The 56,228-nt window shown below is 70.5% G+C and carries 53 protein-coding genes, 1 tRNA gene and 1 other RNA gene (1 of these 55 only partly in view); 27 read left to right on the forward strand and 28 right to left on the reverse strand.

The genetic code is table 11. The features are described 5' to 3' along the window. Window positions 1–163: adenosylcobinamide-GDP ribazoletransferase (locus HMPREF0591_RS31295; RefSeq protein ID WP_007170836.1), on the forward strand; the 163-nt coding region annotated here is incomplete at its 5' end. 4 nt (window positions 164–167) lie between these two features. Here HMPREF0591_RS31295 and HMPREF0591_RS21835 read toward each other — a convergent pair. Together HMPREF0591_RS21835 and gcvT are read right to left on the reverse strand one after the other, a co-directional pair. Beyond that, window positions 168–1,274, reverse strand: a complete 1,107-nt coding sequence (locus HMPREF0591_RS21835) for a branched-chain amino acid aminotransferase (RefSeq protein ID WP_040623611.1) — start codon at window positions 1,272–1,274, stop codon at window positions 168–170. 53 nt (window positions 1,275–1,327) lie between these two features. After that, window positions 1,328–2,425 (reverse strand): glycine cleavage system aminomethyltransferase GcvT, encoded by a 1,098-nt coding sequence (gene gcvT / locus HMPREF0591_RS21840; RefSeq protein WP_007170838.1) that lies wholly within the window; start codon window positions 2,423–2,425, stop codon window positions 1,328–1,330. A gap of 41 nt (window positions 2,426–2,466) precedes the next feature. On the opposite strand from gcvT, the gene HMPREF0591_RS21845 reads away from it, so the two are divergent. After that, window positions 2,467–3,591: an adenylate/guanylate cyclase domain-containing protein gene (locus tag HMPREF0591_RS21845; RefSeq protein ID WP_007170839.1), complete on the forward strand. Its 1,125-nt coding sequence runs from the start codon at window positions 2,467–2,469 to the stop codon at window positions 3,589–3,591. Window positions 3,592–3,602: 11 nt separating this feature from the next. After that, window positions 3,603–5,150, forward strand: coding sequence for a leucyl aminopeptidase (locus HMPREF0591_RS21850; RefSeq protein WP_007170840.1), 1,548 nt, complete (start codon window positions 3,603–3,605; stop codon window positions 5,148–5,150). A gap of 153 nt (window positions 5,151–5,303) precedes the next feature. Here the strand turns inward: HMPREF0591_RS21850 and HMPREF0591_RS21855 are convergent, their stop codons facing one another. Together HMPREF0591_RS21855 and HMPREF0591_RS21860 are read right to left on the reverse strand one after the other, a co-directional pair. Beyond that, entirely contained in the window at window positions 5,304–6,899 is a 1,596-nt protein-coding gene (locus tag HMPREF0591_RS21855) for a phytoene desaturase family protein (protein WP_007170841.1), read from the reverse strand. Continuing rightward, window positions 6,896–7,345, reverse strand: coding sequence for an SRPBCC family protein (locus tag HMPREF0591_RS21860; RefSeq protein WP_040623694.1), 450 nt, complete (start codon window positions 7,343–7,345; stop codon window positions 6,896–6,898). Before HMPREF0591_RS21860 ends, HMPREF0591_RS21855 begins: the two co-directional genes overlap by 4 nt. A gap of 139 nt (window positions 7,346–7,484) precedes the next feature. Between HMPREF0591_RS21860 and HMPREF0591_RS21865 the strand changes: the two genes are divergently transcribed. Continuing rightward, a complete protein-coding gene (locus HMPREF0591_RS21865) occupies window positions 7,485–7,829 on the forward strand; it encodes a hypothetical protein (RefSeq protein ID WP_040623613.1) in 345 nt (114 codons plus the stop codon). A gap of 3 nt (window positions 7,830–7,832) precedes the next feature. Here the strand turns inward: HMPREF0591_RS21865 and HMPREF0591_RS21870 are convergent, their stop codons facing one another. Continuing rightward, entirely contained in the window at window positions 7,833–9,608 is a 1,776-nt protein-coding gene (locus HMPREF0591_RS21870; RefSeq protein WP_007170844.1) for an SDR family oxidoreductase, read from the reverse strand. Between the two features lie 195 nt (window positions 9,609–9,803). On the opposite strand from HMPREF0591_RS21870, the gene sucB reads away from it, so the two are divergent. The 5 genes from sucB (at window position 9,804) to HMPREF0591_RS21895 (ending at window position 15,111) form a co-directional block, all read left to right on the forward strand. Further along, entirely contained in the window at window positions 9,804–11,591 is a 1,788-nt protein-coding gene (gene sucB / locus HMPREF0591_RS21875; RefSeq protein ID WP_007170845.1) for a 2-oxoglutarate dehydrogenase, E2 component, dihydrolipoamide succinyltransferase, read from the forward strand. A gap of 14 nt (window positions 11,592–11,605) precedes the next feature. Beyond that, window positions 11,606–12,517: a TIGR01777 family oxidoreductase gene (locus tag HMPREF0591_RS21880; RefSeq protein WP_007170846.1), complete on the forward strand. Its 912-nt coding sequence runs from the start codon at window positions 11,606–11,608 to the stop codon at window positions 12,515–12,517. 175 nt (window positions 12,518–12,692) lie between these two features. Then, window positions 12,693–13,391, forward strand: a complete 699-nt coding sequence (lipB, locus tag HMPREF0591_RS21885) for a lipoyl(octanoyl) transferase LipB (protein ID WP_007170847.1) — start codon at window positions 12,693–12,695, stop codon at window positions 13,389–13,391. Beyond that, the gene (gene lipA, locus HMPREF0591_RS21890; RefSeq protein WP_007170848.1) at window positions 13,388–14,311 is read left to right on the forward strand and encodes a lipoyl synthase; all 924 of its coding nucleotides are present in this window, start codon (window positions 13,388–13,390) and stop codon (window positions 14,309–14,311) included. Before lipB ends, lipA begins: the two co-directional genes overlap by 4 nt. Before the next feature lie 47 nt (window positions 14,312–14,358). Continuing rightward, the gene (locus HMPREF0591_RS21895) at window positions 14,359–15,111 is read left to right on the forward strand and encodes a DUF4191 domain-containing protein (protein WP_007170849.1); all 753 of its coding nucleotides are present in this window, start codon (window positions 14,359–14,361) and stop codon (window positions 15,109–15,111) included. A 23-nt stretch (window positions 15,112–15,134) separates the two neighbouring features. Here the strand turns inward: HMPREF0591_RS21895 and HMPREF0591_RS21900 are convergent, their stop codons facing one another. Continuing rightward, window positions 15,135–15,557, reverse strand: coding sequence for an RDD family protein (locus tag HMPREF0591_RS21900; protein WP_007170850.1), 423 nt, complete (start codon window positions 15,555–15,557; stop codon window positions 15,135–15,137). A gap of 244 nt (window positions 15,558–15,801) precedes the next feature. Between HMPREF0591_RS21900 and glnA the strand changes: the two genes are divergently transcribed. Next, a complete protein-coding gene (gene glnA / locus HMPREF0591_RS21905; RefSeq protein ID WP_007170851.1) occupies window positions 15,802–17,238 on the forward strand; it encodes a type I glutamate--ammonia ligase in 1,437 nt (478 codons plus the stop codon). Window positions 17,239–17,400: 162 nt separating this feature from the next. Here glnA and HMPREF0591_RS21910 read toward each other — a convergent pair whose 3' ends face one another. From HMPREF0591_RS21910 to HMPREF0591_RS21940, 7 genes are all read right to left on the reverse strand, one after another. After that, a complete protein-coding gene (locus HMPREF0591_RS21910; protein WP_007170852.1) occupies window positions 17,401–18,285 on the reverse strand; it encodes a TIGR03619 family F420-dependent LLM class oxidoreductase in 885 nt (294 codons plus the stop codon). After that, a complete protein-coding gene (locus tag HMPREF0591_RS21915) occupies window positions 18,282–18,929 on the reverse strand; it encodes a PaaI family thioesterase (RefSeq protein WP_007170853.1) in 648 nt (215 codons plus the stop codon). Before HMPREF0591_RS21915 ends, HMPREF0591_RS21910 begins: the two co-directional genes overlap by 4 nt. Beyond that, a complete protein-coding gene (locus tag HMPREF0591_RS21920) occupies window positions 18,926–21,916 on the reverse strand; it encodes a bifunctional [glutamine synthetase] adenylyltransferase/[glutamine synthetase]-adenylyl-L-tyrosine phosphorylase (RefSeq protein ID WP_007170854.1) in 2,991 nt (996 codons plus the stop codon). The genes HMPREF0591_RS21915 and HMPREF0591_RS21920 overlap by 4 nt, the downstream gene beginning before the upstream one ends. A 63-nt stretch (window positions 21,917–21,979) precedes the next feature. Next, window positions 21,980–23,317, reverse strand: coding sequence for a glutamine synthetase family protein (locus HMPREF0591_RS21925; RefSeq protein WP_007170855.1), 1,338 nt, complete (start codon window positions 23,315–23,317; stop codon window positions 21,980–21,982). 91 nt (window positions 23,318–23,408) lie between these two features. Beyond that, window positions 23,409–24,971, reverse strand: coding sequence for an alpha/beta hydrolase (locus HMPREF0591_RS21930; RefSeq protein ID WP_007170856.1), 1,563 nt, complete (start codon window positions 24,969–24,971; stop codon window positions 23,409–23,411). A gap of 106 nt (window positions 24,972–25,077) precedes the next feature. After that, window positions 25,078–26,634, reverse strand: coding sequence for an alpha/beta hydrolase (locus HMPREF0591_RS21935; protein ID WP_007170857.1), 1,557 nt, complete (start codon window positions 26,632–26,634; stop codon window positions 25,078–25,080). Window positions 26,635–26,691: 57 nt separating this feature from the next. Continuing rightward, a complete protein-coding gene (locus HMPREF0591_RS21940; RefSeq protein WP_040623695.1) occupies window positions 26,692–28,089 on the reverse strand; it encodes a WS/DGAT/MGAT family O-acyltransferase in 1,398 nt (465 codons plus the stop codon). A gap of 149 nt (window positions 28,090–28,238) precedes the next feature. Between HMPREF0591_RS21940 and panB the strand changes: the two genes are divergently transcribed. Together panB and HMPREF0591_RS21950 are read left to right on the forward strand one after the other, a co-directional pair. Beyond that, the gene (panB, locus tag HMPREF0591_RS21945; RefSeq protein ID WP_007170859.1) at window positions 28,239–29,084 is read left to right on the forward strand and encodes a 3-methyl-2-oxobutanoate hydroxymethyltransferase; all 846 of its coding nucleotides are present in this window, start codon (window positions 28,239–28,241) and stop codon (window positions 29,082–29,084) included. Window positions 29,085–29,226: 142 nt separating this feature from the next. Then, window positions 29,227–30,408, forward strand: a complete 1,182-nt coding sequence (locus tag HMPREF0591_RS21950) for a glycoside hydrolase 5 family protein (protein WP_007170860.1) — start codon at window positions 29,227–29,229, stop codon at window positions 30,406–30,408. 1 nt (window position 30,409) lies between these two features. Here the strand turns inward: HMPREF0591_RS21950 and HMPREF0591_RS21955 are convergent, their stop codons facing one another. After that, a complete protein-coding gene (locus tag HMPREF0591_RS21955; protein ID WP_050790119.1) occupies window positions 30,410–30,808 on the reverse strand; it encodes a heme-binding protein in 399 nt (132 codons plus the stop codon). Between the two features lie 194 nt (window positions 30,809–31,002). Here HMPREF0591_RS21955 and HMPREF0591_RS21960 point away from each other — a divergent pair, with 194 nt between their 5' ends. Beyond that, complete coding sequence (locus HMPREF0591_RS21960; RefSeq protein ID WP_040623618.1) at window positions 31,003–31,260, forward strand: hypothetical protein; 258 nt, start codon at window positions 31,003–31,005, stop codon at window positions 31,258–31,260. Between the two features lie 112 nt (window positions 31,261–31,372). Beyond that, a complete protein-coding gene (locus tag HMPREF0591_RS21965; RefSeq protein WP_007170863.1) occupies window positions 31,373–32,923 on the forward strand; it encodes a CYTH and CHAD domain-containing protein in 1,551 nt (516 codons plus the stop codon). A gap of 81 nt (window positions 32,924–33,004) precedes the next feature. On the opposite strand, the gene rnpB is transcribed toward HMPREF0591_RS21965, so the two are convergent. Continuing rightward, an RNA gene (rnpB, locus tag HMPREF0591_RS30425) (RNase P RNA component class A) lies at window positions 33,005–33,405 on the reverse strand. Between the two features lie 127 nt (window positions 33,406–33,532). Between rnpB and HMPREF0591_RS21975 the strand changes: the two genes are divergently transcribed. Beyond that, the gene (locus tag HMPREF0591_RS21975) at window positions 33,533–34,243 is read left to right on the forward strand and encodes a 2OG-Fe(II) oxygenase (RefSeq protein ID WP_007170864.1); all 711 of its coding nucleotides are present in this window, start codon (window positions 33,533–33,535) and stop codon (window positions 34,241–34,243) included. Window positions 34,244–34,246: 3 nt separating this feature from the next. Here HMPREF0591_RS21975 and HMPREF0591_RS21980 read toward each other — a convergent pair whose 3' ends face one another. Continuing rightward, the gene (locus tag HMPREF0591_RS21980) at window positions 34,247–34,876 is read right to left on the reverse strand and encodes a class I SAM-dependent methyltransferase (RefSeq protein WP_040623622.1); all 630 of its coding nucleotides are present in this window, start codon (window positions 34,874–34,876) and stop codon (window positions 34,247–34,249) included. 47 nt (window positions 34,877–34,923) lie between these two features. Here HMPREF0591_RS21980 and HMPREF0591_RS21985 point away from each other — a divergent pair, with 47 nt between their 5' ends. From HMPREF0591_RS21985 to HMPREF0591_RS22000, 4 genes are all read left to right on the forward strand, one after another. Continuing rightward, entirely contained in the window at window positions 34,924–35,499 is a 576-nt protein-coding gene (locus tag HMPREF0591_RS21985) for a helix-turn-helix domain-containing protein (RefSeq protein ID WP_007170866.1), read from the forward strand. 75 nt (window positions 35,500–35,574) lie between these two features. Further along, window positions 35,575–36,744, forward strand: coding sequence for a cytochrome P450 (locus HMPREF0591_RS21990; protein ID WP_007170867.1), 1,170 nt, complete (start codon window positions 35,575–35,577; stop codon window positions 36,742–36,744). Window positions 36,745–36,816: 72 nt separating this feature from the next. After that, window positions 36,817–37,011: a ferredoxin gene (locus HMPREF0591_RS21995; RefSeq protein WP_040623698.1), complete on the forward strand. Its 195-nt coding sequence runs from the start codon at window positions 36,817–36,819 to the stop codon at window positions 37,009–37,011. 16 nt (window positions 37,012–37,027) lie between these two features. After that, on the forward strand, window positions 37,028–38,575 hold the full coding sequence (locus HMPREF0591_RS22000) for a molybdopterin-dependent oxidoreductase (protein ID WP_007170869.1): 1,548 nt from the start codon (window positions 37,028–37,030) through the stop codon (window positions 38,573–38,575). 15 nt (window positions 38,576–38,590) lie between these two features. On the opposite strand, the gene HMPREF0591_RS22005 is transcribed toward HMPREF0591_RS22000, so the two are convergent. Genes HMPREF0591_RS22005 through cobC form a run of 6 tightly spaced genes read right to left on the reverse strand, consistent with a single transcriptional unit; the run spans window position 38,591 to window position 43,423 of the window. Then, window positions 38,591–38,791 (reverse strand): hypothetical protein, encoded by a 201-nt coding sequence (locus tag HMPREF0591_RS22005; RefSeq protein WP_007170870.1) that lies wholly within the window; start codon window positions 38,789–38,791, stop codon window positions 38,591–38,593. Between the two features lie 32 nt (window positions 38,792–38,823). Beyond that, window positions 38,824–39,405 carry a TetR-like C-terminal domain-containing protein gene (locus tag HMPREF0591_RS22010; protein WP_007170871.1) on the reverse strand — a complete coding sequence of 194 codons (582 nt, stop codon included), beginning with the start codon at window positions 39,403–39,405 and terminating at the stop codon, window positions 38,824–38,826. 19 nt (window positions 39,406–39,424) lie between these two features. Continuing rightward, a complete protein-coding gene (locus HMPREF0591_RS22015) occupies window positions 39,425–40,519 on the reverse strand; it encodes a bifunctional RNase H/acid phosphatase (RefSeq protein ID WP_007170872.1) in 1,095 nt (364 codons plus the stop codon). Beyond that, window positions 40,516–41,253, reverse strand: coding sequence for a zinc ribbon domain-containing protein (locus HMPREF0591_RS22020; RefSeq protein ID WP_007170873.1), 738 nt, complete (start codon window positions 41,251–41,253; stop codon window positions 40,516–40,518). Before HMPREF0591_RS22020 ends, HMPREF0591_RS22015 begins: the two co-directional genes overlap by 4 nt. Then, window positions 41,253–42,398, reverse strand: a complete 1,146-nt coding sequence (locus HMPREF0591_RS22025) for a Nif3-like dinuclear metal center hexameric protein (RefSeq protein ID WP_040623700.1) — start codon at window positions 42,396–42,398, stop codon at window positions 41,253–41,255. Before HMPREF0591_RS22025 ends, HMPREF0591_RS22020 begins: the two co-directional genes overlap by 1 nt. Then, window positions 42,395–43,423: an Rv2231c family histidinol phosphate aminotransferase CobC gene (cobC, locus tag HMPREF0591_RS22030; protein ID WP_007170875.1), complete on the reverse strand. Its 1,029-nt coding sequence runs from the start codon at window positions 43,421–43,423 to the stop codon at window positions 42,395–42,397. The genes HMPREF0591_RS22025 and cobC overlap by 4 nt, the downstream gene beginning before the upstream one ends. 83 nt (window positions 43,424–43,506) lie before the next feature. On the opposite strand from cobC, the gene HMPREF0591_RS22035 reads away from it, so the two are divergent. The 3 genes from HMPREF0591_RS22035 (at window position 43,507) to HMPREF0591_RS22045 (ending at window position 45,602) form a co-directional block, all read left to right on the forward strand. Next, window positions 43,507–44,220, forward strand: coding sequence for an HAD-IA family hydrolase (locus HMPREF0591_RS22035; protein ID WP_007170876.1), 714 nt, complete (start codon window positions 43,507–43,509; stop codon window positions 44,218–44,220). Between the two features lie 67 nt (window positions 44,221–44,287). Next, a complete protein-coding gene (locus HMPREF0591_RS22040) occupies window positions 44,288–44,767 on the forward strand; it encodes a low molecular weight protein-tyrosine-phosphatase (RefSeq protein WP_040623703.1) in 480 nt (159 codons plus the stop codon). Window position 44,768: 1 nt separating this feature from the next. Beyond that, window positions 44,769–45,602 (forward strand): SURF1 family cytochrome oxidase biogenesis protein, encoded by an 834-nt coding sequence (locus HMPREF0591_RS22045; protein WP_007170878.1) that lies wholly within the window; start codon window positions 44,769–44,771, stop codon window positions 45,600–45,602. Here the strand turns inward: HMPREF0591_RS22045 and HMPREF0591_RS22050 are convergent. After that, complete coding sequence (locus tag HMPREF0591_RS22050; RefSeq protein ID WP_007170879.1) at window positions 45,584–46,528, reverse strand: cobalamin biosynthesis protein; 945 nt, start codon at window positions 46,526–46,528, stop codon at window positions 45,584–45,586. The genes HMPREF0591_RS22045 and HMPREF0591_RS22050 overlap by 19 nt on opposite strands. A 50-nt stretch (window positions 46,529–46,578) precedes the next feature. On the opposite strand from HMPREF0591_RS22050, the gene HMPREF0591_RS22055 reads away from it, so the two are divergent. Then, a complete protein-coding gene (locus HMPREF0591_RS22055) occupies window positions 46,579–47,394 on the forward strand; it encodes an oxygenase MpaB family protein (RefSeq protein ID WP_040623704.1) in 816 nt (271 codons plus the stop codon). Here HMPREF0591_RS22055 and HMPREF0591_RS22060 read toward each other — a convergent pair. The 5 genes from HMPREF0591_RS22060 to HMPREF0591_RS22080 form a co-directional block, all read right to left on the reverse strand. Beyond that, window positions 47,391–48,509: an epoxide hydrolase family protein gene (locus HMPREF0591_RS22060; protein ID WP_040623706.1), complete on the reverse strand. Its 1,119-nt coding sequence runs from the start codon at window positions 48,507–48,509 to the stop codon at window positions 47,391–47,393. The two genes, HMPREF0591_RS22055 and HMPREF0591_RS22060, sit on opposite strands and share 4 nt — an antisense overlap. 93 nt (window positions 48,510–48,602) lie before the next feature. After that, window positions 48,603–48,674 (reverse strand) — tRNA-Val (locus tag HMPREF0591_RS22065). A gap of 46 nt (window positions 48,675–48,720) precedes the next feature. Then, entirely contained in the window at window positions 48,721–49,182 is a 462-nt protein-coding gene (locus HMPREF0591_RS22070; RefSeq protein ID WP_007170882.1) for a peroxiredoxin, read from the reverse strand. Then, window positions 49,182–49,604, reverse strand: a complete 423-nt coding sequence (locus HMPREF0591_RS22075; RefSeq protein ID WP_040623708.1) for a DUF3052 domain-containing protein — start codon at window positions 49,602–49,604, stop codon at window positions 49,182–49,184. Before HMPREF0591_RS22075 ends, HMPREF0591_RS22070 begins: the two co-directional genes overlap by 1 nt. Window positions 49,605–49,705: 101 nt before the next feature. Next, window positions 49,706–50,287 carry a hypothetical protein gene (locus HMPREF0591_RS22080; RefSeq protein WP_040623625.1) on the reverse strand — a complete coding sequence of 194 codons (582 nt, stop codon included), beginning with the start codon at window positions 50,285–50,287 and terminating at the stop codon, window positions 49,706–49,708. A gap of 185 nt (window positions 50,288–50,472) precedes the next feature. Between HMPREF0591_RS22080 and aceE the strand changes: the two genes are divergently transcribed. The 4 genes from aceE to acpM form a co-directional block, all read left to right on the forward strand. Then, window positions 50,473–53,262: a pyruvate dehydrogenase (acetyl-transferring), homodimeric type gene (gene aceE, locus HMPREF0591_RS22085; protein WP_007170885.1), complete on the forward strand. Its 2,790-nt coding sequence runs from the start codon at window positions 50,473–50,475 to the stop codon at window positions 53,260–53,262. Window positions 53,263–53,441: 179 nt separating this feature from the next. Next, complete coding sequence (locus HMPREF0591_RS22090; RefSeq protein WP_007170886.1) at window positions 53,442–54,767, forward strand: PucR family transcriptional regulator; 1,326 nt, start codon at window positions 53,442–53,444, stop codon at window positions 54,765–54,767. Window positions 54,768–54,907: 140 nt separating this feature from the next. Continuing rightward, window positions 54,908–55,816 carry an ACP S-malonyltransferase gene (locus tag HMPREF0591_RS22095; protein ID WP_040623627.1) on the forward strand — a complete coding sequence of 303 codons (909 nt, stop codon included), beginning with the start codon at window positions 54,908–54,910 and terminating at the stop codon, window positions 55,814–55,816. An 82-nt stretch (window positions 55,817–55,898) separates the two neighbouring features. Then, window positions 55,899–56,228, forward strand: the 5' portion of a protein-coding gene (gene acpM, locus HMPREF0591_RS22100; RefSeq protein ID WP_007170888.1) for a meromycolate extension acyl carrier protein AcpM. 15 nt of this gene lie beyond the right edge of the window; the window shows 330 of its 345 coding nt (coding positions 1–330); it begins with the start codon at window positions 55,899–55,901; its stop codon lies off the right edge, out of view.

A 56,228-nucleotide genomic window follows, 5' to 3' on the forward strand; every position in this document is an offset into this window, starting at 1 on the left:
GCAGGGGCCGGTTGCGGTGCTGGCCGCGCTGTGCTGCGGCGCGGCGTTGGTGCGGCACTGCGTGCGCCGATTCGGCGGCATCACCGGTGACGTGCTGGGCGCCGCGGTCGAGCTGACGACGACGGTGAGCGCCGTGGCGCTCGCCGCGTTGGTGCGGTTCTAGGGGCTCAGCCCAGCCGGGCCATCCAGCCGTGGGTGTCGGCGAAGGTCCCCCGCTGGATCCCGGTCAGCGTGTCGCGCAGCGCCATCGTCACCTCGCCGGGCTGGCCGTCGGCGACGGTGAAGTCGGTGTCGCCGTACTTGACGTGCGAGACCGGGGTGATGACGGCGGCGGTGCCGCAGGCGAACACCTCGGTGATCTCGCCGGCGGCGGCCTTCTTCTGCCACTCGTCGATGTCGATCTTGCGCTCCTCGACGGAGAATCCGGCGTCAATGGCCAACTGCAACAACGAATCCCGGGTGATGCCCGGCAACAGCGAACCGGACAACTCCGGCGTGACCAACCGCGCCGACCCGCCGCTGCCGAACACGAAGAAGATGTTCATCCCGCCCATCTCTTCGACGAAGCGCCGTTCGACGGCGTCCAGCCACACCACCTGGTCGCATCCGTGCGCGGCGGCCTCGGCCTGCGCCAGCAGCGACGCGGCGTAGTTGCCCCCGAACTTGGCCGCCCCGGTGCCGCCCGGGCTGGCCCGCACGTACTCTGTCGACACCCACACCGTGACGGGGTTGACGCCACCCTTGAAGTACGCCCCGGCCGGCGAGGCGATCAACAGATACCGGTACCGCTTCGACGGCCGCACGCCCAGTCCCGGCTCGGTGGCGATGACGAACGGCCGCAGATACAACGCGTCCTCACCGCCGGCCGCGGGCACCCACGGCTTGTCGACGGCGATGAGCTGACACAGCGAGCCCATGAACAACTCGTCGGGCAGCTCGGGCATCGCGAGCCGCCGCGCCGAGGACCGCATGCGGGCGGCGTTGGCCTCCGCGCGAAACGACACGACCGAGTCGTCGGCCCAGCGGTACGCCTTGAGCCCCTCGAAGATCTCCTGCGCGTAGTGCAGCACGATCGCGGACGGGTCCAGCTCGATCGGGCCGTACGGGATGACGCGCGCGTCGTGCCAGCCCCGCTCGTCGTCGTAGTCGATCGACACCATGTGGTCGGTGAAGTACTTGCCGAAACCGGGCTCGGCCAGGATGGATTCACGTTCGGCGTCGGTCGCCGGGTGCGCCGAACGGGAAACCGTGAACTCGAGGGAGCCGCTGGTCATGGCGCTGATTGTATATCCGCCTGCGACCGGGCTTTTCACCCGAACCTGCGGCACTAACGCGTTTTCGCTTGGACGAACGGCGGCCGCACCACTTCGCACTCGGCGGCGCGGCCCCGGATGTCGACGGTGACCCGCTGGCCGTCCTCGATTCCGGCGTCGGCGTCGATCAGCGCCAGCGCGATCCCGACTTGCAGTGTCGGGGAGAACGTCCCCGACGTGGTGACCCCGACCGGCGTCTCGCCGGCGAGCACGGTCAGGCCGGGCCGCAGCACGCCGCGCCCCACCATCCGCAGCCCGCGCAGCAGCCGCCGCGGCCCCGCCACCTTCTCCGCCAGCAGCGCGTCGCGGCCGAAGAACGCGTCCTTCTTCCAGCCGATCGCCCAGCCGCATCGCGCCTGCAGCGGCGAAATGTCCAGCGCCAGTTCGTGTCCGTGCAGCGGATAGCCCATCTCGGTGCGCAGCGTGTCGCGGGCGCCCAGGCCGGCGGGCTCGCCGCCGGCCGCGGCGACCGCCCCGGCCAGCGCGTCGAACACCACGGCCGCCGAGTCCCACGGCGGCAGCAGTTCGTAGCCGTGCTCCCCGGTGTATCCGGTCCGGCACACCCGCACCGGCACGCCCGCGTAGGTGGCGTCGGCGTAGCCCATGTAGTCCATGCCGGTCGGCAGCCCGAGCCCGTCCAGCACGTCCGCCGAGCGCGGGCCCTGCACCGCCAGGACGGCATACGAGCGGTGCTCGTTGGTGATCGTCAGCCCGGGCCTGACCACCCCCTGCAGCGCCTCGACCACCGCGGCGGTGTTGGCCGCGTTGGGCACCAGGAAGATCTCGTCGTCGTCGACGTAGTAGGCGATCAGGTCGTCGATCACGCCGCCGGACTCGGTGCAGCACAACGTGTATTGCGCCTTGCCCGGCCCGATGCGGCTCAGGTCGTTGGTCAGCGTCGAATTGACGAACTCGGCGGCGCCCGGCCCGCGGATCAGCGCCTTGCCCAGGTGGCTGACGTCGAACAGGCCGACCGCGTTGCGGGTGGCGTTGTGCTCGCTGACGGTGCCGGCGTACGACACCGGCATCAACCAGCCGCCGAACTCGGCGAAACTGGCCCCCAACTCGCGGTGGCGGTCTTCCAGCGGGCCATGCTGAAGGTCATCGGTCACGACGATTCACCCTAATCGCCGGTGCTGGCACACTTGGGTGGGTGGTCGATTCCCCGGACTTCGAGGCGCTCGAGGCCGCCGGGATCGTCCGCGCGCGCGAGCGGGCCGACCTGATCAAGTACCTGGACGAACTCGGCTTCACCGTCGACGAAATGGTGGAGGCCGAGCGGCGCGGGCGGCTGTTCGGGCTCGCCGGGGATGTCTTGCAATGGTCGGGGCGACCGGTCCACACGATGGCCAGCGCCGCCGAACAGCTCGGCCTGTCCCCCGACGAGGTCGCCCAGGCGTGGGGTTTGCTCGGCCTGACCGTGGCCGGTCCCGACGTCCCGACGCTGAGCCAGGCCGACGTCGACGCGTTGGCCACCTGGGTCGCGCTGAAGACGGTGGTGGGTGAGGACGGCGCGTTCGGGCTGCTGCGGGTGCTCGGCGCCGCGATGGCCCGGCTCGCCGAAGCCGAGTCGACGGCGATCCGGGCCGGGACCCCGGACATCCAGATGACCTACACCAACGACGAGCTCGCCACCGCGCAGGCGTACCGCGCGGTCGCGGAGTTCGTCCCCCGGATCTCGGCGCTGATCGACGTCGTCCACCGGCACCACCTGACCGGCGCCCGCACCCACTTCGAGGGCGTCCTGCGCGACACCTCCGCAAGCGTGGTGTGCGGCATCGGTTTTGCCGACCTGTCCGGCTTCACCGTGCTCACCCGCGCGCTCACCCCCGCGCAGCTTTCGGCCCTGCTCAACGAGTTCGCCGGAACGGTCGCGGACGTGGTGCATCGCGACGGCGGCCGGGTGGTGAAGTTCATCGGTGACGAGGTGATGTGGGTGAGCGCCTCGCCCGAACACCTGGCCACGGCGGCGGCCGACCTCGTCGACCATCCGCGGGCGCGCGAGGAGGGCCTGCAGGTCCGTGCCGGCCTGGCGTTCGGAACCGTCCTGGCGATCAACGGGGACTACTTCGGCAGTCCGGTCAACCTGGCGGCGCGTCTGGTCGGGGCCGCGGCCCCGGGCCAGATCCTGGCCGACGCGGCCCTGCACGAGCAGTTGCCGGACTGGCCGGCGGCGGCGCGTGGCCCCTTTGACCTCAAGGGTTTTGACGCTCCCGTCGACGCCTTCGAGCTGCACGGCCGGGACGCCGCCGACCCCGGCCCGGGCCCCGGCGATTAGGGTAACTGCCCGTGAGCACCGAACCGAGCTATGCCAGCCCGTCCGTCACCGTCGCCACGTCGCTGCCCAAACGCGGGGCGGGCTCCTCGGTGCTGATCGTGCCGGTCGTCTCGACCGGCGACGAGGACAGGCCCGGGGCGGGCGTCGCCGAGGGCGAGTCGCTGCTGCCAGCCGAGGCGGTCGCCGACATCGAGGCCGGCCTGCGCGCGCTGGACGCCACCGGCGGCAGCGACCAGGTCCACCGCCTGGTGGTGCCGTCGCTGCCGGTGTCCAGCGTGCTGACGATCGGCCTCGGCAAACCGCGACCCGAATGGCCCGCCGACACGATCCGGCGCGCCGCCGGTGTGGCCGCGCGCTCGCTGGGCACCGCGGAGGCGGTGTTCACCACGCTCGCCGGCCTGCCCGGCGCCGACGCCTGTTCGGCCGCCGTCGAAGGCCTGATCCTGGGCAGCTACCGGTTCACCGAATTCCGCAGCGGCAAGACCGCGCCGAAGGACAAGGGGCTGCGCAAGATCACCGTGCTGTCCACTGCGAAGGACGCGAAAGCCGCAAGCGCGCACGGCGCGGCCGTGGCGACCGCGGTGGCCACCGCGCGCGACTTCGTCAACACCCCGCCGAGCCACCTCTTTCCCGCCGAATTCGCCAAGCGCGCAAGGTCTCTGGGCGAATCCGTGGGGCTCGAGGTGGAAGTGCTGGACGAGAAGGCGCTGCAGAAGGCCGGCTACGGCGGCGTGATCGGGGTCGGGCAGGGCTCGTCGCGGCCGCCCCGGCTGGTGCGGCTGACCCACCGGGGTTCGAAGCTGGCCAAGAAGCCCAAGCAGGCCAAGCGAGTGGCCCTCGTCGGCAAGGGCGTCACGTTCGACACCGGCGGCATCTCGATCAAGCCGGCGGCGTCGATGCACCACATGACTTCCGACATGGGCGGGGCGGCCGCGGTCGTCGCGACGGTGACGCTGGCCGCGCAGTTGGGGTTGCCCATCGACGTGATCGCCACCGTGCCGATGGCCGAGAACATGCCGTCGGGCACCGCGCAGCGTCCCGGCGACGTGCTGACGCAGTACGGCGGGATCACCGTCGAGGTGCAGAACACCGACGCCGAGGGCCGCCTCATCCTGGCCGACGCCATCGTGCGGGCCTGCGAGGACAACCCGGACTACCTGATCGAGACATCCACGCTGACGGGCGCGCAGACGGTGGCGCTGGGGGCCCGGATTCCCGGGGTGATGGGCAGCGACGAGTTCCGCGACCGGGTCGCCGCGATCTCGCAGCGGGTGGGCGAGAACGGCTGGCCGATGCCGCTGCCCGACGAACTCAAGGAGGACCTGAAGTCGACGGTGGCCGACCTGTCCAACATCAGCGGGCAGCGCTTCGCCGGCATGCTGGTGGCGGGGGTGTTCCTGCGCGAGTTCGTCGCCGACGGTGTGAGCTGGGCGCACATCGACGTGGCCGGCCCGGCGTTCAACACCGGCAGCCCGTGGGGGTACACGCCCAAGGGCGGCACCGGTGTGCCGACCCGCACCATGTTCGCGGTGCTCGAGGACATCGCCGAGAACGGTTAGTGAGCGGCTAGCGCTGTCCGGCGCCGGCCTCCCGCCGAGCTGGGGGTACCGCCCTCCCGCCGAGCTGGGGGTACCGCCCTCCCGCCGAGCGTCACGCCAGCGTGGCGCCGGCGCGCGAACGTCACGCCAGCGTGGCGGTGAGCGTCGAGCGCCTCACTTCGTCAGCAAAGAGAACACGGCACGCTTGACCGCCCGGCGCGGCCAGCCGCTCACCCCGGCGGCGGCCAGCGCCGCGTTGGCCGCGTTGCGACCGCAGGCGCCGTGCACCGAGCCGCCCGGGGTCGCCGACGCGCTGCCCAGATACAGCCCCTGCACCGGGGTCTCGGCCCGGCCCATGCCGGGTGCCGGGCGGAAGATGAGCATCTGCTGCAATTGCGCGGTCCCGCCGTTGAGCGCACCCATGTGCAGGTTGGCGTCGTTGGCCTCCAGGTCCGACGGCCGTTGCACGAACCGGTCGACGACGGCCGCGCCAAAGCCCGGCGCGTGTTCCTCGATGACGTGGTCCACCCTCGCGGCGAGCCGGTCGGCCGACGCGTCGTCGGCAACGTTGCGCGGCAAATGCGTGTAAGCCCAGACGCTTTCGGTTCCCGCCGGCGATCTGCTGGGATCGGCGGTGGTGGTCTGCCCCAACAACATGAACGGGTGCTCGGGCACCACCCGGGTGTTCAGGTCTGCCATCCAGCGGACCAGCCCGTCACCGTCGGCGCCCAGATGCACGGTGCCCACGCCCTGCAACTTCTCAGCCCGCCAGGGCACCGGCCCGCCGAGCGCGTAGTTGACCTTCACCACCGGCGGGTCCCACATGAAGTGCTCGAGGTCGCGCAACAGCTTGGGCGGCACCGCATCCCGCGGCAGCATGTCGCAGAACAATCGCGGCGCGGTCACGTCGGCCACGATCGCCCGCCGCGCCGCGACCGTGCGCCCCTCGGCCGTCGTCACCCCGACGGCACGGCCGCCCCGCACCTGGATGCGAGAAACGTTCTGGTTGCACTCGATCCGGGCGCCCGCGGAGCGGGCACGGTTCACCAGGGCGGCCGTCAGCTGCCCGGAACCGCCGACCGGCACCGGCCAGCCGCAGTCCTGGGCCAGCATCGTCATCAGGAATCCCATGGCGCCGCTGATCGGCGCGTCCGGCGGAACGTCGGCGTGCATCGCGTTGCCCAACAACAACACTCGGGGCGCCTCGCCGGCGAACAGCTGGCTCGCCATGGTGTTGGCGGGCTGGACCAGCAGCCGCGCGACCCGAAGCGCCTCGGCCGTGCCGAGTTTGGTCAGCAGCCGCAGCATCGGGCGCACGGGCGGGAAGGGCGCCAGCATCGCGTCGAGCAGCGGCGCCTTGATCCGCTGCCACAAGTCCACCACGCGCCACCAGTTTTCGCCGTCGGCGGGTTCCCGCCGCGCGAATTCCGCTGCGGTGCGGGCCGGATCGCGGTAGACGACGGGCGGGTCGTCGTCTAATGCGCTGCGCGGATGCCCGACCACCGCGGGCGCATGCGACCAGCGCAGTCCGTGGTCCTCCAGCGCGAGCGCGGCAATCGCCGGTGAGGCCACCGTCATCGGGTAGTAGGAGCTGAACAGGTCGATGATGTAGCCAGGCGTCAGCTCGGCGCTGCGCACGGCGCCCCCGGGTTCCGGCTGCGCTTCGAGCACCAGCACGTCCCAGCCGGCGTCGGCCAGCATCGAGGCGGCGACCAGCCCGTGGTGCCCCGCCCCGATGACGACGGCGTCCGCGGAGTCCCGCACGCTCACTTCACCTGGCTCGGCTCCATGCGCTCGGCCAGTGCCACCAGCCGCCACAGGCACTCCTTGTTGCGCGGGTAGGCCGCGGCCAGCGCGAGCGAGTTGGGAACCGCCTTCATCGGGCCCTGCACGGGCACTTCGATCATCTCCACCCGGCAGCCCTGTGCGGTTCCGTGCAGCAACATCGTGATCCGCGCGGCGCCCAGCGGCCCCAGGCGGGCGCACAGCACCAGCTTGTGCGGCGGTTCGAACTCCTCGACCAACGTCGCGTCGTTGATCACCAACGGCCAGATCCCGATCGAGTGCTTGATCGAGGAGCCCGGCTCCGGCCAGTTCGGGTCGACGGCCCGCATGCGGCTGTTGCCGACCACCCACTGGGTGTAGGTCCACCCCTGGGCCAGCACTTCCCAGACCCGTTCGCAAGGCACGGGCACGTCCCGCGTCGCACTCAGCACCACGATCTGTTCCCCTCTCGGTTACCGCGGCGGAATACCCACGAACCGTGCGGTGAATCCGGCCGGCTCTGGGTTTACCGGCGCCGTACAGCGGCTAATCTCCCACCGTTCGAAAACCCGTACGAAGAAAGGCGAGATCGTGACGGTGCGACGGTTGATCCTGGGCGTGGGCGCCGTGCTCCTGCTGGCCGGCGTGATCGGGCTCTTGGCGCCGGTGTCGATTTCGGACGGCAACGGCCATTCGATCGGTTGCGGGAACGCGGTCGCCACGGACCTGTCCGCGGCCAGAAGCGCGAACAACAACAGCGTGGCGAACATCCCGATCCTGAATCAGGTTGTCCCGCACACCGACTACGTGGCGCAGTGCCAGTCCTCGGTGGGCAGCCGGCGCATGTGGTCGATCCCGCTGGCGGTGGTCGGGCTCATCGCGATCGGCGGGGCGTTGCTGACGGGCCGTCAGGGTGCGGCGCGGGCGGGCACCTGAGCGTCAGATGACGCGCATCCGCGCGAAGTTACGTAGGCCCTGCGGCGCAATACGCGAAAACCCGTACAGCGCATAGGCTTCCGGCGCCACGGGTCGGATCGGCTTTTTCTTCTGCACCGACGACAGGATCGCGTTGGCGACCTTGTCCGGGCCGTAGTGCCGCAGCGCGAACATCTTGCCCAGCTGGCCGCGCCGGCCGTCGACCTGTTCACCCTTGCCCGCCGGTGCGTCGAACCGGGTGGTGTTGATGATGTTCGTGTCGATGACGCCCGGGCAGATCGTGGTCAGACCCACGCCGGCCGCGTCGAGTTCGGCGCGCAGGCAGTCGGAGAACATGTAGGTCGCCGCCTTCGACGTGCAGTAGGCGTTCAGCGACTGCAGCGGGGCGTAGGCGGCCATCGACGAGACGTTGACGATGTACCCGCCGGTGCCGCGCTCGACCATCCGCCGCGCGAACGACCGGCAGCCGTTGACCACCCCGCCCAGGTTGACGTCGAGCACGCGGTCGAACTGCTCGGCCGGCGTGTCCAAAAATCCCCCGGCCTGCCCGATGCCGGCGTTGTTGACCACGATGTCGGGCACGCCGTGCTCGGCGCTGACCCGCTCGGCGAACGCCTCCACCGCCCCGGCGTCGGACACGTCGAGCACGTAGGCGTGCGCGACGCCGCCGCGGGTGGCGATCTCGGCGGCGGTGGCCTTGACGGCCGCTTCGTCGATGTCGCTGACGACCAGCTCGGCGCCCTCCCGCGCGAACGCGAACGCCGTCTCCCGGCCGATGCCGCTGCCGGCGCCGGTGACCGAGACCAGGGTGTCGCCGAAGGGCCCGCGGGGCCGCCCGACCTGCGCGCGCAGCAGCGCGCGGCTGGGCGGCCCGCCCTCGGCCAGGTCGGCGAAGTCGTGCACGGCCGCGGCCATCACCTGCGGGTGCGACATCGGCGAGAAGTGGCCGGCCCGGATGTCACGGCGCCACAGCCGCGGGACGAAACGCGGCGTGTGGTCGTAGCCGTACGGCCGCACGTACTTGTCCCTGGTGTTGACGATCAACTGCACCGGCACGTCGACGACGTGGACGCCCCGACCGCGGCCGGAGAACGAGCGAAAGTAGTTGGCGGGATAGGTCTTCACCGAACGGGCGGCGTCGCGGGCCAACTGCGGCGAGTGGTGGATCTGCTCTGCCGGAATGTTGTCCACGGCATTGCGCCGAAGCGCCGGGATCGAGAGCGTCAGCCTCAGCAACAGCGGCGCGACCACGGGGATCGAGAAGAAGATCATGTAGGTCAGCCGCAGCGCCTGGCTGATCGCCCTGACGAACGTGCGGGGCCGCCAGGGCCGCCGCAGCCCGCTGAAGATGTAATCGACCAGTTGGTCCTGGCTCGGTCCGGACACCGACGTGAACGTGGCGACCCGGTCCCCGGCTCCGGGCCGCTTCAGGTAGTGCCACACGCCCACGGAGCCCCAGTCGTGGGCCAGCACGTGCACGGGCCGGCCGGGGCTCAGCTCGCCGGTCACCGCGGCGAAGTCGTCGGCGAACCGGTCCATGCTGTAGGCGGACACCGGCTTGGGCGCCGAGGACGCCCCGACGCCGCGGTTGTCGTACCGGAGGACGCGGAACCGGTCGGCGAGCAGCGGCACCACCCCGTCCCACAGCACGTGCGAGTCGGGGAAGCCGTGCACCAGCACGACGGTGGGGCCCTCGGGGTTGCCCTCCTCGTAGACCGCGATCCGCGCGCCGTCGGCGCTGTCGACGAAATGCTGGGTTGGTTGTTGTGTTGCCGGCATCTCCGCCTCCCCGCCTCAACTGCAGTGGCCACACCGTAGCAAGGGGGTTCGGGCCGCCCCGGCAGCCGCGCGCGGTCCGCCCTGGATGTGTGCCGGCGCCGACGCAGTGACAGGATAGTTTTGGATAGTTACTTCGAACGGCTAGCGAGATGTTCGACCCGCCCCGACCCACGAGCGATCGAGGAGTCAGAAAAGATGGCCTTCTCCGTCCAGATGCCGGCACTCGGTGAGAGCGTCACCGAGGGGACGGTCACCCGCTGGCTCAAGCAGGAAGGCGACACGGTCGAACTCGACGAACCCCTCGTCGAGGTGTCCACCGACAAGGTCGACACCGAAATCCCGTCGCCCGCGGCCGGTGTGCTGACGAAGATCGTCGCCCAGGAGGACGACACCGTCGAGGTGGGCGGCGAACTGGCCGTCATCGGCGACTCGGCGGAGGGCGGTTCGGGGGCCGGCGGTTCGCAGGCGGCCCCGCAGGCGCCCAGCGAGCCCGAGCCGCAGGCCGAATCCACCCCGCCGGCCCAGCCGGAACCCGAGCCCCAGGCGGCCGCGCCGGAACCCGAGCCCGCCCGGCCGAGTTCCGGTGGCGGCGACGCGACGCCGGTGTTGATGCCCGAACTCGGCGAGTCGGTGGCCGAGGGCACGGTGACCCGCTGGCTGAAGAAGGTCGGCGACTCCGTCCAGGTCGACGAGGCGCTGGTGGAGGTGTCCACCGACAAGGTGGACACCGAGATCCCGTCGCCGGTGGCCGGCGTCCTGGTCAGCATCACCGCCGAGGAGGACGCCACCGTGCCGGTCGGCGGCGAACTGGCCCGGATCGGCAGCGGCGCCGAGGCCGCGTCCGCTCCCCCGCCCCCGCCCGCACCCAAGCCGGAACCCAAACCCGAGCCCAAACCGGAACCCAAGGCCGAGGCGAAGCCCGAACCGCAGCCGATCGCCCAGCCCGAACCGGCGCCCGCACCCAAAGCCCAACCGCCGCAGGCGCAGCCGGCGGCCGAGCCCACCGGCTCGGGCCCGAACGGATCGCCCTACGTCACCCCGCTGGTGCGCAAGCTGGCCACCGAGCACGACATCGACCTGGCCCAGATCACCGGCACCGGGGTCGGTGGCCGCATCCGCAAGCAAGACGTGCTCGCGGCGGCGGAGGAGAAGCAACGCCAGAGCCAGGCCCCGAAGGCGCCCGCGCCGCCGCAGGCGCCGGCCGTCGACGGCAAGGCGGCTCAGCAGGCCCCGCCCACCCCGGCGCCGGCGCTGGCGCACCTGCGCGGCACCACGCAGAAGGCCAGCCGGATCCGCCAGCTCACCGCCAACAAGACCCGGGAATCCCTGCAGGCCACCGCCCAGCTGACCCAGACCCACGAGGTCGACATGACCCGGATCGTCGGGCTGCGGGCCAGGGCGAAGTCCGCGTTCGCCGAGCGCGAGGGCGTGAACCTGACCTTCCTGCCGTTCATCGCCAGGGCCGTGATCGACGCGCTGAAGATCCACCCCAACATCAACGCCAGCTACAACGAACAGACCAAGGAGATCACCTACTACGACGCCGAGCACCTGGGCTTCGCCGTCGACACCGAGCAGGGCCTGCTCTCCCCCGTCATCCACAACGCCGGCGACCTGTCGCTGGCCGGACTGGCCCGGGCCATCGCTGACATCGCCGCGCGCGCCCGGTCCGGCGACCTCAAGCCCGACGAGCTGTCCGGTGGCACGTTCACCATCACCAACATCGGCAGCCAGGGCGCGCTGTTCGACACCCCCATCCTGGTTCCGCCGCAGGCCGCCATGCTGGGCACCGGCGCCATCGTGAAGCGGCCCCGGGTGATCGTCGACGAATTCGGCAACGAGTCGATCGGCGTTCGGTCCGTCTGTTACCTCCCGCTGACGTATGACCACCGGCTCATCGACGGCGCTGACGCCGGGCGCTTCCTCACCACGATCAAGCACCGGCTCGAAGAAGGCGCGTTCGAGGCCGACTTGGGTCTTTAGGGGGCTGGCGAACCGTGGCCAAGCCCGTCATCGCGATCGCGGGTTCATCCGGCCTGATCGGATCCGCCCTGACCGCGGCGCTGCGTGCCGCCGACCACCGGGTGCTGCGCGTCGTGCGCCGGGCACCGTCGAACTCCGACGAACTGCACTGGAACCCCGAGAGCGGCGAGTTCGACGTCGACGCGATCTGCGGGGTGGACGCCGTCGTCAATCTGTGCGGGGTCAACGTCGGCCAGCGCCGCTGGTCGGGTGCCTTCAAGCAGGGCTTGCGGGACAGCCGCATCGCTCCCACCGAGGTCTTGGCGCACGCCGTCGCCGAGGCCGGGGTGGCGACCCTGGTCAACGCCAGCGCGGTGGGCTACTACGGCAACACCAAGGATCGGGTGGTCGACGAAAACGACCGTGCCGGAAAGGGTTTCCTGGCCCAGCTGTGCGAAGACTGGGAAGCCGCGACGCTGCCGGCGCAATACGGCGGCGCCCGGGTGGTGCTGGCCCGCACCGGGCTGGTGTTCTCCCCCGCGGGCGGCGCGCTGGGGCGGTTGCGGCCGTTGTTCCGCACGGGCCTCGGCGCCCGGCTGGGCAGTGGCCGCCAGTACATGTCGTGGATCACCCTGGAAGACGAGGTGCGCGCGCTGCTGTTCGCCATCTCCAACACCGCGCTGTCGGGCCCGGTGAACATGACCGGTCCCGCGCCGGTCACCAACGCCGAATTCACCACCGCGTTCGGTCGAGCGATCAACCGCCCGACCCCGTTCATGGTGCCGGGCTTCGCGGTGCGCGCCGCGCTCGGCGAGTTCGCCGACGAGGGCGTGCTCGTCGGCCAGCGGGCCATCCCGTCGGCGCTGGAGCGGGCCGGTTTCCAGTTCCACCACAACACCATTGGCGAGGCGCTCGGCTACGCCACCGCCCGCCGCGACCACGACTAGCGGCGCCGCACCCCCGAACGTCACGCCAGCGTGGCTGACGCCGCCGAGCGTCACGCCAGCGTGACTGCCGCCCCCGCGCCCCCGAGTGTCACGCCAGCGTGGCTGACGCCCCCGAGTGTCACGCTAGCGTGACGCCGCGTCGCGGCGTCAGCGCCCGGCGAGTACCGTCGCGGACGTGATCGCTTCCATCCGGTCCAGCCGGGCCGCGATCGACGTCCGCCAGCTCGGAACCGTCGAATACCGCACCGCCTGGCAGCTGCAGCGGGAGCTGGCCGACGCCAGGGTCGCCGGCGGCAACGACACCCTGCTGCTGCTGGAGCATTCGCCGGTCTACACCGCGGGGCGCCGCACCGAGCCGCACGAGCGACCGGTGAACGGCACCCCCGTCGTCGACACCGACCGCGGCGGCAAGATCACCTGGCACGGCCCCGGGCAACTCGTCGGCTATCCGATCATCGGGCTGGGCGAACCGCTCGACGTGGTGAATTACGTCCGGCGCCTGGAAGAGGCGCTGATCAAGGTGTGCGCCGACCTGGGCCTGGACACCTGCCGCGTGCACGGCCGGTCCGGGGTGTGGGTGGCGGGCGACGGGGCACGGCCCGACCGCAAGGTCGCCGCGATCGGCGTCCGGGTCTCGCGGGCGACCACCCTGCACGGGTTCGCGCTCAACTGCGACTGCGACCTCGGCGCGTTCGCGACGATCGTCCCGTGCGGCATCACCGACGCCGGCGTGACGTCGTTGTCGGCGGAGCTGGGACGCCCGGTGGCGGTCGACGACGTCCGCGCGGCCGTCGCCGGCGCCGTCTGCGCCGCCCTGGACGGCGCCCTGCCGGTCCGGGAACACCCCGGCACGCGCGTAGCATCAGCCATGTGACTGTCGCACCCGAAGGACGCAAACTGCTGCGCCTCGAGGTCCGCAACGCGCAAACCCCGATCGAACGCAAGCCGCCGTGGATCAAGGTCAGGGCCCGCATGGGGCCCGAATACACCCAGTTGAAGGGCCTGGTCCGCCGCGAGGGGCTGCACACGGTCTGCGAAGAGGCCGGCTGCCCCAACATCTTCGAATGCTGGGAGGACCGGGAAGCCACCTTCCTCATCGGTGGTGACCAGTGCACTCGGCGCTGTGACTTCTGCCAGATCGACACCGGGAAGCCGGCCGCGCTGGACCGCGACGAGCCGAGGCGCGTCGCCGACAGCGTGCGGACCATGGGGCTGCGCTACGCCACCATCACCGGGGTGGCCCGCGACGACCTGCCCGACGGCGGGGCCTGGCTGTACGCCGAGACGGTGCGCGCGATCAAGGAGCTCAACCCGGCGACGGGCGTCGAGCTGTTGATCCCCGACTTCAACGGCGAGCCGGCACGCCTTGCCGAGGTGTTCGAATCACGGCCGGAAGTGTTGGCGCACAACGTCGAAACCGTGCCCCGCATCTTCAAGCGGGTCCGCCCGGCCTTCAGCTACCAGCGCAGCCTCGACGTCATCACCGCGGCGCGTGACGCCGGGCTGGTCACCAAGAGCAACCTGATCCTCGGGCTGGGCGAGACCCCCGACGAGGTGCGCACCGCCCTGGCCGACCTCCGGGGTGCGGGCTGCGACATCGTCACCATCACCCAATACCTGCGGCCGTCGACGCGGCACCACCCGGTCGAGCGCTGGGTGCGGCCCGAGGAGTTCGTCGAGTTCGCCCGGCATGCCGAGGGGCTGGGCTTCGCCGGGGTGCTGGCCGGGCCGCTGGTGCGGTCGTCCTATCGGGCGGGCCGGCTCTACGAGCAAGCCGCGCGTACCCGCGCCTGAGGACGCCGCGCCGCCGTGGCGGCGCCGCCGGTACGTATTCTTTGACTATGGCTAAACCCCGCACCGCCGCTGAGAACAAGGCCGCCCGGGCGCAGGCGCAGGCCGCGCGCAAGGCCGCCGCCAAGGAGCGCCGCGCCCAGCTGTGGCAGGCGTTCAACCTGCAGCGTCGCGAGGACAAGCGGCTGCTGCCCTACATGATCGGCGCCTTCGTTTTGATCGTGGCCGCCTCGGTGGGGGTCGGTGTGTGGGCCGGCGGGCTGACGATGATCACGCTGATCCCGCTGGGGGTGGTGCTGGGCGCGCTGGCGGCCTTCATCGTGTTCGGCCGGCGCGCCCAGAAGAGCATCTACAGCAAGGCCGAGGGCCAAACCGGCGCGGCCGCATGGGCTTTGGACAACCTGCGCGGCAAATGGCGAGTCACCCCCGGCGTGGCCGCAACCGGCCACCTCGACGCGGTGCACCGGGTCATCGGCCGGCCCGGCGTCATCCTGGTCGGGGAAGGGTCGTCGGCCCGGGTCCGGCCGCTGCTGGCACAGGAGAAGAAGCGCACCGCGCGGCTGATCGGCGACGTGCCGATCTACGACTTCGTCGTCGGCAACGGGGATGACGAGGTTCCGCTGGCCAAGTTGGAGCGCCACCTCAACCGCCTGCCGGCCAACATCACCGTCAAACAGATGGACACGCTGGAGTCCCGGTTGGCCGCGCTGGGGACGCGGGCCGGCGCCGCCGTCCTGCCGAAGGGGCCGCTGCCCAACGCCGGCAAGATGCGCGGGGTGCAGCGCACCGTCCGCCGGAAGTAACGCGGCGGATCGCCGCCATCGCTTCAGCGACGCACCACCGCCGTCGCCGTCAGCCGATCCTGCAGGCCGCGGCCGTCCCAGTCGGTGAACAACGCGGGCACGACGGTCCCGACGAGCACGCCCCGCACCACCGCCCGGACGATGCCGACCGCCCCCTGCCCGTCGACCGTGACCACCCGCAGGCCCAGCGCCAGCTGCCCGGGCGTGAAGCCGAACAGCCGCACCGAGACCACACCCAGCACGAACCAGATGGCCAGCACGGCCGTCGACAGCGTGTGTTCGGAAAACGCGCCGAAACGCAGGGCCAGCGCCGCCAGTCCGTAGGAGATCAGCCAATCGATCATCAGAGCGCCCAGCCGCCGTCCCATCGGGGCCAGGGAACCCGGCCCGTTTTCCGGCAGGCCCAGCCGCTCGCCCGGGTAGGCGGATCGCGATTCCGGCGTCATCGGCCGAGACCGGCGTTCGGCGTCCCGACCTGCCCGGCCCGGGGCGGGAAGACAACGCTGCGCCCGCGCGCGGGACCAGATACGATCTTGCGATCCATGGCCCCACAATAGAACCGCCGCCGGTGCCGCCTCTTTTGTGGACGACACCGGTCGCGTAACCTGCGCGCAACACGGGGTTGACTGGCGGGCAACATCTGCTCCATAGCGTCAGGCCGCGGATCTCACCGAGTAAAGGAGCATTTCTGTGACGGAAACGACGCCCGACGACGTCTTCAAACTCGTCAAGGACGAGAACGTCGAGTTTGTCGACGTCCGGTTCTGTGACTTGCCAGGCATCATGCAGCACTTCACGATTCCGGTTTCGTTTTTCGATGAGAGCGTCTTCGAGGACGGCCTGGCCTTCGACGGCTCGTCGATTCGCGGATTCCAGTCCATCCACGAGTCCGACATGCTGCTCCTCCCCGACCCCGCGACGGCGCAGATCGACCTGTTCACCGAACACAAGACGTTGAACCTGAACTTCTTCGTGCATGACCCGTTCACGCTCGAGCCGTACTCGCGCGACCCGCGCAACATCGCCCGCAAGGCGGAGAACTACCTGATCAGCACCGGCGTCGCCGACACCGCCTACTTCGGCGCCGAGGCCGAGTTCTACATCTTCGACTCGGTGAGCTTCGACTCGCGCACCAATGGCTCCTTCTACGAGGTCGACGCGATCTCGGGCTGGTGGAACACCGGCGAGCCGACCGAGAACGACGGCAGCCCCAACCGCGGCTACAAGGTCCGCCCCAAGGGTGGCTACTTCCCGGTCGCTCCGGTCGACCACTACGTCGACCTGCGCGCCGACATGCTGTCCAACCTGATCAAGGCCGGCTTCAGCCTGGAGAAGGGCCACCACGAGGTGGGCACCGGCGGGCAGGCCGAGATCAACTACAAGTTCAACACGCTGCTGCACGCCGCCGACGACATGCAGCTGTACAAGTACATCGTCAAGAACACGGCGTGGCAGGCCGGCAAGACCGTCACGTTCATGCCCAAGCCGCTGTTCGGCGACAACGGCTCGGGCATGCACACCCACCAGTCGCTGTGGAAGGACGGCAGCCCGCTGATGTACGACGAGACCGGCTACGCCGGCCTGTCGGACACCGCCCGCCACTACATCGGCGGCCTGCTGCACCACGCCCCGTCGCTGCTGGCGTTCACCAACCCGACCGTCAACTCCTACAAGCGGCTGGTCCCCGGTTACGAGGCGCCGATCAACCTGGTCTACAGCCAGCGCAACCGGTCCGCCTGCGTCCGCATCCCGATCACCGGCAGCAACCCCAAGGCCAAGCGGCTCGAATTCCGTTGCCCCGACTCGTCGGGCAATCCGTACCTGGCGTTCTCGGCGATGCTGATGGCCGGGCTCGACGGCATCAAGAACAAGATCGAGCCGCAGGCCCCGGTCGACAAGGACCTCTACGAGTTGCCGCCCGAGGAGGCCGCCAACATCCCGCAGGCGCCCACCCAGCTGTCCGCGGTGATCGACCGGCTGGAAGAGGACCACGAATACCTCACCGAGGGCGGCGTTTTCACGCCGGACCTGATCGAGACGTGGATCAGCTTCAAGCGCGAGAACGAGATCCTGCCGGTGCAGATCCGGCCGCACCCGTACGAGTTCGCCCTGTACTACGACGTCTAGGCCTGAACAACGAAAGCGCCCGCGCGATCGGTATCGCGCGGGCGCTTTCGCCTTGGTGGGCGGCCGTCTCGGCTAAACACGAACAGCAGGTAGGCGAGAGCTCCGAAGCGAACGACGACTCATAAACCTCTGCGAACGTCCGCGGCGCGTCGTCGCAACAGGTTATGTGTCGCGGCGCGCCGGGAAGGAAGCGTCGAGCGCCAGGTCCTTGCGGAACCGCTGCATGCCATCGATCTTGTCGTCCAGCGACGCGTCCGGCCCGGTGTAGAACATCCAGGGCATGGTGATGATGCCCGTGATGCCGGCGTCGGCGGCGCGCTGGTAGTCGGCGGTGGTGAACGCGTCGGTCAGCGGCGTGAGGATGGTGAAATCGTCCATCGACAAACCGTTTTCGGCCCGCAACTCCCGCAACCGGCCCACCGCCTCGATGGCTCGTTCGGTCTTGATCAGGTCGCCGATCCAGCCGTCGTTGCGGGCGGCGCGGCGCAGCGCGATGTCGCTGAGCCCGCCGACGTACACCGGGATCGGCGGCGGCGTCGGCTCCATCTCGAGCCGCGGCGCGGTGTAGAACGCGCCCTCGAACTCCGTCCAGCCCGGGCGCCACAGCGCCCGCATCAGGTGGATGATCTCGTCGGTCCGCTTCCCACGCGCCTCGAAGCGTTCGCCCATCAACGCGAATTCCTCCCGGCACCAGCCGACGCCGATGCCGAGCTCCACCCGTCCCGACGCCAGAACCGCCGCGGTGCCAATGGCTTTGGCGGCCGAATACGGGTTTCGCATCGCCGGGATGTAGACGGTGGTGACGAACCGCAGGCGCGTGGTGACCTGAGCCAGCGCCCCGGCCAGCACCCACGGATCGGGCCAGTCGGTGAACGGCTGCCAGCGCCGCTCGCCGTCCTTGGTGTAGGGGTACGGCGTGTCCAGCGTCTCCAGGTTGACGACGTGGTCGGGAATCCCGATGCCGTCGTAGCCGAGTTCGTCTGCGGCCCTGGCGAGCTCGATGATCTCGCGGGTGTTCAAAAAGGCGCTGCTGATGTAGAACTTCATTCCGCTTCCCGCGCCCACGCCGGCTCGATGAAGACGCCCTCGGCCTCCACGGTGACGCCCGCGGCGTCCGAAATGGTGCCGCGCGCAAAGACTTTGCGTCCCTCCTTGCCGTCGACCCACGCCTCGCAGCGGAGCGGGCCCAGCGGGGTCCCGCGCAGGTACTTCACCGTGATCGTCCCGGTGAAACGGGCCTTGGACAGCCCTTCGCTGGCCGCCTCGCCGAGCATGTGGTCGAGCACGAGGGCGCTGACGCCGCCATGCACCAGCTTGGGCGGGCCCTCGTAGGCCGACCCGAGCACGAACTCGCTCCAGCAGCGCCCGCCGCCGTCGTGGTGGATGATGAGCGGCGGCGCGATCGGATTGCCCAGGCCGATCGCGGCGTTGCCCAGCGTCAGCGGTCGCGCGCCGTCGACGCGGTAGCTCACCCCGATCGGCCGGGTCCGTTGCCGCAACGACTTGGTGACGGCCTCGATCGCGGTGCGCGCGTCGGCGACGACGTCGTCGTCGGCCGCGGTGTGGATGGTGGCGTCGATGAGTTCCCGGACGGCGTCGGCCAGCGGGGCGTACCGGGCAGTCACCCGTTGCGCCTCCTCCGCGTCGAGCACCTCGAATATGGCGTCCAACGCGCCGGTCTCCTGACTCAACTCCCAAACACCTTCCGTACCACGGCCTTTGCGCGTCGGGTGACCCGCAGATAGTTGTCCAAGAACTCCCCGCCGTCGTCGCTCGGCCAGCCGGCCGCCACCGCGACCGCGTTGAGCTGGCGTCCCGGCCCGGGCAGCTGGTCGGTCGGCTTGCCGCGGACCAGCACCAGCGCGTTGCGGGCCCGGGTGGCGGTCAGCCACGCCTGCCGCAGCAGGTCGACCTCCTCGGCGTCCACCAGCCCGGCGGCGGCGATCGCGTCCAGGCACTGCAGCGTGGAGGTGTTGTGCAGGGCCGGAATTTCGTGCGCGTACCGCAGCTGCATCAGCTGCACGGTCCATTCGATGTCGGCCAGTCCCCCGCGGCCCAGCTTTGTGTGCGTGTTGGGGTCGGCGCCGCGCGGCAGCCGCTCGGACTCGACGCGGGCCTTGATGCGGCGGATCTCGCGGACCGCCTCGGCGGACACCCCGTCGGGCGGGTAGCGCGTCTTGTCGGCCATCAACATGAACCGCTGGCCGAGCTCCGCGTCGCCGGCGACCGCGTGCGCGCGCAACAGGGCCTGGATCTCCCACGGCTGCGCCCACTGCTCGTAGTAGGCGGCGTAGGCGCCCAGCGTGCGCACCAGCGGACCCTGGCGCCCCTCGGGCCGCAGGTTGGCGTCCACCTCCAGCGGCGGGTCGACGCTGGGCGTGCCCAGCAGCGTGCGCACCTGTTCGGCGACGGTCGTCGACCACCGGATCGCCGCCGAGTCCTCGACGCCGGGCGCGGCCTCGCAGACGAACATCACGTCGGCGTCGGACCCGTAGCCCAGCTCGGCACCGCCCAGCCTGCCCATGCCGATCACCGCGATGGCCGCCGGCGCTTTCCCGGACCCGTCGCTGGGCAGGTTGGCGCGGACGATCGCGTCCAGCGCGGCCTGCAGCACGGCCACCCACACCGAGGTGAGCCCCCGGCACACGTCGGTGACCTCCAAAAAGCCGAGCAGGTCCGCCGAGCCGATGCGGGCCAGCTCGCGGCGGCGCAGCGTGCGGGCGGCCGCGATCGCGCGCACCGCGTCGGGGTGGCGCCCGGCCGAGGCGACCAGCGCCCGCGCCACCGCGGCGGGATCCGACTCGAGCAGTTTCGGCCCCGCCGCCCCGTCGCTGTAGTCCTGGATCACCCTGGGCGCCCGCAACAGCAGGTCCGGCACGTAGGCGGACGTGCCCAGCACGTGCATGAGCCGCTTGGCCACCGCCGGCTTGTCGCGCAGCGTCGACAGGTACCAGTTCTCGCCGGCCAGCGCCTCGGACAGCCGCCGGTAGGCCAGCAGCCCGCCGTCGGGGTCGGGCGCGTACGACATCCAGTGCAGCAGCCGGGGCAACAGCACCGACTGCACCCGGCCCCGCCGGCCGCTCTGGTTGACCAGCGCCGACATGTGTTTCAACGCCGTCTGCGGCCCCTCGTAACCGAGCGCGGCCAGCTGGCGTTCGGCCGCCTCCGCCGTCATGCCGTGCCCGATCTCCAGGCCCGCCGGACCGATCGACTCCAGCAGCGGCTGATAGAAGAGTTTGGCGTGCAGCTGCGACACCCGCAGGTTCTGGTGCCGCAGCTCCTCGCGCAGCACGCCGGCGGCGTCGTTGCGCCCGTCGGGCCGGATGTGTGCGGCGCGCGCCAGCCAGCGCACCGCCTCCTCGTCGTCAGCCTCGGGCAACAGGTGGGTGCGCTTGAGCCGCTGCAGCTGTAGCCGGTGCTCGAGCAGCCGGAGGAACTCGTAGGAGGCGGTCAGGTTCGCCGCGTCCTCGCGCCCGATGTAGCCGCCCCGGCCCAGCGCGTCCAGCGCGTCCACCGTCGACGCCACGTGCAGCGAATCGTCGCTGCGGCCGTGCACCAGCTGCAGCAGCTGCACCGCGAACTCCACGTCGCGCAACCCGCCGCTGCCCAGTTTGATCTCGCGGCCGCGGACGTCGGCGGGCACCAGCTGCTCGACCCGGCGGCGCATGGCCTGCACCTCGACGACGAAATCCTCCCGCTCGCAGGCGACCCACACCATCGGCATCAGCGCGGCCAGGTACCGCTCGGCGAGCTCCCGATCCCCCACGGCCGCGCGGGCTTTCAGCAACGCCTGGAACTCCCACGTCTTGGCCCAGCGCTGGTAGTAGGCGACGTGCGATTCGACGGTGCGAACCAGCTCGCCGCTGCGGCCCTCCGGCCGCAGCCCGGCGTCGACCTGGAAGAAGGCTTCCGAGGCGACCCGCATCATCTCGCCGGCCAAGCGGGTGGTGAGCGGGTCGGCGCGCTCGCCCACGAAGATGACGTCGACGTCGCTGACGTAGTTCAGTTCGCGGGCACCGCATTTGCCCATCGCGATCACCGCCAGCCGCGGTGGTGTGCGGTCGCCGCACACGGCGGCCTCGGCCACCCCCAGCGCGGCCGCCAGCGCGGCGTCCGCCAGGTCCGACAGCTGGGCGCCCACCACGGTGAACGGCAGCACCGGTTCGTCTTCCACCGTCGCGGCCAGGTCGAGCGCGGCCAGCACCAGCAGCTGGTCGCGGTATAGGGTCTGCAGGCGGGCCACCGCCGAGCCGGGCGCCTGCAGCGCCCCGTCGACGCACTCGGTGAACGCCGCCCGCAGCTCCTCGTGCGTCGGCAGTTTCGCCTTGCCGCGCAACAGTTTCCACGACTCCGGGTGGGCGGCCAGGTGGTCCCCCAGCGCCAGCGACGAGCCGAGCACGGCGAACAGCCGCCCGCGCAGCGGCCGTTCGGTGAGTAGCGCGGCGTTGAGCTCGTCCCAGTCGGTCTCCGGGTTCTCCGCCAACCGGAGCAGCGCGCGCAGCGCGGCGTCGGGGTCGGGTGCGCGCGACAGCGACCACAGCAGGTCGACGTGGGCCTGGTCGTCGTGGCCGTACCAACCCAGCTGCGTCAGGCGCTCACCCGCGGTGGGGTCGACCAGGCCGAGCCGGCCCACGCTGGGCAGCCGGGGGCGCTGCGTCGCGGGTTTGGTCACGCCCACGACCGTATCTCAACCCCCTGGCCTGCAGCGGCAAGGCGGGCTGGGCGTCGACGGCGGTGCCGGCTAGAGCGACAGGTAGGTGCTCAGCTCATACGGGGTGACGTGACTGCGGTAGTTGGCCCATTCGGTGCGCTTGTTGCGCAGGAAGAAGTCAAAAACGTGCTCGCCCAACGTCTCCGCGACGAGCTCCGAGGACTCCATGGCCCGCAGCGCGGCGTCCAGGCTGCTCGGCAGCTCGCGGTACCCCATCGCGATCCGCTCCTCGGGCGTCAGGTCCCACACGTTGTCCTCGGCCTGCGGCCCCAGCACGTAGCCCTTCTCCACCCCGCGCAGCCCGGCGGCCAGCAGCACGGCGAACGCCAGGTAGGGGTTGCAGGCCGAATCGGGGCTGCGCACCTCGATACGCCGCGAGGACGTCTTGTGCGGGGTGTACATCGGCACCCGCACCAGCGCCGACCGGTTGGCCGCCCCCCACGACGCGGCGGTGGGCGCCTCCCCGCCCTGCACCAGCCGCTTGTAGGAATTGACCCATTGGTTGGTGACGGCGCTGATCTCCGAGGCATGCTCGAGGATGCCGGCGATGAACGACTTGCCGACATCGGACAGCTGCAGCGGGTCGTCGGGGCTGTGGAACGCGTTGACGTCGCCCTCGAACAGGCTCATGTGGGTGTGCATCGCCGAGCCGGGATGCTGCCCGAAGGGCTTGGGCATGAAGGTCGCGCGGGCGCCGTTCTCGATCGCGATCTCCTTGATGACGTAGCGGAACGTCATCACGTTGTCGGCCATCGACAGGGCGTCGGCGAAGCGCAGGTCGATCTCCTGCTGGCCGGGCGCGCCCTCGTGGTGGCTGAACTCCACCGAGATTCCCATGAATTCGAGGGCCTCGATCGCGTGCCGGCGGAAGTTCGAGGCGGAGTCGTGGACCGCCTGGTCGAAGTAGCCGGCGTTGTCCACCGGGACCGGCACCGACCCGTCGTTGGGGCCGGGTTTGAGCAAGAAGAATTCGATTTCGGGGTGGACGTAGCAGGAGAAGCCGAGGTCGTTGGCCTTCTGCAGCTGGCGGCGCAGCACGTGGCGCGGGTCGGCCCACGACGGCGAGCCGTCGGGCATGGTGATGTCGCAGAACATTCGCGCGGAGTGGTGGTGGCCGCCCGAGGCCCACGGCAGCACCTGGAAGGTCGACGGGTCCGGGTTGGCGACGGTGTCGGATTCGGAGACCCGGGAGAAGCCCTCGATCGACGAACCGTCGAAGCCGATCCCCTCTTCGAAGGCACCTTCGAGTTCGGCCGGGGCGATGGCGACGGATTTGAGGAAGCCGAGCACATCGGTGAACCACAGCCGAACGAAGCGGATATCCCGTTCCTCCAGGGTGCGGAGGACGAACTCCTTCTGGCGATCCATATCTCGAACAGTAGGCAACGGCTGTTAAATCTGTGTTACCGACTCGCGATCGGGACCATTGCGAACATTGCAAACAGGCTGCTCAGTGCGGTCAGGACTGGCACCGGTAGGACGCGGGCGGCGGCGCGCCCGCAACCAGATAACGCATGACGGCGGTGTCCACACACTGGTCCCCGTTGAACACCGCGGTGTGCTGCGTCGCGTCGTAGGTGATCAGCGGGGCGCCCAGCTGGCGGGCCAGGTTGACCCCGGCCTGATACGGCGTGGCCGGGTCGTGCGTGGTGGAGACGACGACGACCTTGCCCGGCGCCGCGGGCGACGCCACGTGCGGCGTCGAGGTCGCCGGCACCGGCCACAGCGCGCACAGATCGCGGGGCGCGTCACCGGTGAACTGCCCGTAGCTGAGGAACGGGGCGGCCTGGCGAATGCGCTGATCCGCGGAGACCCAGCTCGCCGCATCCTTCGGCGTGGGCGCGTCGACGCACCGGATCGCGTTGAACGCGTCCTGATCGTTGGTGTAGTGCCCGCCGCGGTCCCGGCCCTCGTAGTCGTCGGCGAGCAGCAGCAGGTCGCCCGCGTCGGTGCCGCGCTGCAGCCCGAGCAGGCCGCTGGTCAGGTACTTCCAGTGCGCCGGGGTGTAGAGCGCGTTGATGGTGCCGGTGGTCGCGTCGGCGTAGCTCAGGCCGCGCGGGTCCGACGTGCGGCCCGGCTTGGCGACCAGCGGGTCGACCAGCGCGTGGTACCGGCTGACGAACTGGGCCGGGTCGGTGCCCAGCGGGCAGCCCGCCGAGCGCGCGCAGTCGGCGGCGTAGTCGTTGAAAGCGGTTTGGAATCCCGCCATCTGCCGGACGTTCTCGTCGACCGGGCCGACGGTCGGGTCGATCGCGCCGTCGAGCACCATCGTCCGGACGTGGCCGCCGAAGCGCTCCAGGTAGGCGGTGCCCAGCTCGGTGCCGTAGCTGTAACCGAGGTAGTTGATCTGATCGTCGCCCAGCGCCTGGCGGACCATGTCCATGTCGCGCGCCACCGACGCGGTGCCGACGTTGGCCAGAAACGCCGTCCCCATCCGGCTCACGCACTGCCGGGCCAGCTGCTGGTAGAGCTGTTCGATGTGCGCCACGCCGGCCGGGCTGTAGTCGACCATCGGCTCGCGCCGGTAGGCGTCGAACTCGGCGTCCGAGCGGCAGCGCAGGGCCGGGGTGGAGTGGCCGACGCCCCGCGGGTCGAAGCCGACCAGGTCGAAGTTGCGCCGGATGGGCGTGGCGTCCAGGTTCGGCGCCATCCCGGCCACCATGTCGACCGCGGACCCGCCGGGACCGCCCGGATTGACCAGCAGTGAGCCGATCCGTTGCCCGGTCGCCGGCACCCGGATCACCGCCAGCCTGGCCTGCCCCGCGGCCGGATTGTCGTAGTCCACCGGCACCGACACCGTTGTGCACTGCGCCGTGGGGATATCGCTTGTGTCCGTGCCGAATTGGCCGCAGCTTCCCCACGTCTGCGGCAACGCGGCCGACGGCTTGGGGGCGGGCGTCTGCCCGGCCCCGGGTTCCGGGGTGGCGCCGGCGACCGGCAGTCCGACCGCCGAGTTGGCGGCCAGCAACCCGAATGACAGCAGCGCCGAGCTCAAGGATCTCCGGCGCGACATGGCAGTCATCGTGTCAGCCGCGGGTACCCGAAGCGGCGCGAAACGGTTACGCCTTGGTCTCGTCTGCGGCCGCCCGGCGCGTTGGATTGCGCTCGGCGTCAGACCCGTACGGGCACTAGCACTTTGCGCCGCTGGGCGGCGTGGCGCCGCCGACCAGATACGCGGTTACGTAGTTGTCGATGCAACTGTCGCCCTGGAACACCACCGTGTGCTGGGTGCCGTCGTAGGTGAGCAGCGAGCTGCGCAGCTGATTGGCCAGGTCCACCCCGGCCTTGTAGGGGGTCGCGGGGTCGTGGGTGGTCGACACCACCACGGTCGGGGCCAGGCCGGGCGCGGAGATGGTGTGCGGCTTGCTCGTCGGCGGCACCGGCCAGAACGCGCAGGTGCCCAGCGGGGCGTCGCCGGTGAAGCTGCCGTAGCTCATGAACGGCGCGATCTCGCGGGAGCGGCGATCTTCGTCAATCACCTTGGCGCGGTCGGTGATCGGCGGCTGATCGACGCAGTTGATCGCGACCCGAGCGTCGGTGGCGTTGGTGTAGTGGCCGTGCGCGTCGCGGCGCATGTACATGTCGGCCAGGGCCAGCAGGGTGTCGCCGCGGTGGTTGACCAGTTCGCTCAGCCCGTCGGTCAGGTGGTGCCACAACGTCGGCGAATACAGCGCCATGATCGTGCCGACGATGGCGTCGCTATAGCTCAGTCCCCGTGGGTCGTTCGTCGGCACCGGCCGGCCGATCATCGGGTTGTTCGGGTCGACCAGCGGGTCCACCAGGCTGTGGTAGACGTCGACGGCCTTGGCCGGGTCGGTGCCCAGCGGGCAGGTCGGTTGCTTCGCGCAGTCCGCGGCGAAGTCGTTGAACGCGTCCTGAAAACCCTTGGCCTGGCGCAGGTCCGCCTCGATCGGGTCGGCGTTGGGGTCGACCGCGCCGTCGAGGATCATCGCCCGCACCTTGTCGGGGTAGGCCTCGGCGTAGGCCGAGCCGATCCGGGTGCCGTACGAGTAACCGAGGTAGGTCAACTTGTCGTCGCCCAGCGCCGCGCGGATCGCGTCCAGGTCCCTGGCCACGTTGACCGTGCCGACATTGGCCAGGAAGTTCTTGCCCATCTTGTCGACGCAGCGGCCGACGAACTCCTTGGTCTCGTCCTCGATGTGGGCGACGCCGGCCGGGGTGTAGTCCACGTTGGGCTCCGTACGCAGGCGGTCGTTGTCGGCGTCGGAGTTGCACCAGATGGACGGCCGCGACGATCCCACCCCGCGCGGGTCGAAGCCCACCAGATCGAACCGTTCGCGGACCCGCTTCGGCAGCGACTGAACGACACCCAGGGCGGCCTCGATGCCGGACTCGCCGGGCCCGCCGGGGTTGATCACCAACGAGCCGACCTTGTCCCCGGTGGCCGGGAAACGAATCATGGCCAGCGTCGCGACGTCGCCGTCGAGGTGGTCGTAGTCGACGGGCACCGCGAGCTTGCCGCACAGCGCGCCGGCGGGAATCTTGGCCTTCGGGTTGGACGACCGGCACGGGGTCCACTCCACCGCCTGCCCCAGCTTGGGTTCGGCCAGCAGGGCGCGCCCGGCGACGACGCGCACGCAGCCCGCGAGCAGGAGCGCCACGGCCGCGAACGCCGTCCAGACCAGCAGCGTGCGCGCAAACGTGACGCGGCGAGACAGACCCATGCCAACATATGCTGCCAGAGGAAACCTGAGATCTTCGTGAGCGGCACCGCCGGCCGGCTACCGGGTGGCCGCGAGCAGCTCCTCCATCGCCGGCGCGAACTCGTCGGCCATCTCCCACAGGTCCGGCAACAGGTCGGGGCACGAGATCAACCCGACGTCGAGCTTGCCCTGCAGCGACATGGCGGTGATGTTGAGTCCCGACCCGTGGAAGATGGGCCCCAGCGGGTACATCGCCTTGACCTCGCAGCCCAGCATGTGGAGCGGGACCTGCGGGCCCGGAACGTTGGACACCACCAGGTTGTGCACCGGCATGCTGGCGGTGAACCGCGTCCTGGCATAGAGCCGCATCGCGATGCCGAAAACGGCCGGCGCGGCGAATTGCGTCCAATCCTGTAACAGCGACGCGCCGATCGCGGAACTGTGTTCCTTGGCAATCGAATTCGCCTGCGCGATGGCCTTGAGCCGCTCCGCGGGATCGGCGATCTCGGTATGCAGGCAGGAAAACATCGCCGATACCTGATTGCGGCCGGGGCGGTCGGATTTGCCGTGCACCGAAACCGGCACCGACGCCACCAGCGACGAGCCCGGCAAAGCGTTCCGGTCGGCCAGATATTGGCGCAGCACACCGGAAACCAACGCCATCACCACGTCGTTGACTTTGACGCCCTCGAATCGATTCTTCACCCGCTTGACGTCGTCGAGCTCCAATTCCGCGAACGCGAGGTTCCGGCGGTCGGTGATCCGGGCGTTGAAGACGGTGGCGGGCGCGGCGAACGGCCGCGCCATGGCCTGGCCGTCGCGCGCCCGGCGCAGCGTCGCCAACGCCGAGGACACGGTGTCGGGCACGACATTGGCCAGCTGCAGGGGCCGGGCCGCGAACCGGACCAGCCCGCCGGCGGCGATCTGCCATCCGCTCGCGCCGCCCACCCCGCCGGCCGGCTCCGGCGCCGGGGCGTCGGCTTCGGTGCTGCACAGCTGCGACATCAGGTTGGCGCCGGTCACCCCGTCGACGCCGGCGTGGTGCACCTTGGTCATCACCGCCAGCCGCGCTTCCGGATCGCCCGAGCGGGTGCCCGCCACGCCTTCGATCACCCACATCTCCCACAGCGGTCGACGCCGGTCCAGCGGCGACTCCGCGATGTGACCGCAGATCTCCGCGAGCTCGGCCCGACCGCCCGGCGCGGGCAGCGCGATGCGGTGCAGATGACGGTCGAGCGCGAAGTTGTCGTCGTCCACCCAGACCGGATGATCGAGGTTGAGCGGGCTGTTGGCCAGCTTCTCCCGGAATTCCGGGATCGCCTTGATCCGCAGCGACAACGCGTCGCGCAGCCGGTCGAAGGTGTACCCGCCGGGCATCGTCGAGGCGTCCAACTCCATGATCGAGCACACGTGCATCGGCTGCGACGACGTCTCCAGGTAGAGGAAGCTGGCGTCGAGTCCGCTGAGCCGCTGCATGCCCTGCATGGTATGTCTCACATCACACGGACGGTGCAACCGCGCAGCGGAGATGGCAGAATGGCACCGTCAGACGAACCCGGGGACCCGCCCAGGAACTCTTCACCTGAGGGCCACGAGGATCGAACCGACCACCACTAGGGACAACGATGTCTGAGCAGAACATTTATGGTGCGGGCGCGTCCGAAAAGGCACAGCCGCTCACCAAGATCCGCACCCACCACCTGCAGAAGATGAAGGCCGAGGGGCACAAGTGGGCCATGCTCACGGCCTACGACTATTCGACCGCCCGCATTTTCGACGAGGCCGGCATTCCGGTCCTGCTGGTCGGCGACTCGGCCGCCAACGTGGTGTACGGCTACGACACCACGGTGCCGGTGTCGATCGACGAAATGATTCCGCTGGTCCGCGGCGTCGTGCGCGGCGCCCGGCACGCCCTGGTCGTCGCGGACCTGCCGTTCGGCAGCTACGAGGCGGGACCGGCGGCCGCGCTGGCGTCGGCCACCCGATTCATGAAGGAGGGCGGCGCACACGCCGTCAAGCTCGAGGGCGGCGAGCGGGTGGCCGAGCAGATCGCCTGCCTCACCGCGGCGGGCATTCCCGTGATGGCGCACATCGGCTTCACGCCGCAGAGCGTGAACAGCCTGGGTGGCTTCCGGGTGCAGGGCCGCGGGGACGCCGCCGAGCAGACGGTCGCCGACGCGATCGCCGTCGCCGAAGCCGGGGCGTTCTGTGTCGTCATGGAGATGGTGCCCGCCGACCTGGCCACCCAGATCACCGGCAAGCTGACCATCCCGACCGTCGGGATCGGGGCCGGCCCCAGCTGCGACGGCCAGGTCCTGGTCTGGCAGGACATGGCCGGCGTCAGCAGCGGCAAGGCCGCCCGGTTCGTCAAGCGGTTCGCCGACATCGGCGGGGAATTGCGCCGGGCCGCAATGCAATATGCGCAAGAGGTGGCCGAAGAGACCTTCCCCGCCGACGAACACTGCTTCTGACCCCCGCGCCCGGCCCACTCCTGCCCGTTCCTGACGAAAAGCGAAACTCGTTGTGTGGCAGGCGGGTACGATTGCCCTTGGATAGAGTCTCGACTTCGAGAGCAAGGGTGAACACATCGACCGGGGGATTCCTGGTGACTTCGTGCACCGCCGAACGGTGCTGAAGCTACCGCTGTTGTTGGCAGGAGGCGCTGCACTGGCCCGAGCACCTCGCGCGGCCGCGAAACCCGCGCCTGGCACCTCGCCGCAGGCAAGCCGCTGGTCTCCCGAGCGCGCGAACCGGTGGTATGAGGCGCAGGGCTGGCCGGTCGGGGCGAACTTCATCACGTCGAACGCGATCAACCAGCTGGAGATGTTTCAGCGCGAGACGTTCGACGCCCGCCGCATCGACACCGAACTGGGCTGGGCCCGGGCCACCGGCCTCAACGCGGTGCGGGTCTTCCTGCACGACCTGCTCTGGGCGCAAGATCCCCGGGGCCTGCAGATCCGCCTGGCCCAGTTCGTCGACATCGCGGCCCGCCACGACATCAGGCCGCTGTTCGTCTTGTTCGATTCCTGTTGGGATCCGCACCCCGAGGCCGGCCCGCAGCGCGCGCCGACGCCCGGCGTGCACAACTCCGGTTGGGTGCAAAGCCCGGGCGCGCAACGCCTGGGTGACCGCGGTTACCTGAAGACCCTGCGCAGCTACGTGACCGGGGTGCTGACCCAATTCCGCTCCGACGACCGCGTCTTGGGCTGGGACCTGTGGAACGAGCCCGACAATCCGTCGAAGTACTACCGCTCGGTCGAGCGGGCCGACAAACTGTACCTGGTGGCCGATCTCCTCCCCCAGGTGTTCGGCTGGGCGCGTTCCGTCGATCCATGCCAACCGCTGACGAGCGGCGTGTGGGACGGCGAGTGGGCCGATGCCGGGAGCCGCAGCGCGATCAGCGGCATCCAGCTGGACAACTCCGACGTGATCACGTTCCACTCGTACGCCGGGCCGGCGGAATTCGAGAGCCGCATCGCCGAGCTCACCCCGCAGGGGCGCCCCATCCTGTGCACCGAATACATGGCCCGCCCGCTGGGCAGCACCGTGCCGGATGTGCTGCCCGTCGCGAAGCGCCACAACGTCGGCGCGTTCAACTGGGGGCTGGTCGCCGGGAAGACCCAGACGTTCTTCCCCTGGGATTCATGGGAGCACCCGTACACGGCGATGCCCGCCGAGTGGTTCCACGACCTGCTCGCGCCCGACGGACGGCCGTTCCGCGATCCCGAGATTCAGACCATCCGCCGGCTGGGCGGGCTGGCGATGCATCTCCGCGAGGACCCGCCGCCCAGCTGAGCTACTGACACCGATTGTGAAAATCGGTCAGCGGCTGGCGAATGCCCTCCAGGTCGGCGTGCGTCTGCGGGTTGGCGTCCATGTACTGCTTGAGCTGGTCGCGGGCGTCGGCCCGGGGCTGGCCGCGCAGGCTGGTGAAGTAGTCGTTCACGTCGGGGTGGGTGAACAGGTACGCCGACGTCGCGGCGGCGACACCCGCGGATACCTGGGCGAGGTCGGCCGCCGTGCAGTTGGGCGCCGGCGAGGGCGCCGGGGCCGGCTCGGGCGCGTCCATTCCCCCATCCGCACCCACCGGGCCGGCGGCGGTGACGGCGCCGGTGAAAAGCATTGCCACACCGGCCGCGCCGGCCGCGATTGCGCCGGCAAATACTCGCGACATGCCGCGGGCAAATGACACCATGGAGCGCTCCTTCATATCCGCATCCGAAAGCCGACCCGTACGGCAAAACCATAAGCGGTTTTCGGGCCGCGCATGCGGCATTCCGGCGCGGAACAATTGCGGGGCCCGGCAATCAATTTCGACCGCCTCCGATCGGGGCGTCGATATACTCCAATTCTTCGTCCGCCCACGGCGATGACTCGAGGGGGTTCACGGTGGCAAGAAGAAGTTCGGGGACGACTGCCCGCCGCCGGATCGCGCTGGTGTTGGCGGCAACGGCGTCGGTTCCGGGAATCCTCGTCGTCACGCATTCCACCGACCGCGCGGAGGCGACCGTGTGCGTGGGCGCCGGCCGGCGCATCTCGGTGAGCGGCTGCACCGACATCGGCGACACCATCGCCCGCTACGTCCCGCCGCCGGCCGCGTACGCGCCGCTGCCGGAGGACACCACGCCTCCTCCCCCGCCGCCGTAACACCGAGGCCGTCGCCGCCCTTCGCGCCGCCGCGGTATGGCAGGCTATGGGAGCCCATCACCACCGTCCAGACGTTCAAGGCCGCGGCCACGCGCCCTCAACGGAGCCGAAAATGCCTGCAAAAGCGCCGCAAACCTCGCGCCATCTCGAGGTCGAGCGCAAGTTCGACGTCGGCGAGTCCACCGTGTCACCCTCTTTCGAGGGCATCGCCGCGGTGGCGCGCGTCGACAAGACGCCGACTCAGACGCTGGACGCGACGTACTTCGACACCGCGACACAGGACCTCGCCCGCAACAAGATCACGCTGCGCCGCCGCACCGGCGGCTCCGACGCGGGGTGGCACCTGAAGCTGCCGGCCGGGCCTGAAGTCCGCACCGAGGTCCGGGTGCCGTTGGACGCGTCCGGGCCCGACACCGTGCCGGAGGAGTTGGTGGACGTCGTGCTGGCGATCGTCCGCGACCGCCCGCTGGAACCGGTCGCGCGCATCACCACCCGGCGCGAAACCCAGGTGTTGTACGCCGCCGACGGCACTCCGCTGGCGGAGTTCTGCAACGACCACGTCACCGCGTGGTCGGCCCAGCGCACCGACGACGCCGACTTGGAGCCCACCCAGCAGGAGTGGCGCGAGTGGGAACTCGAACTCATCGAGACACGTGAGGCGACGAACGGGACCCCCGACACCGACCTGCTGAACCGGTTGGGCAACCGGCTGCTCGACGCCGGCGCCGCGCCCGCCGGCCACGCCTCCAAGCTCGCGCGGGTGCTCGGCGCGGCGCCACCGCCCAACGGCACCCAGCCCGCCGAGCACCCGCTGCAGCGCGCGGTGGCCGAGCAGATTCGCGAACTGCTGGTGTGGGATCGCGCCGTGCGGGCCGACGCCTTCGACTCCGTACACCAGATGCGGGTCACCACCCGCAAGCTGCGCAGCCTGCTGCGCGACTACCAGGAAGCGTTCGGACTGCCCGACGACGGATGGGTCCTCGACGAACTGCGCGAGCTGGCCGGCATCCTGGGCATCGCGCGCGACGCCGAGGTGCTCGCCGAGCGTTACGAGCGCGACTTGGACGGGCTGGCACCGGATTTGGTGCGGGGACCGGTGCACGAACGGTTGGTCGGCGGCGCCCAGCGTCGCTACCAGACCGGGCTGCGCCGGTCGCTGATCGCGATGCGGTCGCAGCGCTACTTCCGGCTGCTCGACGCCCTCGAGGCGATCGCCGCCCAGCCCCCCGGCAGCGTCGCGGGTGAGGAAGGCGAGGAACACGCGCCGGTCACCATCGACGCCGCCTACAAGAAGGTGCGCAAGGCCGCCAGGGCCGCCGCCGGGGTCGACCCGCAACATCCGGACCATCCGCACGAGCGCGACGAGGCGATACACCGGATCCGCAAGCGGGCCAAGCGACTTCGCTACACCGCGGCGGCCACCGGCGCGGACAAGGTGTCCGAGCGGGCGAAGGCCGTCCAGTCGCTGCTCGGTGATCACCAGGACAGCGTGGTCAGCCGCGAACACCTGCGGCACGAATCCGAAGCCGCGTACGCGGCCGGCGAGGACACCTTCACCTACGGCCTGCTGTATCAACAGGAGGCCGACCTGGCCGAGCGGTGCGAGCAGCAGCTCGACGACGCGTTGCGCAAGCTCGCTAAGGCGGTGCGCAAGGCCGGCTGAGCCCCGCGAGACTGTAACTGGCGACGGGTTTACTCGGCGAACGCGTCGCGGAATACAGTTTCGCGGAGGCATCGCGCGGGGCGGACGAGTTGGCCTGTAAGCCGGATTCTGTTCTGTGCGCCTCCGGAGACCGGACGCGCACAGCGGCGACCATCCATCTGGACACACCGTCACCGGGTGCCTCGAGCGGCCTACCCGCAGGCTCGGGCGAGCAACCCTCGGACGCCTGCGCGGCCGCACCTTTCGGTGCGGCCTTCTTGGCCTTGCTTCGGGTGGGGTTTGCCTAGCCGCCCCGGTCACCCGGGGCGCTGGTGCGCTCTTACCGCACCGTTTCACCCTTACCACCGCGAGGGTGGCGGTCTGCTTTCTGTGGCACTGTCCCGCGAGTCACCTCGGATTGCCGTTAGCAATCACCCTGCTCTGTGAAGTCCGGACTTTCCTCGAACCGCCTCGCGACGGTCCGCGGCCGCCCGGCCAACTCGTCCGCGACGATCCACGGTACTACCTGCGCGATGCGGGGGCCAGCAACCATTGCCGGCCGGCCCCGCGACGCCTCTATCGTGGACCTCGAGGCCGGCACCTCGCACACCGGCACACGGAAGGGCACCGATGTCCCGCTGGAAGAAGCGCGTCGACTCCGGCGACTGGGACGGCATCGCCGCCGCGGTCGCCGAGTACGGCGGGGCGTTGCTGCCGCGCCTCGTCACCGGCGGCGAGGCGGCGAGACTGCGCAAGCTCTACAGCGACGACGGCCTGTTCCGCTCGACCGTCGACATGGCGCCCCGGCGGTACGGCGCCGGACAGTATCGCTACTTCCGGGCGCCCTATCCCGAGCCGATCGAGGAGCTCAAACAGGCGCTGTATCCGCGGCTGTTGCCGATCGCCCGCGACTGGTGGGGCAAGCTGGGCCGCGACGCGCCCTGGCCGGGCAGCCTCGACGATTGGCTGGCGACCTGCCACGCGGCCGGCCAAACCAGGTCCACCGCGCTCATGCTGAAGTACGGCCCGGGCGACTGGAACGCCCTGCATCGAGACCTGTACGGGGACTTGGTCTTTCCGCTGCAGGTGGTGATCAACCTGAGCGACCCCGGCGCCGACTACACCGGCGGTGAGTTCCTACTCGTCGAACAGCGGCCCCGGGCGCAGTCGCGGGGCACCGCAACGCAATTGCCGCAGGGGCACGGCTTCGTGTTCACCACGCGGGAGCGGCCGGTGGCCTCGAGCCGCGGCTGGTCTGCCGCACCGGTGCGCCACGGTGTGTCGGTGGTGCGTTCCGGCGAGCGCTATGCCCTGGGGCTGATCTTTCACGACGCGGCCTGAGCGTTATCCGCCTCGCCGCAGGACGATCACGTTGTCCCGCAGGGTCGCGGCTCGACCGTCGGGTCCGACCGTCTCCCGTTCCGCTGTCTCGGTACGCGCCGCAGTCCAGGCGCTGTCCAGCCGCAACGACGCGAGGACCTCGTCGATGCCGGGAAAGGAGTGGTCGTGGTGCTCCGCCCAGGGCGGGGGCGCCGCGTGGTCGACGATCAGCAGCGCACCACCGGGATTCACGTGCTCGGCCGCCCGCCGGAGCACTTCCTCGCGGTCGAGCCGGGCCGGCGAGTGCAGGTACTGGGCCGACACCAGGTCGAACATCCCGTCGGGGAAGCTCTCGTTGAGGTCGTGGCACTGAAAGTCGATCTGCGCGAGCAGGTTCCGTTGCGAGGCGGCCTCGGTCGCCCGTCGCAGCGCGGTGGCCGAGACGTCGACCGCCACCACGCGCCAGCCGCGCTCGGCGAGCCACAGCGCGTCGGCGCCCTCGCCGCAGCCGAGGTCGAGCGCCCGGCCCGCGGGCAGGTCAGCGGCCACCTCGGCGAGGCGCGGATTGACCCGCCCGCTCCACACCCGTTCGGTCGAGCCGTAGCGATCTTCCCAGAACCGCCGGGCATCATCGGATTGGCAAGAAGTTTCCATACCCATGAGCTTGCCCAGCCGCGACCTGATTGCCAAGCTTGTTTGCCATGCAGGCAAAGACCGCCCCCGACATCGATCTCCAGGTGCGCCGGCGGCTACGGGAGCTGCGCATGCAGCGCGGTATGACGTTGCAGGAGGTGGGCGCAATTGCCGGGATCGACATCTCGACGCTTTCGCGCCTCGAGTCCGGAAAGCGCCGGCTGGCGCTGGATCACCTGCCGCGGCTCGCGCGGGCGCTGTCCGTCAGCACCGACGAGTTGTTGCAGCCCGCCGAGGCGAACGACCCGCGGGTGCGCGGCGCCGCGCGCACGCACCACGGGGTCACGTATTGGCCGCTGACGCGCCAGGGTCCCGCCGGCGGCCTGCACGCGTTCAAGGTCCGGGTCAGCGCCCGGCGCCGCACCCCGCCGGCGGAGCTGCCGGTGCACGAGGGCCAGGACTGGATGTACGTCCTGTCCGGCCGGATGCGGCTCGTGCTGGGCGACCGCGACTTCGCCATCGCGCCGGGCGAGGCGGTCGAGTTCTCCACCTGGACACCGCACTGGTTCGGGGCGGTCGACGGCCCGGTGGAGGCTATCGTGATCTTCGGGCCGCACGGCGAGCGGCTTCACCTGCACAGTTGACCGCCCCGGCGCCGATTGTGCGACCGCTTAGCATTGACCATTGCCCGGCGGGAGCGTTGGTGCCAGTCTGACCAGATGACAGATACCGAAGGGTTCGTCGACCAAACGGTGACCGGCCTCGCGGAGCCGCAGCCGATGTACAAGGCGTTGCGGGAAACGAGCCCGGTGTTCCGCTCGCCGCAGGCGGTCGTTCTCAGCCGCCTGGCCGACATCGAGATGGCGCTCAAGCACACCGAGCTGTTCTCGTCGAACATGGACGCGGTCGATCTGGGCAACGTGCGGCCCCTGATCCCCCTGCAGATCGACCCGCCCGAACACGCGAAGTACCGCCGCGTGCTCGACCCGTTGTTCACCCCGCGGGAGATGGCCCGGCGCGAACCCGGCGTCACCGAGTTGGTGAACGAGATGATCGACCGCTTCGCCGCTCGGGGCGAATGCGACTTCCACGCGGAGTTCGCGGTGCCGTTGCCGTGCACCGTCTTTCTGCAGTTGCTCGGATTGCCGCTGGAAGACCTCGACCGGTTCCTGGAATGGAAGGACTGCGTGATCCGGCCGGAGGGCGACTCGGGCTTCGATCGCCGGCACGAGAGTTCCGCCGCGGTGGCCCAAGAGATCTACGACTACTTCGACCGCGCGATCGACGAGCACATCGCCAGCCCGCGCGACGACGTGCTGTCGGCGATGATCGCGGCCGACGTCGCCGGCCAGCCGCTGTCGCGCGAGGAGCTGCTCGATATCTGCTTCCTGTTTTTGATCGCCGGGCTGGACACGGTCACCGACTCGCTCGACTGCTTCTTCGTGTACCTCGCGCGCCACCCCGACCACCGCCATCAGCTGGTCGAGCGGCCCGAGGTGCTGCCCAGCGCGGTCGAGGAGTTGTTGCGGTGGGAGACACCGGTGCCCGGCGTCGCCCGCGTCGCCATCCAGGACGTCGAGGTGGGCGGGTGCCCGATCAGCAAGGGTGAGCGGGTCAGCCCGCTGCTGGGAGCGGCCAACACCGACCCCGCGGAGTTCGCCGACCCCGAGTTGGTGGACTTCACCCGCAACCCGAACCGGCACCGCGCATTCGGCGGCGGCCCGCACCGCTGCCTCGGTTCCCACCTGGCCCGCATGGAGCTGCGGGTGGCGTTGCGCGAATTCCACCGGCGCATACCGGATTACGAGATCAAGCCCGGCACCCAGCTGACCTACACCGCCGCACTGCGGTCGGTGGAGTCGCTGCCGCTGGTCTTCGCGGCGCCATGACCCGCGCCGGCGACGATGCAGAGCGCAGCGATGAGGTGGGGGCACCTCCCGCTTGCGGGGGAGAGCGGCGCCATGACTGAAGTAGCCGTCGACGCCGACCGCTGCACCGGGCACGGGCGCTGCTACACCCTGGCGCCCGACGTCTTCGACGCCGACGAGGTCGGCCACTGCGTCGTGCTCGTCGCCGAGGTCTCCGGTGACCTCGAGACGCAGGCCGTCACCGCCGAGCGGAACTGCCCCGAAGGCGCCATCTCCCTATCCCGTTGAAGCGAAACGTACTTCCATGGCCGAAGCGCCGTCTAACGAGCGGATGATCGCCGGGGTCGCCGCCGCGGCCGTCGCGCTCGGGGTGGCCCAGTTGGTGGGCATCCCGTTTGGTGCGCGGGCTGATGCCCGTGCCGCGATCGGCTCAGCGGTCGTCGACCTGACGCCGGGCCCCATCAAAGAATGGGCGATTCAAACCCTGGGCTCTCTGGACAAACTCTTCCTAGCCGTAGCCGTGCTCGTGGTGATCGCCGCGATCGCCGCAATCGCCGGGACCCTCGAGACCCGGCGCCGTCCGCTCGGCAGCGCCGCGATCGCCGCGGCCGGCGCGCTCGGGTGCGTCGCCGTGCTGTCGCGGCAGGGCGCGACGCCACTCGACACGATTCCCACCATCGCGGGCACAGCCTGCGGGGTGGCGGCCCTGCGCCTGCTCACCCGCCGGTTCGAGCCCGGCCCGGGAGACCCTGAAGACACCGATGACCACGACAAACCAGAGGCGGACAGGCGAAGGTTAATCGTGCTGGGACTGCTCGGATTCGGCGTACTGAGCGGCGTGGCGGGTGCGGTCATCACGCGGTTGGTGCATTCGGTGGCCGCCGACCGCAACAGCTTCACGCTTCCCCGGCCGCGCTTGTCGGCGCCCCCGATACCGGCCGACGTGCAACCGAAAGGCGTTGCGCTGCCGAGCTTCGTCACTCCCAGCGCCGACTTCTACCGGGTGGACACAGCGCTCACCGTTCCCCAGCTCAGCCACGGCGACTGGCGTCTGCGCATCCACGGCATGGTGAACCGCGAAGCGACATACAGCCTCGCCGACCTCGCCGGCTTTGACGTCGTCGAAAAGGTAGTGACGCTAACCTGCGTATCCAATCCCGTTGGCGGCCCACTTATCTCGACCGGAATCTGGGCAGGCTACCGAGTGGCCGATCTGCTCGCGGCGGCCGGCGTGCACCCGGACGCCGACATGGCGCTCTCGACGTCGATCGACGGGTTCACCGCCGGCACACCGGTGGCTGCACTCACCGATGGCCGCGACGCGCTGCTCGCGGTCGCCCTCAACGGTCAGCCCCTGCCGATCGAACATGGCTATCCGGCCCGGCTGGTCGTGCCCGGGCTCTATGGGTACGTGTCGGCCACCAAGTGGGTCGTCGATCTGGAGCTGACCCGCTTCGACAAAGCAGAGGCGTACTGGACGCGGCAGGGCTGGGCGCCGCGCGCACCCATCAAGACCGAGTCGCGGATCGATGTGCCGAAGGATGGTCAGCGGGTGCCGATCGGCCCCGTGGTGTTCGGCGGGGTCGCGTGGGCACAGAATCGTGGGGTGCGGGCCGTGGAAGTCCGCATCGACGACGGCGGGTGGCAGCCCGCCGAACAGGGCGCGAGTTACTCCAACGAAACGTGGCGGCTGTGGAGCTTTCCCTGGGAGGCGAAAACCCCCGGGAGGCACACCATCACCGTGCGCGCCACCGACAACACCGGAGCCACCCAGACCGCCGATACGGCCGCCCCCGTCCCCGACGGCGCCACCGGCTGGCACACGGTCGACTTCACCGTGGCCGGGACGTGACGCACCCTTCTCCCACTACTTCGACGAGAGTTTCCGCCAGCTGACCACCGCGATCACGGCGCCGACCAGCACGGTGATGGGGCCGATGACGGACCAGGTCGTGGTGTTGCTCATCGGGCTACCGCCAAGCACTCCGAATCCCTGAAGCGCCCAGATCAACCCGAACAACGCGAGGATCACACCGAACGCGCAGGTGGCGACGAATGTCCTTCTCATACGGGGATGCTACGCGGCCGACGCGATCACCGTCATCTGCGGGCCAGGGCATGCCACGCCAGGTCGACGATGGCCGCGCAATAGTCGTCGTCGATTGGAACGTCGGAATACAGGGCGCGAATGTTGAGCGGCGCCAGCAGGATCTGCACCGCGGCCAGGGTGTTGACGCCCTCGCGCAATTCGCCCCGATCCCTGGCCCGGTCCACCACCGCGCGCATCGCGGCGAAATGCAGCCGCCAGAACCTCACTCGGGTGGCTTCGTCGTGCCCCCCGCGGCGGTCCATCACCAGCGCGCGCAGGAGAGAGCGGCCGAGTTCGCCGTTGATCTGATTGGTCACGTTACTGGCCAAGGCCAAGAGGTCGCCGCGCAGCGAGCCGGTGTCGGTTCCCGAGCTCACCTTCTCGACGTCGGCAAGCACGGCATCGACGATGAGTTGACGCCGATCTCCCCAGTACCGGTAGACCATCGCCGCGTCGAGGTGGTGACGCTCGGACAGGGCCTCGATGCTGAACCGCTCGACACCCCAACGGGTCAGCTCGTCGATTACCGCCGGCATCACCCGCGCCCAGACCTCCGCGGGCACGGATTCACGGATCGGATCAGACGGCTCCATCGACGCCTCCTTACACCGGCTATAGGTACGCCGTCTGGTTCACCAGCCGCACGGAAGACGCTCCGTCGGAATAGAACTCGGCGATGCTCAGCGACGCCAGGTCGAGGTGCAGGCGGTAGAGGATGCCCGGGCCCGCCTCCAGCGCCAGCCGGAGCAGCATCTTGATCGGCGTCACGTGCGAGACCACCAGCACCGTCGTGCCCTGGTGCGCGGCGACGATCCGTTCGCGGGCCGCGACGACGCGATCGAGCACGTCGTCGAAGCTCTCCCCGCCCGGCGGCGTCGTGCCGGTGTCGCGCAGCCAGCGGCCGTGCAACTCCGGGTCCCGCTCGGCGGCCTCGCCGAACGTCAGCCCCTCCCAGGCCCCGAAATCGGTCTCGATCAGGTCGTCGTCGACCGTCACGTCCAGCCCGAGCGCCTTGGCCGCCCGGGCCGCGGTGTCGTAGGCCCGCTGCAGCGGCGAGGCGAACACCGCCGAGATCCCGCCGCGCTGCGCCAGATAACGCGCCGCGGCGTCGGCCTGCCGGCGCCCCACCTCGGTGAGCGCCGGGTTGCCGCGGCCCGAATACCGGCGCTGCACCGACAGCTCGGTCTGCCCGTGCCGGAGCAACAGCAGCCTGGTCGGGGTGCCGCGCGCACCGGTCCAGCCGGGCGCCTGCGGCGAAGGCGCCGCGGCTTCCGCGGGACGCTCGGCCTCCACCGGGTCGCCGGCCGCGGCGGCGTCCATCGCCTCGTTGGCCAACCGGTCGGCGTAGGAGTTGCGGTCCCGCGGAATCCACGTGTAGCTGATCCGGTCGAACCGCGCCGCCAGCTTCCGGGCCTGCCCGTGCAACTCCACCAGGTCGGGGTGCTTGACCTTCCACCGCCCCGACATCTGCTCCACCAACAGCTTGGAATCCAGGAAGACCGCGGCCTCGGTGGCGCCGACCCGCAGGGCGTCGTCCAAACCGGCCAGCAGGCCCCGGTACTCGGCCACGTTGTTGGTGGCGTGGCCGATGGCCTGCTTCGTCTCCGCCAGCGCCGTCGAGCGGTCCTCGGCCCACACCACCGCGCCGTACCCGGCCGGACCGGGATTGCCGCGCGACCCGCCGTCGGCCTCGATCACCACCTTCACTGATCAAACCCCTTGACCCGCAACAGGATCGCGCCACACTCCGGGCATCGCACCACGTCGTCCTCCGCGGCGGCGGAGATGCGCGACATTTCGCCGCGGTCGATCTCCAGGCGGCAGGCGCCGCACCGGCGCCCCAGCAACGGCCCGGCGCCCGGTCCTCCCCCGGCCCGTTGCCGTTCGTACAGCGCGGACAGCGCGGGATCCAGCGCCGCGCTCAGCGTTTCGCGCCGCGCGGAATGGGCCTGGCGGGCCTCGTCGATTTCGGTGAGCGCGTCGTCGAGAGCCTTTCTGGCGCCGGCCAATTCGGCCTCCAGCGCCTCGACCTTGCCCTGCGCGTCATCCAGTTGGGACTGCAGCTCCTCGCGGCGCTCCAGCACGTCCAGCAGCGAATCCTCCAGGGAGGCCTGGCGCCGCGTCAGGGTCTCCAGCTCGTGCTGCAGATCCGAGAGCTGCTTGGCGTCGGCGGCGCCCGACTCCAGCAGGGACCGATCGCGGTCCTCGCGCTGGCGCACCGACTCGATCTCGGACTCGAACCGCGACACCTGACCGTCGATGTCCTCCAACGCGATCCGGACGGCGCCCACGCGGTCGGCCGCGGCGGTGAGTTCGTCGCGCACCCGCTCGTAGGCCTGTTGCTCCGCCAGGTGGCCGGCCCGGTGCGTGATGCGCGACAGCTCCGCATCCAGCTGCGACAGCTCGAGCAGCGAACGCTGCTGAGCGACTTCGGCCTTCATCACGCCTCACCCCCGGTCTCGTCGCTGCACCCACCCATGTTCCATGGGTCGGTGCGAATCGTGCACACCCGGACCGGCAGCGCCGCACCGAAACGGGACCGCAGCAGGTCGGCGGCCTGGTCGCACCAGGGAAACTCGCTCGCCCAGTGCGCCACGTCGACCAGCGCCACCCCGGAGGCCCGCCGATGCTCGTCGGCCGGGTGGTGCCGCAGGTCCGCCGTGACGTAGGCCTGCACGCCCGCGCCGGCCGCGGTCGCGAGCAGCGAGTCGCCCGCACCGCCGCAGACGGCCACCCGCGACACCGGCATGTCGGGGTCGCCCGACGCGCGGACGCCCCACGCCGTCCGCGGCAGCGCGGCATCGACGCGCGACACGAAGTCGCGCAGCGGTTCGGGCCGCGGCAGGGCGCCGATGCGGCCCAGCCCGGCGTCCCCGGGCGGGGGCAGCAACGCCAAGACGTCGAACGCGGGTTCCTCGTAGGGATGGGCGGCGCGCATCGCCGCCAGCACGGCCGCCCGGATCCGCGCGGGCGCGACCACCTCGAACCGGTCCTCGGCCACCTGCTCGACGGTGCCGACGCTGCCGACCGCGGGCGTCGCCCCCTCGTGCGGCAGGAACTGCCCGATGCCGCTGACGCTCCAGCTGCAGTGCGAATAGTCGCCGATGTGCCCGGCGCCGGCCCCGAACATCGCCGCCTGCACCGCTTGCGCGTTCTCGCGCGGCACGTAGACCACCCACTTGTCCAGGTCGGGCGCGACCGTTCGCGGCTCGAGGGCCGCCTCCACGGTGAGGCCGAGCGCGTGCGCCAGCGCGTCCGACACCCCCGGCGACGCCGAGTCGGCGTTGGTGTGCGCGGTGAACAACGAACGGCCCGTTCGGATCAGGCGGTGCACCAGCGCGCCCTTGGGCGTGCTGGCCGCCACCCTGTCGACCCCACGCAACAGCAGCGGGTGATGGGCCAGCAGCAGGCCGCCCGCGGGAACTTCGTCGACGACGGCGGGCGTCGCGTCGACCGCGACGGTCACCGACTCCACCGCGTCGTCGGGGTCGCCGCACACCAGGCCCACCGAGTCCCACGGTTCGGCCAGCCGCGGCGGGTAGGCCTCGTCCAGCACGCCGATGACGTCGGCGAGTCGCACGCTCACGGGCACACCTCCGCGATGGCCTGCACCAGCAGCGGCCACTCCCGGCGCACCGCGGCCCGCAGGTAGCTCTCGTCCAGGCCGACGAACGTATCACAGCGGCGGATGGCAATCTCCTTGTCCCGCAAACTCTTTCGGATTATCTCGGCACCCGGCATGCGGAACAGCACGAACGGCGCCCGGCCGTCGACCACCTCGGCGCCCACCGACGTCAGGCCGGCCACCATCTCGGCGCGCAACTCCGCCAGCCGCACCGCACCGGCCGCCGCCTCGGCGACGGCCTGCCGGCCGCAGCACGCCGCGATGGCGGTCAGCTGCAGCGTGCCCACCGGCCAATGCGCCCGCTGGGCGGTCAGCCGGGCCAGCACCTCCGGCGAGCCCAGGGCGTAACCCACCCGCAATCCCGCCAGCGCCCACGTCTTGGTCAGGCTGCGCAGCACCAGCACGTCAGGCAGCGAATCACCGGCCAGCGAGTCCGGTTCGCCCGGAATCGAATCGGCGAACGCCTCGTCGACCACCAGGATGCGGCCGGGGCGGCGCAGCGCGAGGAGCTGCTCGCGGGTGTGCACCACCGCGGTGGGGTTGGTCGGGTTGCCGACCACGACCAGGTCGGCGTCGTCGGGAACGGCCACCCCGTCCAGGCCGAACGGCGATTCGAGGACGACGTGGTGCACCGGCACCCCGGCGGCGGTCAGCGCGTCCGCCGGCTCGGTGAACGACGGCGCGACGACCGCAGCCCGGGCGGGGCGCAGGTTGCTCAGCAAGGCGAACCCCTCGGCGGCCCCGGCCAGGGGCAGCACCTCGTGGCGGGCCCGGCCGTGCCGCGCGGCGACGGCGTCCTGCGCCGCGCGCACGTCCTGGGCGCTCGGGTAGTGCGCCAGGTCCGGCAACCGGGCGGCCAGCCGCCCCACCAGCCACTCGGTGGGTTGCGCGTGCCGAACGTTGACGGCGAAATCCAGCATCCCGGGTGCGACGGCCTGATCGCCGTGATAGCGCACCGCAGGCGGGCTCAGGTTCAGACTCGCCATCCGAGAAACACTAGTGGGCCGCTTGGGGGCGTGACATCGACACCGTCACACCCGGCCGCGGCCCCATCGAGGACAATGGTGAGGTGACAGGGACTACCTCGGCGGATCGCCCCGCCTCCGGCGCCGAAGCGGCGTCGTCGCGCGCCGCGGCGCAGCTGGTGATCTTCGACCTCGACGGCACGCTCACCGATTCGGCCGAGGGGATCGTCGCCAGCTTCCTGCACGCGCTCGACCACGTCGGCGTCGCGGTGCCCGACGGCGATCTGGTGGCCCGGATCGTGGGCCCGCCGATGGACGACACCTTCCGCACCATGCTGGGCGAGGGCGCCGAGCAGGCGATCGCGGCCTTCCGCGCCGAATATGGCAGCCGGGGCTGGGCGATGAACACGCTGTTCGACGGCATCGAGCCGCTGCTGGCCGACCTAGAAGCCGCGGGCGTGCGGCTGGCCGTGGCCACCTCGAAGCTGGAGCCGACGGCGCGGCGGATCCTCGCCCACTTCGGGCTCGATCGGCACTTCGAGGTGATCGCCGGGGCCAGCCCCGACGGCTCGCGCAGGACCAAGGTCGAGGTGCTGGCGCACGCGCTGGAGCAGCTGCGGCCGCTGCCCGAGCGGGTGCTCATGGTCGGCGACCGCAGCCACGACGTGCACGGCGCGGCCGCCCACGGCATCGACACCGTGGTGGTGGGCTGGGGCTACGGGCGGGCCGACTTCCCCGACGGCGCGGCGGCCGCCGGGAGCACGGCCGTGACGCACGCCGCGACCGTCGACGAACTGCGGGCGGTGCTGGGTGTCTGAGCAAGGGCCGAATGCGCCACTCCTCAGCGGGCCGTCGGACGGCCCGCATCGTCGTCGGCGCGAGCAGCTGCACATCACGTTCGTCTGCACGGGGAACATCTGCCGGTCGGTGATGGCCGAGAAGATGTTCGCCGACCAGCTCCGGTGCCGCGGCCTGGCGGACGCGGTGCGGGTGACCAGCGCCGGCACCGGCAACTGGCACGTCGGCCAGTGCGCCGACGACCGGGCGACCGATGTCCTGCGCGCCCACGGCTACCCCACCGAGCACCGGGCCGCGCAGGTCGACGCCGACCACCTGGCGGCCGACCTGGTGGTGGCGTTGGGCCGCAACCATCTTCGGATGCTGCACCAGCTGGGCGTCGACGAGGAGCGGGTGCGGATGTTGCGGTCCTTCGACCCGCGTTCGGGCGCCCACGCCCTCGACGTCGAGGACCCGTACTACGGCGACGCGCAGGACTTCGAGGACGTCTTCACCGTCATCGAGGCCTCGCTGCCCGGCCTGCACGACTGGGTCGACGATCGGCTCGGCCGGAACGGATCCGGTTGACATGCGTCGGCTGGCGTTCCTGCTGCGGCCCGGCTGGATAGCCCTGGGCCTGGTGGTCGTCGCCTTCACCTACCTGTGCTTCACGGTGCTCGCACCCTGGCAGCTGGGCAAGCACAACCGGACGTCGCGGGAGAACCGGCAGATCGAATACTCCCTCAACACCGCGCCCGTTCCGCTGAAAACGCTACTGCTGCAGCAGGATTCGTCGGCGCCGGACGCGCAGTGGCGCCGCGTGACGGCCACCGGGCACTACCTGCCCGACGTGCAGGTGCTGGCCCGGCTGCGGGTGATCGAGGGCAAGCCGGCGTTCGAGGTGCTGGCTCCGTTCGTCGTCGACGCCGGCCCCACCGTCCTCGTCGACCGGGGTTACGTGCGGCCCGACCAGGGCTCCCACGTCCCGCCGATCCCCCGCCCGCCCGGCGGCACGGTCACCATCACCGCGCGGCTGCGCGACTCCCAGGCCGTCGCCGCCGGCAAGGACCCCTTCACCCAGGACGGCGTGCAGCAGGTGTATTCGATCAGCACCGCGCAGGTCGCCGCGCTGACGAAGGTGCCGCTGGCCGGGTCGTATCTCCAGTTGGTCGAGGACCAGCCCGGCGGGCTGGGCGTGATCGGCGTGCCGCAACTGGACGCCGGGCCGTTCCTGTCGTACGGCATCCAGTGGATTTCCTTCGGCATCGTCGCCCCGCTGGGGCTGGGCTACTTCGTGTATTCCGAGATCCGCGCCCGCCGCCGGGAAAAGGAACGGCAGGCCGAGACCGCGGCCCCCGAGGCGCCCGCGCCCCCCAAGACGGTCGAGGCCAAACTCGCCGACCGCTACGGCCGCCACCGGTAGGCCACCAGCCCCGCCAGCACCGCCGCCCCCGCCTGCACCGTCCGCGACAGCGCGGCGGTGCGGCGCAGGTCGGCCACCGTCGGCTCGTGACCGTCGCCCAGCGTGGGCCGGATCTGCAACTCGTGCCGGTACTGGGTGGGCCCGCCGAGCCGCACGCCCAACGCCCCGGCGAAGGCCGCCTCCACGACACCGGCGTTGGGGCTGGGGTGGCGGGCGGCGTCGCGGCGCCAGGCCCGCACCGCACCCGCGGGCGACCCGCTGACGAACGGCGCGCACAGCACCACCAGCGCCGCCGTCACCCGCGCCGCCACATAGTTGGCCGCGTCGTCCAATCGCGCCGCCGCCCAACCGAATCGGGCATAGCGTTCGGATCGGTAGCCGATCATGGAGTCCAGCGTGTTGATCGCGCGGTAGGCCAGCACCCCGGGCGCCCCGCCCACGGCGGCGCACAGCAGCGGCGCCACCTGTGCGTCGGAGGTGTTTTCCGCGACCGATTCCAGCGACGCGCGCGCCAGGCCCGGGCCGTCCAGCCAGGCCGGGTCGCGCCCGCACAGCGACGGCAGCAGCCGGCGCGCGGCCTCGACGTCCCCGCCCTCCAGCAGTTCCGCCATCGCCAAGCCCGTGCGCGCCAACGAGGTTCCGCCCACCGACACCCAGGCGGCCGCCGCCGTCGCCGCGACCGACCAGGGCCGCCCGCCGCGGTCGGCGGCGCGCTGCAGCATCCAGCCGAGCGCGCTCGAGGCTGCGACCAGCGCCCCGACGTGCACCGCCCCCGCGGCCCTGCTGTCGCGGTACGTCACGCGCTCCAGCCGGGCGGCGGCCCGGCCGAACGCCGCGACCGGATGTCCCCGTGCCGGGTCACCCAGCGCGAGGTCGGCCAGGTAGCCGGCCAGCACGCCGGCGGCCCTGGTCCGCGTCGCCACCACCCCGGCAGCGTCTCACACGTGGTTGACTCGAAGACATGGCGTCGTCCGCGATGAAGCGGCCCGCGACCCGGGTCGCCGACCTGCTGAACCCGGCGGCACTGTTGCTCCCGGCCGCGAACGTGATCATGCAGCTGGCCCTGCCCGGCGTCGGGTACGGCGTGCTGGAAAGCCCGATCGACAGCGGCAACGTCTACAAGCATCCGTTCAAGCGGGCGCGCACCACCGGCACCTACCTCGCCGTCGCCGCCATCGGGACGGAGTCCGACCGCGCGCTGATCCGCGGCGCCGTGGACGCCGTCCACCGGCAGGTCCGTTCCACGTCGTCAAGCCCGGTGCCCTACAACGCCTTCGACCCCAAGCTGCAGCTCTGGGTGGCCGCGTGCCTGTACCGCTACTTCGTCGACCAGCACGAGTTCCTGCACGGACCGCTGGACGGGGCCGCCGCCGACGCCGTCTACCTAAACGCCAGGCGGCTGGGCACCACGCTGCAGGTGCCCGAGCGGATGTGGCCGCCGGACCGAGCGGCGTTCGACGAGTACTGGAAACGCACGCTCGACGAACTGCGCATCGACCCGCCGGTGCGCGAGCACCTGCGCGGCGTGGCGTCGCTGGCGTTCTTGCCGTGGCCGGTGCGGGTGCTGGCCGGCCGGTTCAACCTGTTCGCGACGACGGGGTTCCTGGCCCCGGAGTTTCGCGCGCTGATGCGGCTGGACTGGTCGGCGGCCCAGCAGCGCCAGTTCGAGTGGCTGCTGTCCGCGCTGCGGCTGGCCGACCTCTTCCTGCCGCACGGGATCTGGCTTCTCGGGTATCAGATCTACTTGTGGGACATGCGTTTTCGGGTGCGACGGGGCCGGCGGATCGTCTAGCGCACGGTGGCGAAGAACGCGCGGACGTCCCCGACGAACAACTCGGGTTGCTCGAACGCGGCGAAGTGCCCGCCGCGCTCCATGGCCGTCCAGTGGGTGATGTTGTAGACCGGTTCGCACCAGCTTCTGGGCGCCTTCAGCAGCTCGCCCGGGAAAGCCGCCACGCCCGTGGGCATTACGACCCGGTCCAGCTGCCCCCACACCCTGAAGCTCTCCCAGTACAGCCGGGCCGAGGACGCGCCGGTGTTGGTCACCCAATAGACCATCACGTTGTCCAGGAGTTCGTCGCGGGTGAACACGTTCTCCGGATGCCCGTCGCAATCGGCCCACGCCCAGAACTTCTCGACGATCCACGCCAGTTGCCCCACCGGTGAATCGGCCAGCCCGTAGCCCAGGGTCTGGGGCCGGGTGGACTGCTGCTTGGAATAGCCGGTGCCCCATTTGCGGTGCTCGGCCATCGCGGCCATCGCCCGCCGCTCCTCGTCCGTCGGGTTCTGCAGCGACTCCGGGGTGGGCCGCCCGATCGGCATGTTGAGGTGAATCCCCGCGCAGTGCCCCCCGTTTCGGCCGATCTGGGTGGTCACGGCGGCGCCCCAGTCGCCGCCCTGGGCGCCGTAACGCCCGTAGCCCAGGCGCAGCATCAGCGTCTCCCAGGCCGCCGCGATCCTCTCCACGCCCCAGCCCGTGCGGGTGGGCTTGCCGGAGAACCCGTATCCCGGCAGCGACGGGCAGATCACGTGGAAGGCGTCCGCGGCGCGCCCGGACGCCGGGGTGGTCAGCGGCTCGATCACCTTGTGGAACTCCACGATCGAGCCGGGCCAGCCGTGGGTGATCAGCAGCGGGAAGGCGTCCTCGTGCGGCGAGCGCTGGTGGATGAAGTGGATGCCCAGCCCGTCGATCTCGGTGACGTACTGGTCGAACCGGTTGAGCGCGGCCTCGCGGGAGCGCCAGTCGTATGCGTCGGCCCAGTAGCCGGCCAGCTCGCGGGTGTAGGCCAGCGGCATGCCCTGGCTCCAGTCGTCCACGCATTCGGCTTCCGGCCAGCGGGTGCGGGCCAGCCGCGCGCGCAGGTCGTCGAGGACGTCGTCGGGAACATCGATGCGAAACGGCTGCACGGGTTCGTTCACGCCGCGAGCGTAACGCCAGCGCGACAATCGGGGCCCAGCGTCACGCTGGCGTGACGCCCGCGCGGGTCCGGAATCCGGGAGTGGGCGCGGACGGTATCGAACCGCCGACCGCTGGTGTGTAAAACCAGAGCTCTACCACTGAGCTACGCGCCCGTGCCCGAGGCAGGCTACACGCACCACGCCCGGGTACCCAAAACTTTCAGCCCCGCAAAGCCGCCAGCGCGTCGACCCAGAGCCGCTGGTTTCGGGATTCGCCGGGCTGTTTGCATTCGGCGAACCGGATGACGCCGGACCGGTCGACGACGAACGTGCCGCGGTTGGAGTAGCCGGCGTCGTCGTTGAACACGCCGTAGGCCCGGCTGACCTCGCCGTGCGGCCAGAAGTCGGACAGCACCGGGAAGGTGAACCCGCTTTCCAGCGACCAGATCCGGTGCGTGGGCGGTGGCCCCACCGAAATGGCCAGCGCCACGCTGTCCTCGTTCTCGTAGTCGGGCAGGTGATCGCGCAGCTGGTCCAGCTCGCCCTGGCAGATGCCGGTGAACGCCAGCGGGAAGAACACCAGCAGCACGTTCTTGGAGCCGCGGTAGGAGCTCAGGGTGACCCGCTGTTGGTTCTGGTCGCGCAGTGTGAAGTCCGGGGCGGTGGCGCCGACGGGCAGCATCAACGCTTCCCGGTTCGCGACTTCGGCTGCACCAGCCGGCTGGCGCTCCAGTCGCCCAGGTTGACCGACGACGTCGGCATCAGGCCTGCGGTGGGGGCCGCCTCGGCGATCTCGGCCGGCAGCACGTGGCCGGGCTTGCCGGTCTTGGGCGTCAGCACCCAGATCACGCCGTCTTCGGCCAGCGGGCCGATCGCGTCCATCAGGGTGTCCACCAGGTCGCCGTCCCCGTCGCGCCACCACAGCAGCACCACGTCGACGACCTCGTCGGTGTCCTCGTCGAGCAAGTCACCGCCGCACGCTTCCTCGACGTCAGCGCGGATGTCGTCGTCGGTGTCCTCGTCCCAGCCCCATTCCTGGACAACTTGGTCTCGTTGGATGCCCAGTTTGCGGGCGTAGCCCGGGGCGTGATCCGCCGCGACCACCGTGGAGCCTCCTTGCATCTCTTCGCACTATCTGTGCCGTGCGATGCGCATTATCGTCGCACAGCCCCGACCGGGTCGACACTCGCGCCTCACGAGGCGCCTCAGAAGGCCGCCAGGCACAGTTTCAGCGCCTTCGTCTTGGCGTCGTTGAGCCGGTCCACCCGCCGATTGAACTCCCCCGTCGCCGCGTGCGTGCCGATGGCGTTGGCCACCGCGCGGGCCGCGTCGATGTACGCGTTGAACGCGTCCTTCAGCGGCTGGGACAGCGCGTCGTTGACGCTGTTGCCCACCGTGTCGGCGCTGCTGTTGAGCGCGTCGATGGCGGGGCCCTCCGTGGGGCCGGTGTTGCGGCCCGCGTTGAACGCGCCGACGAAGACGTTCACCTTGTCGATCGCGTCCTTGCTCGACGTGGCCAGGGTGTCGCAGGAGGTGCGCACCGCCCGGGTGGTCAGCGACTGTTGCCGCTGCGATTCGCGGACCCGTGACGTCGCCGACGACGCGGACACCGACGCGGACACCGACTGCCGGTAGGCCGGGGCCACCTGGGTGTCGGGCGTGGCGGTGCCGTTGGTGACGGTGGTACACCCCACGATCCCCATCAGCATGGCCGCGATACACCCGAGCGCCAGAGCGCCTCGCCTGGGGAAGCTCCCCGCAAGGACGGCACGCCATCCGATGAGCACGGCTCATGACGTTACCGGGTGGCCTGCCCGACCGTTCCGCTACGCACGAGTTCGTGTCCGCCGGGCGAACCCGCGTCGGCTACCCGACGTCGGCTGGCCCCGCGAAACGCCGGTGCGGCACCATAGGGGGAGACGGTGCACAGCACCCCGAGGGCACAAGCCCCGCCAACTACAGGAGCAGTGCGTTGACAACCGAGTTCGCGCGCCACGATCTGGCCAAAACCCCTAGCAGCGCAAGCGAACCCGACCGCGTTCGGGTGATCCGCGAAGGCGTCGCGTCGTACCTGCCCGACATCGACCCCGAGGAGACCTCGGAGTGGCTGGAGTCGTTCGACGACCTGCTGGAGCGCTCCGGCCCGGCGCGGGCGCGGTACCTGATGCTGCGGCTGCTGGAACGGGCCGGCGAGCAGCGCGTGGCCATTCCGTCGCTCACGTCAACCGATTACGTCAACACCATTCCGACCGAACTGGAACCGTGGTTCCCCGGCGACGAGGACGTCGAACGGCGCTTCCGGGCGTGGATCCGGTGGAACGCCGCGATCATGGTGCACCGCGCCCAGCGCCCGGGAGTCGGCGTGGGCGGGCACATTTCGACCTACGCGTCGTCGGCGGCGCTCTACGAGGTCGGCTTCAACCACTTCTTCCGGGGCAAATCGCATCCCGGCGGCGGTGACCAGATCTTCATCCAGGGCCACGCCTCGCCGGGGATCTATGCGCGCGCCTTCCTCGAGGGCCGGCTCAGCCAGGACCGGCTCGACGGCTTCCGTCAGGAACACAGCCACGCCGCCGGCGGGCTGCCGTCCTACCCGCACCCGCGGCTGATGCCCGACTTCTGGGAATTCCCCACCGTGTCGATGGGTCTGGGCCCGCTCAACGCCATCTACCAGGCGCGGTTCAACCACTACCTGCACGATCGGGGTATCAAGGACACCTCCGATCAGCACGTGTGGTGCTTCCTGGGCGACGGCGAGATGGACGAGCCCGAGAGCCGTGGCCTGGCGCACGTCGGCGCGCTGGAGGGCCTGGACAACCTGACCTTCGTGATCAACTGCAACCTGCAGCGCCTCGACGGCCCGGTGCGCGGCAACGGCAAGATCATCCAGGAGCTGGAGTCGTTCTTCCGCGGGGCCGGCTGGAACGTGATCAAGGTGGTGTGGGGCCGCGAGTGGGACGCCCTGCTGCACGCCGACCGGGACGGCGCGCTGGTCAACCTGATGAACACCACGCCCGACGGCGACTACCAGACCTACAAGGCCAACGACGGCGCCTACGTGCGCGACCACTTCTTCGGCCGCGACCCGCGCACCAAGGCGCTCGTCGAGAACATGACCGACGCCGAGATCTGGAACCTCAAGCGCGGCGGCCACGACTACCGCAAGGTGTACGCCGCCTACCGCGCGGCCGTCGATCACAAGGGCCAGCCGACGGTGATCCTGGCCAAGACCATCAAGGGCTACTCGCTGGGCGCGCACTTCCAGGGCCGCAACGCCACCCATCAGATGAAAAAGCTTGCGCTGGAAGACCTTAAGCACTTCCGCGACTCGATGAGGATCCCGATCAGCGACGCCCAGCTGGACGAGAACCCCTACCTGCCGCCCTACTACCACCCGGGCCCCGACGCACCGGAGATCCGGTACATGCTCGACCGCCGCCGCACCCTGGGCGGCTTCCTGCCCGAGCGCCGCACCAAGGCCAAGGCGCTCAAGCTGCCCGCCCGCGACATCTACGCGGCGCTGAAGAAGGGCTCGGGCAACCAGGAGGTCGCCACCACCATGGCGACCGTGCGCACCTTCAAGGAAGTGTTGCGGGACAAGGAGGTTGGCCCGCGGATCGTGCCGATCATTCCCGACGAGGCGCGCACGTTCGGGATGGACTCGTGGTTCCCGTCGCTGAAGATCTACAACCGCCTCGGCCAGCTGTACACCGCCGTGGACGCCGAGCTGATGCTGGCGTACAAGGAGAGTGAAGTCGGGCAGATCCTGCACGAGGGCATCAACGAGGCGGGGTCGGTGGGCTCGTTCATCGCGGCCGGCACGTCGTACGCGACGCACAACGAGCCGATGATCCCGATCTACATCTTCTATTCGATGTTCGGCTTCCAGCGCACCGGCGACGGCCTGTGGGCCGCCGCCGACCAGATGACCCGCGGCTTCCTGCTCGGGGCCACCGCGGGACGCACCACGCTGACCGGCGAGGGCCTGCAGCACGCCGACGGCCACTCGCTGCTGCTGGCCAGCACCAACCCCGCCGTGGTCGCCTACGACCCGGCCTTCGCCTACGAGATCGCCTACATCGTGGAGAGCGGGCTGGCGCGGATGTTCGGGGAGAACCCCGAGAACGTGTACTTCTACATGACCGTCTACAACGAGCCGTACGTGCAGCCCCCGGAGCCGGAGAACCTCGATCCCGAGGGCGTGCTGCGCGGCATCTACCGTTACCGCGCCGCCACCGAGCAGCGGGCCAACACGGCGCAGATCCTGGCCTCGGGGGTGGCGATGCCGTCGGCGCTGCAGGCGGCCGAGATGCTGGCCGCCGAGTGGGACGTCGCCGCCGACGTGTGGTCGGTGACCAGCTGGGGCGAGCTGAACCGCGACGGCATATCCGTCGAGAGGGCCAAGCTGCGCCACCCCGACCGGCCCGCCGGGACGGCGTATGTGACGCAGGCCCTGTCGGGCGCCGGCGGGCCGGTGATCGCCGTGTCGGACTGGATGCGCGCCGTCCCCGAGCAGATCCGGCCGTGGGTGCCGGGCACCTTCGTCACGCTGGGCACCGACGGGTTCGGCTTCTCCGACACCCGGCCGGCCGCGCGGCGCTACTTCAACACCGACGCCGAGTCGCAGGTGGTGGCGGTGCTGGAGGCGTTGGCGCGCGACGGCGAGATCGACCCGTCCGTGCCGGTCGCGGCCGCCCGCCAGTACCGCATCGACGACGTCCTGGCCGCGCCCGAGCAGACGTCCGACCCCGGCGTGGCCTGAGGGCCCAAGGCCCCCTCCCCGGCCGAGCGTCACGCCAGCGTGGCGGTCGCCCCCGAGCGTCACGCCAGCGTGGCGGTCGCCCCCGAGCGTCACGCCAGCGTGACGCTCGGGCACCGCGGGGCCGTACAAACCCCCACCGCCTTGGTGGATACTTCCAAAATGTGGCGTAGGTTTTAGGGGTGAATGACAATCCGTTCGCCGGCCCATTCGCCAAGCAGCCCCGGTCGCCGTTGGAAATGCTCAACACCGTGCCGGACTCGGTGTTGCGCCGGCTCAAGCAGTACTCCGGCCGGCTGGCCACCGAGGCGGTGTCGGTCATGCAGGACCGGCTGCCCTTCTTCGCCGACCTGGAAGCCTCGCAGCGGGCCAGCGTGGCGCTGGTGGTGCAGACGGCCATCAACAACTTCGTCGAGTGGATGCAGGACCCGCACAGCAACGTCAGCTACACCGCCCAGGCCTTCGAGCTGGTGCCCCAGGACCTGGCCCGCCGGATCGCGCTGCGGCACAGCGTGGACATGGTGCGCGTCACCATGGAGTTCTTCGAAGAGGTGTTGCCCCTGGTGGCGCGCTCCGAGGAGCAGTTGACCGCGCTGACCGTCGGCGTCCTCAAGTACAGCCGCGACCTGGCGTTCACCGCCGCCTCGGCCTACGCCAACGCGGCCGAGGCGCGGGGCACCTGGGACAGCCGGATGGAGGCCAGCGTCGTCGACGCGGTGGTCCGCGGCGACACCGGCCCCGAGTTGCTGTCCCGGGCCGCCGCGCTGAACTGGGACACCACCGCCCCGGCGACCGTCGTGGTCGGCGTCCCGGCACCCGGGCGGGACGGGTCGACCGGGCCGGGCGACGACCAGCGGGCCAGCCAGCACGTCCGCGACATCGCCGCCCAGCACGGCCGCGCCGCCCTCACCGACGTGCACGGCACCTGGCTGGTCGCCATCGTGTCCGGCCAACTGTCGCCAACCGACAAATTCCTCGGCGACCTGCTGCAGGCCTTCTCCGACGGCCCGGTGGTCATCGGGCCCACGGCGCCGATGCTCACCGCGGCCTACCACAGCGCCAGCGAGGCGATTTCCGGGATGAACGCCGTCGGCGGCTGGCGGGGGGCGCCCCGGCCCGTTCAGGCGCGGGAGCTCCTGCCCGAACGCGCCCTGATGGGCGACGCGTCGGCGATCGTCGCGCTGCACACCGACGTCATGGGACCGCTGGCCGACGCGGGGCCCACGCTGATCGAGACTCTTGACGCTTACTTAGATTGTGGCGGTGCGATTGAGGCCTGTGCCAGAAAGTTGTTCGTTCATCCAAACACGGTCCGCTACCGGCTCAAGCGGATCACCGACTTCACCGGACGCGATCCCACGCAGCCCCGTGACGCATATGTCCTGCGCGTGGCGGCGACCGTGGGCCAGCTGAACTACCCCACCGCTCCCGCTAGCGTCGGCGCCACCACGATGCCTCCCGTTCCGCTGCCGGTCAGGGCCGCAATCGCGGATCAACCGGCGTCATAGTGATCCAGGCAACAGGTCGCGGCGCGGTATCGAACACGTAGCTTACGGAGCTATTTTGTGGGGACTACACAAAAACCTAAGACCAGGTTCATAATCTGTTACACCCGCCAAAACCGTTTCCACAGTGTTCTCTTAAACACGTGATTGCATTGCTTGCGCCCGGACAGGGTTCACAGACCGAGGGGATGCTCTCGCCGTGGCTCGACCTGCCGGGTGCCGCGGACCAGCTCGACTTGTGGTCGAAGGCCAGCGGCCTCGACCTGGTCCGGCTGGGCACCACCGCGTCCACCGAGGAGATCACCGACACCGCGGTCACTCAGCCGCTGGTCGTCGCCGCCACGCTGCTGGCCCACCAGGAGATGACCAAGCGCGGCCTGCTGTCCGACACCGACCTGATCGTGGCGGGCCACTCGGTCGGCGAGATTGCGGCCTACGCGATCGCCGGTGTGATGGCCGCCGACGACGCCGTCGCGCTGGCCGCCACCCGCGGCGCCGAGATGGCCAAGGCGTGCGCCATCGAGCCGACCGGCATGTCCGCGGTGCTCGGTGGTGACGAGGCCGAGGTGCTGAACCGTCTCGAGCAGCTCGACCTGTTCCCCGCCAACCGCAACGCCGCCGGCCAGATCGTCGCCGCCGGCCCGCTGACCGCGCTGGAGAAGCTGGCCGAGGACCCGCCGGCCAAGGCCCGCGTGCGCGCCCTCGGGGTGGCCGGGGCATTCCACACCAAGTACATGGCTCCGGCCCTCGACCGCTACGCCGCCGCGGCGGCCGCGGTCACGACCGCCGAGCCCACCGCCACGCTGCTGTCCAACCGCGACGGACAGCCCGTCACCTCGGCGGCCGCGGCGATGGACGCGCTGGTCGCCCAGCTGACCCAGCCGGTGCGCTGGGACCTGTGCACGGCGACCATGCGTGACCGGGAGATCACGGCGGCGGTGGAGTTCCCCCCTGCGGGCACTCTCACCGGTATCGCCAAACGCGAACTTCGGGGGGTTGCCACCCGCGCCGTCAAGGCACCCGCAGACCTGGACGCACTGGCCGAACTCTGACAGCCGCATCCAGTACAACCACATAACGCTCTATAAGAACACTCTGTTCGATCAACACAACACATCACGAAGGGAAGACGCTGTGGCCGTCAGCCAGGAAGAAATCATCGCCGGTATCGCGGAGATCATCGAAGAGGTCACCGGTATCGAGCCGTCCGAGGTCACCCCGGAGAAGTCCTTCGTGGACGACCTGGACATCGACTCGCTGTCGATGGTTGAGATCGCGGTGCAGACCGAGGACAAGTACGGCGTGAAGATCCCGGACGAGGACCTCGCCGGCCTGCGCACCGTTGGTGACGTCGTGTCCTACATCCAGAAGCTCGAGGAAGAGAACCCCGAGGCTGCCGAGGCGCTGCGCGCCAAGCTGGAGACCGAGAACCCCGACGCCGTGGCGAACGTCAAGGCAAGGATG

It is taken from the genome of Mycobacterium parascrofulaceum ATCC BAA-614, assembly GCF_000164135.1.
In the GTDB taxonomy this organism is placed as follows: Bacteria; Actinomycetota; Actinomycetes; order Mycobacteriales; family Mycobacteriaceae; genus Mycobacterium; species Mycobacterium parascrofulaceum.

What these genes read in the sequence shown, in the direction of transcription:
- HMPREF0591_RS21895 (WP_007170849.1), top strand. Translation starts at nt 14,359, where the DNA reads ATGGCTAAACCCCGCACCGCCGCTGAGAACAAGGCCGCCCGGGCGCAG.
- HMPREF0591_RS22070 (WP_007170882.1), bottom strand. Translation starts at nt 49,182, where the DNA reads ATGCTGCCCGTCGGCGCCACCGCCCCGGACTTCACACTGCGCGACCAG.
- HMPREF0591_RS21995 (WP_040623698.1), top strand. Translation starts at nt 36,817, where the DNA reads ATGACTGAAGTAGCCGTCGACGCCGACCGCTGCACCGGGCACGGGCGC.
- HMPREF0591_RS21930 (WP_007170856.1), bottom strand. Translation starts at nt 24,971, where the DNA reads ATGACTGCCATGTCGCGCCGGAGATCCTTGAGCTCGGCGCTGCTGTCA.
- HMPREF0591_RS22000 (WP_007170869.1), top strand. Translation starts at nt 37,028, where the DNA reads ATGGCCGAAGCGCCGTCTAACGAGCGGATGATCGCCGGGGTCGCCGCC.
- HMPREF0591_RS22020 (WP_007170873.1), bottom strand. Translation starts at nt 41,253, where the DNA reads ATGAAGGCCGAAGTCGCTCAGCAGCGTTCGCTGCTCGAGCTGTCGCAG.
- HMPREF0591_RS21975 (WP_007170864.1), top strand. Translation starts at nt 33,533, where the DNA reads ATGTCCCGCTGGAAGAAGCGCGTCGACTCCGGCGACTGGGACGGCATC.
- HMPREF0591_RS21870 (WP_007170844.1), bottom strand. Translation starts at nt 9,608, where the DNA reads ATGCCGGCAACACAACAACCAACCCAGCATTTCGTCGACAGCGCCGAC.
- HMPREF0591_RS21935 (WP_007170857.1), bottom strand. Translation starts at nt 26,634, where the DNA reads ATGGGTCTGTCTCGCCGCGTCACGTTTGCGCGCACGCTGCTGGTCTGG.
- HMPREF0591_RS21925 (WP_007170855.1), bottom strand. Translation starts at nt 23,317, where the DNA reads ATGGATCGCCAGAAGGAGTTCGTCCTCCGCACCCTGGAGGAACGGGAT.
- HMPREF0591_RS21835 (WP_040623611.1), bottom strand. Translation starts at nt 1,274, where the DNA reads ATGACCAGCGGCTCCCTCGAGTTCACGGTTTCCCGTTCGGCGCACCCG.
- HMPREF0591_RS22010 (WP_007170871.1), bottom strand. Translation starts at nt 39,405, where the DNA reads ATGGAGCCGTCTGATCCGATCCGTGAATCCGTGCCCGCGGAGGTCTGG.
- HMPREF0591_RS22055 (WP_040623704.1), top strand. Translation starts at nt 46,579, where the DNA reads ATGAAGCGGCCCGCGACCCGGGTCGCCGACCTGCTGAACCCGGCGGCA.
- HMPREF0591_RS21940 (WP_040623695.1), bottom strand. Translation starts at nt 28,089, where the DNA reads ATGCAGCGGCTCAGCGGACTCGACGCCAGCTTCCTCTACCTGGAGACG.
- cobC (WP_007170875.1), bottom strand. Translation starts at nt 43,423, where the DNA reads ATGGCGAGTCTGAACCTGAGCCCGCCTGCGGTGCGCTATCACGGCGAT.
- HMPREF0591_RS21955 (WP_050790119.1), bottom strand. Translation starts at nt 30,808, where the DNA reads ATGGTGTCATTTGCCCGCGGCATGTCGCGAGTATTTGCCGGCGCAATC.
- panB (WP_007170859.1), top strand. Translation starts at nt 28,239, where the DNA reads ATGTCTGAGCAGAACATTTATGGTGCGGGCGCGTCCGAAAAGGCACAG.
- HMPREF0591_RS21990 (WP_007170867.1), top strand. Translation starts at nt 35,575, where the DNA reads ATGACAGATACCGAAGGGTTCGTCGACCAAACGGTGACCGGCCTCGCG.
- HMPREF0591_RS21980 (WP_040623622.1), bottom strand. Translation starts at nt 34,876, where the DNA reads ATGGAAACTTCTTGCCAATCCGATGATGCCCGGCGGTTCTGGGAAGAT.
- HMPREF0591_RS22005 (WP_007170870.1), bottom strand. Translation starts at nt 38,791, where the DNA reads ATGAGAAGGACATTCGTCGCCACCTGCGCGTTCGGTGTGATCCTCGCG.
- HMPREF0591_RS21900 (WP_007170850.1), bottom strand. Translation starts at nt 15,557, where the DNA reads ATGACGCCGGAATCGCGATCCGCCTACCCGGGCGAGCGGCTGGGCCTG.
- sucB (WP_007170845.1), top strand. Translation starts at nt 9,804, where the DNA reads ATGGCCTTCTCCGTCCAGATGCCGGCACTCGGTGAGAGCGTCACCGAG.
- HMPREF0591_RS22045 (WP_007170878.1), top strand. Translation starts at nt 44,769, where the DNA reads ATGCGTCGGCTGGCGTTCCTGCTGCGGCCCGGCTGGATAGCCCTGGGC.
- HMPREF0591_RS21985 (WP_007170866.1), top strand. Translation starts at nt 34,924, where the DNA reads ATGCAGGCAAAGACCGCCCCCGACATCGATCTCCAGGTGCGCCGGCGG.
- HMPREF0591_RS21910 (WP_007170852.1), bottom strand. Translation starts at nt 18,285, where the DNA reads ATGAAGTTCTACATCAGCAGCGCCTTTTTGAACACCCGCGAGATCATC.
- HMPREF0591_RS21965 (WP_007170863.1), top strand. Translation starts at nt 31,373, where the DNA reads ATGCCTGCAAAAGCGCCGCAAACCTCGCGCCATCTCGAGGTCGAGCGC.